This is a genomic window from Planococcus sp. APC 3900 (genome assembly GCF_030407735.1).
Classification (GTDB): domain Bacteria; phylum Bacillota; class Bacilli; order Bacillales_A; family Planococcaceae; genus Planococcus; species Planococcus notacanthi.
Genome location: NZ_JASDCT010000013.1, coordinates 1 through 51,794, shown reverse-complemented (window position 1 = coordinate 51,794; position 51,794 = coordinate 1). Strand labels below are relative to the sequence as shown.

47 protein-coding genes and 1 tRNA gene are annotated in these 51,794 nt (G+C 45.7%); 43 read left to right on the top strand and 5 right to left on the bottom strand.

The window, feature by feature from the left end; translation table 11 throughout:
* Window positions 1–151: 151 nt before the first annotated feature.
* The 11 genes from QMA04_RS17665 (at window position 152) to rsmI (ending at window position 10,841) form a co-directional block, all read left to right on the top strand.
* Window positions 152–1,585 (top strand): aminotransferase class I/II-fold pyridoxal phosphate-dependent enzyme, encoded by a 1,434-nt coding sequence (locus tag QMA04_RS17665; RefSeq protein ID WP_191716897.1) that lies wholly within the window; start codon window positions 152–154, stop codon window positions 1,583–1,585.
* A 62-nt stretch (window positions 1,586–1,647) separates the two neighbouring features.
* A complete protein-coding gene (gene ppx, locus QMA04_RS17660; RefSeq protein WP_290187226.1) occupies window positions 1,648–3,174 on the top strand; it encodes an exopolyphosphatase in 1,527 nt (508 codons plus the stop codon).
* A gap of 90 nt (window positions 3,175–3,264) precedes the next feature.
* A complete protein-coding gene (locus QMA04_RS17655) occupies window positions 3,265–5,376 on the top strand; it encodes an RNA degradosome polyphosphate kinase (RefSeq protein ID WP_191716899.1) in 2,112 nt (703 codons plus the stop codon).
* A gap of 107 nt (window positions 5,377–5,483) precedes the next feature.
* Window positions 5,484–6,134 carry a dTMP kinase gene (gene tmk / locus QMA04_RS17650; RefSeq protein ID WP_290187225.1) on the top strand — a complete coding sequence of 217 codons (651 nt, stop codon included), beginning with the start codon at window positions 5,484–5,486 and terminating at the stop codon, window positions 6,132–6,134.
* A 116-nt stretch (window positions 6,135–6,250) separates the two neighbouring features.
* Complete coding sequence (locus tag QMA04_RS17645) at window positions 6,251–6,580, top strand: cyclic-di-AMP receptor (RefSeq protein ID WP_290187224.1); 330 nt, start codon at window positions 6,251–6,253, stop codon at window positions 6,578–6,580.
* Window positions 6,581–6,703: 123 nt separating this feature from the next.
* Window positions 6,704–7,696: a DNA polymerase III subunit delta' gene (gene holB / locus QMA04_RS17640; RefSeq protein WP_203341414.1), complete on the top strand. Its 993-nt coding sequence runs from the start codon at window positions 6,704–6,706 to the stop codon at window positions 7,694–7,696.
* Between the two features lie 3 nt (window positions 7,697–7,699).
* Window positions 7,700–8,512 carry a PSP1 domain-containing protein gene (locus tag QMA04_RS17635; RefSeq protein WP_191716903.1) on the top strand — a complete coding sequence of 271 codons (813 nt, stop codon included), beginning with the start codon at window positions 7,700–7,702 and terminating at the stop codon, window positions 8,510–8,512.
* An 11-nt stretch (window positions 8,513–8,523) separates the two neighbouring features.
* Complete coding sequence (gene yabA / locus QMA04_RS17630; RefSeq protein ID WP_191716904.1) at window positions 8,524–8,883, top strand: DNA replication initiation control protein YabA; 360 nt, start codon at window positions 8,524–8,526, stop codon at window positions 8,881–8,883.
* Between the two features lie 98 nt (window positions 8,884–8,981).
* Complete coding sequence (locus QMA04_RS17625) at window positions 8,982–9,719, top strand: tRNA1(Val) (adenine(37)-N6)-methyltransferase (protein ID WP_290187223.1); 738 nt, start codon at window positions 8,982–8,984, stop codon at window positions 9,717–9,719.
* The gene (locus QMA04_RS17620) at window positions 9,706–9,975 is read left to right on the top strand and encodes a GIY-YIG nuclease family protein (RefSeq protein WP_203341416.1); all 270 of its coding nucleotides are present in this window, start codon (window positions 9,706–9,708) and stop codon (window positions 9,973–9,975) included. The genes QMA04_RS17625 and QMA04_RS17620 overlap by 14 nt, the downstream gene beginning before the upstream one ends.
* The gene (gene rsmI, locus QMA04_RS17615) at window positions 9,972–10,841 is read left to right on the top strand and encodes a 16S rRNA (cytidine(1402)-2'-O)-methyltransferase (RefSeq protein WP_290187222.1); all 870 of its coding nucleotides are present in this window, start codon (window positions 9,972–9,974) and stop codon (window positions 10,839–10,841) included. The genes QMA04_RS17620 and rsmI overlap by 4 nt, the downstream gene beginning before the upstream one ends.
* Before the next feature lie 235 nt (window positions 10,842–11,076).
* Here the strand turns inward: rsmI and QMA04_RS17610 are convergent, their stop codons facing one another.
* Window positions 11,077–11,355: a transition state genes transcriptional regulator AbrB gene (locus tag QMA04_RS17610; protein WP_006830747.1), complete on the bottom strand. Its 279-nt coding sequence runs from the start codon at window positions 11,353–11,355 to the stop codon at window positions 11,077–11,079.
* A gap of 335 nt (window positions 11,356–11,690) precedes the next feature.
* On the opposite strand from QMA04_RS17610, the gene metG reads away from it, so the two are divergent.
* The 19 genes from metG to QMA04_RS17515 all read left to right on the top strand — a co-directional run bounded on the left by metG (window position 11,691) and on the right by QMA04_RS17515 (window position 33,453).
* The gene (gene metG / locus QMA04_RS17605; protein WP_191716908.1) at window positions 11,691–13,649 is read left to right on the top strand and encodes a methionine--tRNA ligase; all 1,959 of its coding nucleotides are present in this window, start codon (window positions 11,691–11,693) and stop codon (window positions 13,647–13,649) included.
* 201 nt (window positions 13,650–13,850) lie between these two features.
* On the top strand, window positions 13,851–14,627 hold the full coding sequence (locus QMA04_RS17600; protein ID WP_191716909.1) for a TatD family hydrolase: 777 nt from the start codon (window positions 13,851–13,853) through the stop codon (window positions 14,625–14,627).
* Between the two features lie 77 nt (window positions 14,628–14,704).
* Window positions 14,705–16,066 carry a resuscitation-promoting factor gene (locus QMA04_RS17595; protein WP_290187221.1) on the top strand — a complete coding sequence of 454 codons (1,362 nt, stop codon included), beginning with the start codon at window positions 14,705–14,707 and terminating at the stop codon, window positions 16,064–16,066.
* A gap of 115 nt (window positions 16,067–16,181) precedes the next feature.
* On the top strand, window positions 16,182–16,742 hold the full coding sequence (gene rnmV / locus QMA04_RS17590) for a ribonuclease M5 (RefSeq protein WP_290187220.1): 561 nt from the start codon (window positions 16,182–16,184) through the stop codon (window positions 16,740–16,742).
* Complete coding sequence (gene rsmA / locus QMA04_RS17585) at window positions 16,739–17,617, top strand: 16S rRNA (adenine(1518)-N(6)/adenine(1519)-N(6))-dimethyltransferase RsmA (protein ID WP_203341420.1); 879 nt, start codon at window positions 16,739–16,741, stop codon at window positions 17,615–17,617. Before rnmV ends, rsmA begins: the two co-directional genes overlap by 4 nt.
* 163 nt (window positions 17,618–17,780) lie before the next feature.
* On the top strand, window positions 17,781–18,044 hold the full coding sequence (gene veg, locus QMA04_RS17580; RefSeq protein ID WP_006830753.1) for a biofilm formation stimulator Veg: 264 nt from the start codon (window positions 17,781–17,783) through the stop codon (window positions 18,042–18,044).
* 147 nt (window positions 18,045–18,191) lie between these two features.
* Complete coding sequence (ispE, locus tag QMA04_RS17575) at window positions 18,192–19,055, top strand: 4-(cytidine 5'-diphospho)-2-C-methyl-D-erythritol kinase (RefSeq protein WP_191716913.1); 864 nt, start codon at window positions 18,192–18,194, stop codon at window positions 19,053–19,055.
* Window positions 19,056–19,112: 57 nt separating this feature from the next.
* Complete coding sequence (gene purR / locus QMA04_RS17570; protein ID WP_290187219.1) at window positions 19,113–19,940, top strand: pur operon repressor; 828 nt, start codon at window positions 19,113–19,115, stop codon at window positions 19,938–19,940.
* Between the two features lies 1 nt (window position 19,941).
* On the top strand, window positions 19,942–20,319 hold the full coding sequence (locus tag QMA04_RS17565) for a RidA family protein (protein ID WP_290187218.1): 378 nt from the start codon (window positions 19,942–19,944) through the stop codon (window positions 20,317–20,319).
* 214 nt (window positions 20,320–20,533) lie between these two features.
* Window positions 20,534–20,818, top strand: a complete 285-nt coding sequence (gene spoVG, locus QMA04_RS17560; RefSeq protein WP_191716916.1) for a septation regulator SpoVG — start codon at window positions 20,534–20,536, stop codon at window positions 20,816–20,818.
* A 244-nt stretch (window positions 20,819–21,062) separates the two neighbouring features.
* Complete coding sequence (gene glmU, locus QMA04_RS17555; RefSeq protein WP_290187217.1) at window positions 21,063–22,436, top strand: bifunctional UDP-N-acetylglucosamine diphosphorylase/glucosamine-1-phosphate N-acetyltransferase GlmU; 1,374 nt, start codon at window positions 21,063–21,065, stop codon at window positions 22,434–22,436.
* A 15-nt stretch (window positions 22,437–22,451) separates the two neighbouring features.
* Entirely contained in the window at window positions 22,452–23,414 is a 963-nt protein-coding gene (locus tag QMA04_RS17550) for a ribose-phosphate diphosphokinase (RefSeq protein ID WP_006830759.1), read from the top strand.
* A 113-nt stretch (window positions 23,415–23,527) separates the two neighbouring features.
* Window positions 23,528–24,175: a 50S ribosomal protein L25/general stress protein Ctc gene (locus QMA04_RS17545; protein WP_191716918.1), complete on the top strand. Its 648-nt coding sequence runs from the start codon at window positions 23,528–23,530 to the stop codon at window positions 24,173–24,175.
* Between the two features lie 105 nt (window positions 24,176–24,280).
* The gene (pth, locus tag QMA04_RS17540; RefSeq protein WP_191716919.1) at window positions 24,281–24,844 is read left to right on the top strand and encodes an aminoacyl-tRNA hydrolase; all 564 of its coding nucleotides are present in this window, start codon (window positions 24,281–24,283) and stop codon (window positions 24,842–24,844) included.
* Between the two features lie 68 nt (window positions 24,845–24,912).
* Entirely contained in the window at window positions 24,913–28,446 is a 3,534-nt protein-coding gene (gene mfd / locus QMA04_RS17535; protein WP_290187216.1) for a transcription-repair coupling factor, read from the top strand.
* Between the two features lie 75 nt (window positions 28,447–28,521).
* Window positions 28,522–30,126: a putative polysaccharide biosynthesis protein gene (locus QMA04_RS17530; RefSeq protein WP_191716921.1), complete on the top strand. Its 1,605-nt coding sequence runs from the start codon at window positions 28,522–28,524 to the stop codon at window positions 30,124–30,126.
* Window positions 30,123–31,586, top strand: coding sequence for a bifunctional methyltransferase/pyrophosphohydrolase YabN (gene yabN, locus QMA04_RS17525; RefSeq protein WP_290187215.1), 1,464 nt, complete (start codon window positions 30,123–30,125; stop codon window positions 31,584–31,586). Before QMA04_RS17530 ends, yabN begins: the two co-directional genes overlap by 4 nt.
* Window positions 31,587–31,588: 2 nt before the next feature.
* Entirely contained in the window at window positions 31,589–31,879 is a 291-nt protein-coding gene (locus QMA04_RS17520) for an RNA-binding S4 domain-containing protein (protein ID WP_146559535.1), read from the top strand.
* A gap of 131 nt (window positions 31,880–32,010) precedes the next feature.
* On the top strand, window positions 32,011–33,453 hold the full coding sequence (locus QMA04_RS17515) for a D-alanyl-D-alanine carboxypeptidase family protein (RefSeq protein WP_290187214.1): 1,443 nt from the start codon (window positions 32,011–32,013) through the stop codon (window positions 33,451–33,453).
* Between the two features lie 55 nt (window positions 33,454–33,508).
* Here the strand turns inward: QMA04_RS17515 and argF are convergent, their stop codons facing one another.
* The 3 genes from argF to QMA04_RS17500 are packed head-to-tail and all read right to left on the bottom strand — an operon-like array spanning window position 33,509 to window position 38,620.
* Window positions 33,509–34,462: an ornithine carbamoyltransferase gene (gene argF / locus QMA04_RS17510; RefSeq protein WP_191716923.1), complete on the bottom strand. Its 954-nt coding sequence runs from the start codon at window positions 34,460–34,462 to the stop codon at window positions 33,509–33,511.
* Window positions 34,459–37,557: a carbamoyl-phosphate synthase (glutamine-hydrolyzing) large subunit gene (locus tag QMA04_RS17505; RefSeq protein WP_203341428.1), complete on the bottom strand. Its 3,099-nt coding sequence runs from the start codon at window positions 37,555–37,557 to the stop codon at window positions 34,459–34,461. Before QMA04_RS17505 ends, argF begins: the two co-directional genes overlap by 4 nt.
* Window positions 37,550–38,620 (bottom strand): carbamoyl phosphate synthase small subunit, encoded by a 1,071-nt coding sequence (locus QMA04_RS17500; protein WP_191716925.1) that lies wholly within the window; start codon window positions 38,618–38,620, stop codon window positions 37,550–37,552. Before QMA04_RS17500 ends, QMA04_RS17505 begins: the two co-directional genes overlap by 8 nt.
* 280 nt (window positions 38,621–38,900) lie before the next feature.
* On the opposite strand from QMA04_RS17500, the gene QMA04_RS17495 reads away from it, so the two are divergent.
* Together QMA04_RS17495 and QMA04_RS17490 are read left to right on the top strand one after the other, a co-directional pair.
* On the top strand, window positions 38,901–39,323 hold the full coding sequence (locus QMA04_RS17495) for an FtsB family cell division protein (RefSeq protein WP_191716926.1): 423 nt from the start codon (window positions 38,901–38,903) through the stop codon (window positions 39,321–39,323).
* Between the two features lie 116 nt (window positions 39,324–39,439).
* On the top strand, window positions 39,440–39,859 hold the full coding sequence (locus QMA04_RS17490; RefSeq protein WP_203341430.1) for a S1 domain-containing RNA-binding protein: 420 nt from the start codon (window positions 39,440–39,442) through the stop codon (window positions 39,857–39,859).
* Window positions 39,860–40,045: 186 nt separating this feature from the next.
* Here QMA04_RS17490 and QMA04_RS17485 read toward each other — a convergent pair.
* A tRNA-Met gene (locus QMA04_RS17485) sits at window positions 40,046–40,119 on the bottom strand.
* Between the two features lie 126 nt (window positions 40,120–40,245).
* Between QMA04_RS17485 and tilS the strand changes: the two genes are divergently transcribed.
* The 11 genes from tilS (at window position 40,246) to lysS (ending at window position 51,592) form a co-directional block, all read left to right on the top strand.
* Window positions 40,246–41,643, top strand: coding sequence for a tRNA lysidine(34) synthetase TilS (tilS, locus tag QMA04_RS17480; protein ID WP_191716928.1), 1,398 nt, complete (start codon window positions 40,246–40,248; stop codon window positions 41,641–41,643).
* Between the two features lie 25 nt (window positions 41,644–41,668).
* Entirely contained in the window at window positions 41,669–42,220 is a 552-nt protein-coding gene (gene hpt, locus QMA04_RS17475; protein WP_191716939.1) for a hypoxanthine phosphoribosyltransferase, read from the top strand.
* 121 nt (window positions 42,221–42,341) lie between these two features.
* On the top strand, window positions 42,342–44,360 hold the full coding sequence (ftsH, locus tag QMA04_RS17470) for an ATP-dependent zinc metalloprotease FtsH (protein ID WP_191716929.1): 2,019 nt from the start codon (window positions 42,342–42,344) through the stop codon (window positions 44,358–44,360).
* Window positions 44,361–44,475: 115 nt separating this feature from the next.
* Window positions 44,476–45,243, top strand: a complete 768-nt coding sequence (locus QMA04_RS17465) for a type III pantothenate kinase (RefSeq protein WP_191716930.1) — start codon at window positions 44,476–44,478, stop codon at window positions 45,241–45,243.
* Between the two features lie 17 nt (window positions 45,244–45,260).
* A complete protein-coding gene (gene hslO / locus QMA04_RS17460) occupies window positions 45,261–46,142 on the top strand; it encodes an Hsp33 family molecular chaperone HslO (protein WP_191716931.1) in 882 nt (293 codons plus the stop codon).
* Window positions 46,126–47,067: a peptidyl-prolyl cis-trans isomerase gene (locus QMA04_RS17455; protein WP_290187213.1), complete on the top strand. Its 942-nt coding sequence runs from the start codon at window positions 46,126–46,128 to the stop codon at window positions 47,065–47,067. Before hslO ends, QMA04_RS17455 begins: the two co-directional genes overlap by 17 nt.
* Window positions 47,068–47,197: 130 nt before the next feature.
* Complete coding sequence (cysK, locus tag QMA04_RS17450; RefSeq protein ID WP_290187212.1) at window positions 47,198–48,139, top strand: cysteine synthase A; 942 nt, start codon at window positions 47,198–47,200, stop codon at window positions 48,137–48,139.
* Window positions 48,140–48,271: 132 nt separating this feature from the next.
* Window positions 48,272–49,084: a dihydropteroate synthase gene (gene folP / locus QMA04_RS17445; RefSeq protein WP_290187211.1), complete on the top strand. Its 813-nt coding sequence runs from the start codon at window positions 48,272–48,274 to the stop codon at window positions 49,082–49,084.
* Entirely contained in the window at window positions 49,084–49,449 is a 366-nt protein-coding gene (folB, locus tag QMA04_RS17440) for a dihydroneopterin aldolase (protein ID WP_290187210.1), read from the top strand. The genes folP and folB overlap by 1 nt, the downstream gene beginning before the upstream one ends.
* Window positions 49,446–49,937, top strand: a complete 492-nt coding sequence (folK, locus tag QMA04_RS17435) for a 2-amino-4-hydroxy-6-hydroxymethyldihydropteridine diphosphokinase (protein WP_290187209.1) — start codon at window positions 49,446–49,448, stop codon at window positions 49,935–49,937. Before folB ends, folK begins: the two co-directional genes overlap by 4 nt.
* Window positions 49,938–50,107: 170 nt before the next feature.
* The gene (lysS, locus tag QMA04_RS17430) at window positions 50,108–51,592 is read left to right on the top strand and encodes a lysine--tRNA ligase (RefSeq protein ID WP_191716937.1); all 1,485 of its coding nucleotides are present in this window, start codon (window positions 50,108–50,110) and stop codon (window positions 51,590–51,592) included.
* Window positions 51,593–51,794 lie beyond the last annotated feature (202 nt).

The following is a 51,794-nucleotide window of genomic DNA, read 5'->3' as shown; positions in this document are numbered from 1 at the left end:
AAAAGTCGTTACCGATTCCGGTAACGGCTTTTTTGTTTGGAGAAAACCAGTCACAGCCATTGAAAGTATCCAACCGACTGTTTTCCAAACCGCGGCTCTCAACCGGAATTGTTATAATGAAGTTAATCAATCAATGTGAGGATGGAAAATCATGACGCAGCGACGCCCAATTGTGGATGCATTAATCGAATTTCAAAACAAACAACCCATTTCTTTTCATGTACCAGGACATAAACATGGCATCCTGTCGGGACTGCCGCAAGAAATTCAGTCAGCTCTTCAGTACGATGTGACAGAACTGGCGGGTCTGGATGATCTTCATTATCCGGAAGAGGCGATCAACGAGGCACAGCTTTTATTAGCGGAAGCTTATGGTGCGAAACGCAGCTTTTTGTTGGTCAACGGTTCAACTGTCGGAAATCTGGCGATGATTCACGCCGCTTGCAGAGAAGGGGATGTGGTCATTGTTCAGCGCAATTCCCATAAGTCGATCTTCCATGCGTTGGAGCTTGCACATGTGCGGCCCGTTTACGTTTCACCGCAATGGGATGAGGAATCCATGACAGCGGCTGCAGTGCCTCTAAAGGCAGTAGAAGAAGCGATAAAGGCCTATCCGGAAGCCAAGGCCATTGTACTGACCTATCCCAATTATTATGGAATGGTTTCCTACGAACTTACTGCCATTATTTCTTTATGCCATGAACATGGAATTGCCGTTCTGGTGGATGAAGCCCATGGTGCCCACTTTCAGGCAGGCGCCCCGTTTCCGGTCTCATCGTTGTCTCTTGGTGCAGATGTAGTCGTACAGTCAGCCCATAAAACATTGCCTGCTATGACGATGGGCTCTTTTTTACATATTGGAAGCGAACGTGTAAATGTGAAAAGAATCCAAAAATACTTACGGATGTTTCAATCAAGCAGTCCTTCGTATCTGATCCTTGCCTCATTGGATGATGCACGTTCTTATCTTCAAAATTATTCGCAGCCTGATATGCGGATGTTCAATGAAAAGAGGGAGCGTTTTCTCAGCAGCCTGCGGATGATTCCGCATTTGGCGGTGGTAGAGTCTGATGATCCACTGAAAATCATGCTGAGGGTTGCCCATCACAGCGGCTACCAGTTCAAACAGATGCTGGAGAAAACGGGGGTTCATGTTGAGCTGGCAGACCTTTATCAGGTCTTGTTGATCTTGCCTTTAATGAAACAATGGCATGCCTATCCATTTGCCGAAATTCGCAGCCGTTTAAAAGAAGCGGTACAGCTGTTGGAAGGCGAAGCGAGAAAAGACATGAGAGTCCAAGTGAAAACAGTATCCCAAGTAACAGTTCCCGAATTGTCTTTTGAAGAAATTGATTTGACGGATCAGGAATGGGTGCCTTATACACAAGTTATCGGCCGTATTGCAGCGGGTATGGTGATTCCATATCCACCGGGTATTCCGCTGGTGGTGGCGGGCGAGAAATGGACATTGGCCAAAGTCGAGGAACTCATGAATTACCTGGCTTCTGATGCACAGATACAGGGAGACCACAGGCTCGCATCTAAAGAATTGTCTGTGCTTCAGCAAGAAACATCCCGAGCATAAGAAATGCTTAAAGAGGGTATACTGTAACATCATTTACTTGGTACAGAATGTGGGGGATTTTCATGGAACAGGAAAAGTATGCAATCATTGATATCGGCTCGAATACCATCAGGCTCGTCATTTACACGCGGGATAAAAGCGGACGTTTTACAGAGAGTGAGAACGTGAAAGCCGTTGCTCGTCTCCGTAATTATTTAAATGAAGACAATGTGTTGAAACAGGAAGGCATCGATGTACTGATCAAGACTTTAAAAAGTTTTCAGGAAGTGACCCGCCATCATCAATTGAAAGACATCAAATGTGTGGCTACGGCGGCTGTGCGCCAAGCTGTAAATCAAGACAGCATTCTGGCAGCAGTGGAAAAAGAAACAGATTTTACGATGCGTATCCTCTCGGAATTTGAAGAGGCGAACTACGGTTACCTGGCCGTCGTCAATTCCACACCATTCGCCAGCGGCATCACGGTTGATATTGGTGGGGGCAGTACAGAAGTTACCTATTTCCATAATCGCCAGCTGATTTTTTTCTACAGTTTTCCGTTTGGTGCTTTATCATTGAAACAGCAATTTGTCGAAGGAAACACACCGACCAAAGGCGAATTGCGCGAGTTGCGGTCGTTTTTAAAAGAGCGGTTTGATCAATTGGAATGGCTGGCTGATAAGCGTTTGCCGTTGATCGGCATTGGGGGAAGTGCGCGGAACATGGCTCAGATCCATCAGGAGCATATTGAATATCCGCTGTCTGGTGTTCATCAATACATGATGAGCAGAGATGACGTAGAAGAAGTCAGTGATTTATTGAAGTCAGTGGATTTTTCAGAGCTGCAGCGCTTGGAAGGGCTGTCGAAGGACCGGGCGGATATCATCATCCCGGCTGTTGAAGTGTTCCGCTATTTAATGGAATTGATCGACACCAAACAGTTTGCTCTCAGCAGAAAAGGCTTAAGGGATGGTGTGTTTTATGAAGAGACGACCAAGGATTTCGATTTGTCGGTATTTCCAAATGTCGTGGAAGAAAGTTTTCACGAGTTGGCTATCGATTATGACATCAATTTGACCCATGCATTCCATGTTGCCAATAGTGCTTTGCTGATTTCAAAGGAATTGGAAGAGTTGGGCTTGCTGTCATTGGAAGAGTTGGACTATAAGCGTTTGAAGCTCAGCAGTGCACTCTATAATTTAGGGAGCTACATCGATTCGGAATCCAGCCATCAGCATACTTTTTACTTATTGGGCAACCGCACCATCGATGGTTTGCTGCACAAAGACCGGATCGTCATTGCTTTGATGGCTTCATTTAAAAATAAAGAGGTCTTTAAACGGAACGTTAATGTGTATGAGGAATGGTTCAATAAAGAAGAGTTGGCGAAATACAGCCTGCTTGGCGCTATCATCAAGCTGGCGTACAGTTTGAATGCAACTAAACGTGATATTGTGGAAACGATTGAGCTGGAAGAAAACGAGGACAAACTTGTTTTTTCTGTGCAATGCCGAGAAGATTGGAAGCCGGAACAATACCAGGTGGAAAAACAGAAAAAGCATTTAGAGAAGCAGTTAAAGAAAACGATTGATTTTAAATTTTACAAATAATTAACATTTCAAGTGACATATCTCGTATTGCTGACAGGCAGATGGTGATAGGATAGATAAATGGATTATAAGTAAAAGGTGGAGTCAAAATTGGAGACTTTAAAAAAGAAAAGCGTGGAACTCAGGGATCCTTCTTATTACAATAACCGCGAACTGAGCTGGCTGGCTTTTAATGAACGGGTCCTGCAGGAAGCCCTTGATAAACGGAACCCGTTATTGGAACGATTTAAATTTCTGGCGATTTTCAGCTCCAACCTGGATGAATTTTTTATGGTCCGTGTAGCAGGGCTGCAGGATCAGGTGAAAGTCGGGTTTACGAAACCCGAGAATAAAGCGGGAATGACGCCAAAGCAACAATTAAATGAAATTGCGATGAAGACCCATCAATTGGTGGATCTGCAATATGAAACGCTGCAAAAAACATTGTTGCCAAAGCTTCAAAAAGAGCACGTAGAATTCGTCAAAATGGCGGATTTAAGTGCAGACCAATTGGATATAATGGAACGGCATTTTGAGGATCATATTTTTCCGGTACTGACGCCAATGGCCATCGATGCTTACCGTCCATTTCCCATGTTGCTCAACAAAAGCATCAATTTGGCGGTGGTGCTGGAAGACGTAGAAGACCAGGCGGAAGAAGGGCAAAAAATCGCCATTGTCCAGGTGCCTTCTGTACTGGATCGGTTTGTCCGCCTGGAATCGAAAAAGGGCAGCTACAAACTGATTTTACTGGAAGATGTCATCAGTTTCTTCATTCGCAAACTTTTTCATGGTTTTAAGGTGATTTCAACGTCGGTATTCCGGATTACCCGCAATGCCGACATGACGATCCATGAAGAAGGCGCACGTGATTTGCTGAAGGAAATTGAAGAAGAGCTCCGGAAACGCAAATGGGGAGCGGCTGTCCGGCTGGAGATTCAGCAGCCAGGATTTGATCCGGCCATTTTGGAATACTTGACCAATGAACTGGAAGTCCATAAAAAAGATGTCTATGCTATTGAAGGATTTTTGGATTTGACGGTGTTTTTCAGCTTTTATAAAAAAATGGCACCAGTTTGGGAGCATTTGGTCTTTGAAGGCAAAGTGTCGCAGCTGCCGGCAGGGATGGAAACAGGCAAGCAGATTTTTCAAAAGGTCAGTGAGCAGGATGTTTTTCTTCATCATCCGTATGAATCATTTGAACCGGTCGTTCAATTTATTTCAGAAGCCGCTGATGATCCCGATGTCCTAGCCATCAAGCAGACCCTTTACCGGGTGAGCGGTGATTCTCCGGTAATCAAGGCTCTGAAAAGAGCTGCTGAGAATGGCAAACAAGTAACCGTGCTGGTTGAATTAAAGGCCCGCTTTGACGAGGAAAATAATGTCCAATGGGCAAAAGAGTTGGAAAAGGCGGGATGCCACGTTATTTATGGCATGACGCATTTGAAAACCCATAGCAAAATCACCTTGGTCGTGCGGAAAAAAGACGATAAAATTGAGCGTTTCGTGCATTTAGGAACCGGCAATTACAACGATCAGACGGCAAAAATCTATACAGATATGAGCTTGTTCACCTCGAAAAGGCAGTTTGGAATTGATGCTACCAACTTCTTCAATTATTTAAGCGGCTATACCGAGAAGCCGGAGTTCCATTATTTATCGGTAGCGCCTTTTACAATTCGGACCGATATCATCGACTTGATCGATACGGAAATTCGTTTCCAGAAAAAGCATGGCAATGGCCGCATCATTGCGAAGATGAACTCACTGACGGATAAGCTCATTATTATGAAGTTATATGAAGCGTCCAATGCAGGTGTGAAAGTGGATTTGATTGTCAGGGGGATCTGCTGCCTGCGTCCAGGAATCCCGGGGGTCAGTGAGAACATTCAGGTTCGGAGCATCGTAGGCAGCTTGTTGGAGCATAGCCGTGTCTATTACTTTAACCATAACGGCAAAGGACGGACCTTCTTATCTTCAGCGGATATGATGACGCGGAATTTAAATAACCGCATTGAAATTTTATTTCCGATTGTTGACGAAACCATTAAACAGCAAGTGAAAAACATACTGGAATTGGGGCTTGCCGATAATGTTAAAGCGAGACAGCAGGATGCGGACGGGGTTTACCATTATGTACCGCGCAAAGACGATGAGCCAGTGATAGACAGCCAAATGGAGTTGTTCCGCCGGGCATATCAAGTGGCAGAAGATGAAGAATAGTTGGTATTTCTACTGGTCACTATAAAAGCAAAGCCATTTCGTGTATAGTAAAAAGAGTTTAAAACAGTAGAATATGATTAACTTCATGGAATAAGGTGAGCGGGAAAATGAGTTATTTAATCAACCTAGAAGGCGGAGAAGGATCGGGAAAGTCAACGGTCCTGAAAATGCTGGCAACTGCGCTGGAGGAAAAAGGATTTTCCGTGGTTTGTACACGTGAGCCAGGCGGCATCGACATAGCCGAACAAATCCGCCAAGTGATCTTGGACCGGAACAACACCGCAATGGACGCGCGAACAGAAGCTTTATTATATGCAGCAGCGAGAAGACAGCATTTGGTCGAAAAAATTATTCCGGCACTCGAAGCGGGAAGCATCGTTTTATGTGATCGTTACATCGATTCGAGTTTAGCTTATCAGGGCTATGCACGCGGTCTTGGAATGGAAGAAATCTTCGCGATCAACAAGTTTGCCATCGATGAATACATGCCGGATTTGACCCTTTATTTTGATGTCAATCCGAAAGTGGGGCTGGCGCGGATTGAAAAAGATTCAGACCGTGAAATCAATCGCTTGGATGTAGAATCAATGAAATTCCATTACAAAGTAAGAGAAGGCTATCTCTTGCTGTTGAGCCAGAATCCGGAACGAATTCGCTTGATCAATGCAGAAAATGAACTGGACACCGTTTATGCTGATGCATTGGAAACAGCTGTCCGGTTTATAGAAGAACGCCAAACGGCAGTTGATCCTTTTTAAGGTCAGCTGTCTTTTTGATGCAGCTATTTTTTTGGCAAAGAGCTGGAAAGATATGCAGCGTATATCTTTGTTCATGTTATACTTATATAGAAGAAAGACAAAAGGAGTGAGTGCTGATGAAACTCGTAGTAGCAGTTGTACAGGACCAAGACAGTAACCGATTATCCAACGCGTTGACGAAAAATGATTTCCGGGCTACCAAGCTTGCCAGTACAGGAGGGTTTTTGCGCTCAGGGAATACAACCTTTTTAATTGGTGTAGACGATGACTTGGTACCGAAGTTGCTGGATTTGATTCGTGAAAACTGCCGGTCTCGTGAACAGATGGTAGCGCCTGTATCACCGATGGGTGGAAATGCTGACTCGTATATTCCTTATCCTGTAGAAGTTGAAGTGGGCGGAGCGACTATTTTCGTCTTGCCGATTGAACAATTCCATCATTTTTAAATAAAGGTGCGCTGTTAAGTCTCGTAAATAAATGACAAGGCTGCCTGGCAGCCAGTACCATAAAAGAAAACCCGTGCTCCAACCGGAACACGGGATTTTTTACAAAGTCTGAAGGTGAAGTTTGTGCAAAAAACAATTGATGAATTTTTGGAAATGCAGCCAGTGGTGATGAAGCGGCTCCAAGGTGCTTATTCAAAAGACCGGTTAGCGCACGCTTATCTGTTTGAAGGTCCGGCTGGTTCTGGCAAAACGGAAATTACGCATTTTTTCGTCAAGCTGCTGCTGTGTGAATCGCCTGTGGAAAATGTTCCATGTGAAACATGTCGAAGTTGTCAGCTCTATAATTCCGGCAACCACACCAACGTTCTTTTCATCGAACCGGATGGCCAAAACATAAAAATTGACCAAATCCGAGAGTTAATCTTCAAATTGAATAAAACCGGTTTGAATACAGGCCGTAAAATATACGTGATTGAACAGGCAGACCGCATGAACAATTCTTCTGCCAATGCTTTGCTGAAGTTTTTGGAAGAGCCTGAGTTTAATGTGACAGCCATTCTATTGACTGAGAGGCTCAATGCATTGATGAGCACAATCCGTTCCAGATGCCAACTGGTTTCTTTTCGTCCGCTGTCGCGTCCCAAGCTTATGGAAAAACTGATAGCAGATGGAATGACTGGATCAATGGCTGCAACTGTCAGCATGCTGACGCAAAGCGAAGAAGAAGCCGTCTTGTTGGCTCAAGATGAACAATTTGCCCAGGCCAGAAAAACCGTGTTGAAACTGGTGGAAGTGGCTGGCAGCAATGTTCATGAGGCTCTTTTGATGCTTCAAGCAGAATGGCTGCCATTATTTAAAGAAAAAGAAGATGCCGAAAGAGGTCTGGACATGTTATTATTTGCATATCGGGACATTGCTTCGGTAAAAGCAGGTCTTGAAACTGCACGAACATATCCAGACATGGAAGAAACTTGGAAGCAGATGGCTCTCCAGCGTTCTTTTACGGTATTGTCGAAGCAGTTGCAGGCCGTTTTACAGGCCAAACAACAATTGCCGCGCAATATGAACCGGACGCTGTTGATGGAGCAGTTAATGCTGAATCTGCAGGAGGGGTAGCAATTGTATAATGTCATAGGTGTCCGCTTTAAGAAAGCGGGTAAAATATATTATTTTGATCCAGGTGCATTAGGGATTGAAAAAGACGATTACGTCATTGTGGAAACAGCACGAGGCGTAGAGTATGGAAAAGTGGTTGTACCAACGAAAACTGTTGGAGAAAACGATGTAGTTCTGCCTTTGAAACAAGTGGTAAGAGTGGCAACTGACCGCGATCGCCACCAGGTGGAAGAAAATCGTTTGGAAGCAAGCCGTGCCTTCGAACTGGGAACCGACAAAATTGAAGAGCATCGCTTGGATATGAAATTGGTAGATGTCGAATACACTTTCGACCGCAATAAAGTCATTTTTTACTTTACGGCGGAAGGCCGTGTGGATTTCCGGAACTTGGTGAAAGACTTGGCTTCCATTTTCCGTACACGCATCGAACTTCGCCAAATCGGCGTTCGGGATGAAGCGAAAATGCTTGGCGGTATCGGTCCTTGTGGGCGGATGCTTTGCTGTTCAACATTTTTAGGGGATTTTGAGCCGGTTTCCATCAAAATGGCGAAAGATCAAAACCTATCGCTGAACCCTTCGAAAATCTCTGGTTTATGCGGCCGTTTAATGTGCTGCTTAAAATACGAGAATGACGAGTATGAAACAGCGAAAAAAGAAATGCCGGATGTCGGTACACGAGTAACAACACCGGATGGCGAAGGCCGTGTTGTAGGCATGAATATTTTAGAGCGGGTGTTGAAAATCCGATTGACTGAGCAGGAACAGACACTTGAATACACATTAGATGAGATAATGGGCCAAGGAACGAGAGCGTGAGGTGGTTTTAGGTGAAGGAAAAGAATTTTTTGGACACGGTAATGGAGTTTGAACAGCAACTCCAATCCATGCAAGAACAATTCAGCGAATTAAAAGCAGTGGTAGCTCGGACGATGGAAGAACATCATGCGCTGCAATTGGAGAATCATCATTTGCGCGCGCGGTTGGATGAGTTTCATCAAGCAGTGCCGGAAGTAGCTGCTGTAGATCCGGTGAAATTGAAAAAAGCTGTTATGGATATTGGTGAAGGCTATGATAACTTAGCCCGCTTGTATCATGAAGGCTACCATGTCTGCAATGTACATTTCGGCAGTTCCCGAAAAGGCGACGATTGCCTGTTCTGTTTATCGTTCCTGAATAAACAGAACTGAACATAAAGGCAGAAGAAAGCTGTCTGTAAGATAATAAAGAGAAAGGCTTCCGACACTTCGTGTGGCGGCAGCCTTTTGTTATGCTAGGAGTTGAAAAGATGTTAGTGGATGATGAAAGATTGGATTATTTATTGGCGGAAGACCTGCGGATCATTCAAAGTCCGTCGGTGTTTTCCTTTTCTTTGGATGCGGTATTATTGGCACGTTTTGCGTATGTTCCATTGAAGCGTGGCACCATTGTAGATCTGTGCACAGGGAATGGAGCGATTCCGTTGTTTCTGAGTGCCCGTACAGAATCACGGATCATTGGCGTAGAATTGCAGGAACGGCTTGCGCATATGGCACGCCGCAGCGTGGAATACAACGGCTTGGAGCAGCAAATTGAAATTGTTGAAGGCGACGTCAAAAATATGCCGGCGCAGCTTGGGTTTGAAAAATACGATGTAGTCACCTGCAACCCGCCTTATTTTCCAGCACATGAAATGAGCGATAAAAATATCAGTGAACACATGGCTATTGCGCGGCATGAGCTGCACTTAACTTTGGATGAGGCGGTATTGTCGGCGAGCCAATTGTTGAAGCAAGGGGGTAAAGCGGCATTTGTCCATCGTTCAGGCCGTCTGATCGATTTGATTGCGTCAATGCGTGCGAATCGCTTAGAACCGAAACGGATCCGCCTTGTATATCCGAAAGCGGGCAAGGAAGCCAATACTTTGTTGATTGAAGGCATTAAAGACGGCAAACCAGATTTAAAGATCTTGCCTCCTTTGATTGTCTATGGAGACGACGGCGAGTATACCGAAGAAGTGCGGGAATTGTTATATGGCAGCCAGTGATCATTATTTTTATGTGCTGGAATGTGCCGACGGGTCGTTTTATGCTGGCTATACCAACAACCTTGAAAAGCGGCTGGCGGCGCATAACGCTGGAAAAGGTGCGAAATACACACGCGCCAAAGGGCCGTCCAAGCTGATCCATCACGAATGCTACGACACGAAACCGGCAGCAATGAAAGCGGAATATGCCTTCAAGCAGTTAACGAAGGCACAGAAAATCCATTATATTGCTGAAGGAAAGGAGAACGGCAAATGAAATCCCAAAAAAGTTTCCAGCATCAACAACCCACCTTGTATTTGGTGGCCACTCCGATCGGCAACCTGGAAGATATGACGATCCGTGCATTGCGTATTTTAAAAGAAGTGGACATCATTGCAGCGGAAGATACGCGCAACACGAAAAACCTCTGTAATTATTTTGACATCCAGACCAAATTAGTCAGCTACCACGAACATAACCAGGAAAGCGGAGGCTTCAAAATCCTCTCGTACCTGGAAGAAGGCAAATCAGTAGCTTTGGTCAGCGATGCTGGCATGCCGTGTATTTCCGATCCAGGAGAAGACATCGTTAAACGGGCGGTTGCCGAAGGCTTTCCTGTTGTGCCGATTCCTGGAGCCAATGCAGCCCTCAGTGCACTGATTGCTTCAGGGATTTCGCCACAGCCTTTTTTGTTCTACGGATTCTTATCGCGCAATAAAAAAGAGCGGCAAGCAGAGTTGGAAGTATTGAGCCAAAAAGAAGAAACCCTGATCTTTTACGAAGCACCTCACCGTCTGAAAGAAAGCTTGAAGAGCATGCAAAAAACGGTCGGTAACGAACGGAAAATCACTTTGGCACGCGAAGTGACAAAGAAATTCGAAGAGTTTCTGAGAGGCACTATTGAAGAAGCGGTAATCTGGGCTGAAGAAAATGAAATCCGCGGAGAATTTTGTTTGGTGTTGGAAGGCAATGCAGATCCAGAGCCTTTGGAGAACGTAAAGTGGTGGGAAAGTTTATCCATCGAAGAACACGTGGACCAGCTGATGGAAACCAAAAACCTGACATCCAAAGAGGCCATTAAAGAAGCGGCCATTGAACGCCAATTGTCGAAACGGGAAGTTTACCAGGCTTATCATACCTAGAAAAGCGGAAGCAGCCGTTTAGCTCCGACAAGCGCTGGAAGCCTAACCGGGAATGGCGTTCTTTGCCATTTCTAGTTAGGCTGAAGCGACTCGAGGGGCTGGTTGCTGAAGCTGGACAAAGAAAAGCGGAAGCAGCCGTTTAGCCCCTGCACTGGAGCTTAGTGCTAGAAAACGGCAGCGTATTTTGCAAGCATCAAAAAAACCAGGATGCACTAGCTTCCTGGTTTTTTTTATCTTACTTCTTTAAGTTGTTTTGGATCTCTTTTACCAGCATTTCTGCGCCTTCAGTGCTTAAGATCAATTTGCCGCCAACCAATTGCATGTTGTCGTCTGATACTTCGCCTGTAACTGCACAAGTCATGTTTGGTAAATACTTTTTCAAGATAATTTTGTCATCATCTACGTAAATTTCCAAAGCGTCTTTCTCTGCGATTCCCAAAGTACGACGCAATTCGATTGGAATAACTACACGCCCTAATTCGTCAACTTTCCGAACGATACCTGTTGATTTCATAATAATAGTCCTCCTTTTATTTTATCGGGTGTATTCGTCAAAATTCGACATTTACCACTTCCTGTCATAAATCATACCAACTACTGGCAATTAGGTCAATAAAAAACTATCGAATTTATAATGAAATTTTATAAGATGTATCATATTTTTGATATTCATGAGTTTTGAAGTCATAATTTTGACATAGTTGTATAGGAAGCCCTAAAAAAACGACGCAGCATTAGCTGGAAAATGTCGAATTTCACTGGAAAATGGCTTTGTCGAATTGAAAGATTGTACAAAATAGGGGACTTCGTTAAAATAAGGATTATACTAAAAAACTGGAGGAATTTTTCGTGACTGCTAACAAAGACACCTTTTATTTAACTACACCGATTTATTACCCAAGCGGAAAATTCCACATTGGAACGGCTTATACGACAGTCGCTTCTGATGCGATGGTGCGCTATAAGCGTTTGCGTGGATTTGATGTCCGGTTTTTGACCGGAATGGATGAACACGGCCAAAAAATTGAAGAAAAAGCAAAAGAAGCTGGCAAAGAGCCACAGGAATTTGTAGATGACATGGCCGAGGCTGCTAAAAAAGTTTGGTCGACTATGGATATTACGTACGATGATTTCATCCGGACTACGGAGAACCGCCATAAAGAAGGCGTCGAGCGGATTTTCAAAACGTTCCTCGACAATGGCGATATTTATAAAGGCGAATATGAAGGCTGGTATTGTACACCTTGTGAATCGTTCTTCACGGAAAATCAATTGGATAACGGCAACTGCCCAGACTGCGGCCGCCCAGTCCATAAAGTAAAAGAGGAATCGTATTTCTTCAACATGAAAAAATACGCTGGCCGTCTTTTGGAATACTACGAAAATAACGTAGAGTTTATTGAGCCTGAATCACGCAAAAATGAAATGATCAATAATTTCATCAAACCGGGATTAGAGGATCTGTCGGTTTCACGGACTTCCTTTGATTGGGGAATTCCGGTTCCTGGAGACCCGAAACATGTCATTTATGTATGGGTTGACGCGCTGTCCAACTACATCACGTCTCTTGGCTACGGCTCAGAAGACGATAGCTTGTTCAATAAATACTGGCCGGCTGATGTCCATGTAGTCGGCAAAGACATCGTCCGTTTCCACACAATCTATTGGCCGATTTTCTTGATGGCTTTGGATCTGCCCTTGCCGAAGAAAGTTTTCGCCCATGGCTTTATCATGATGAAAGACGGCAAAATGTCGAAATCCAAAGGCAATGTCGTTTATCCGGAAATGCTTGTAGAACGTTATGGGTTGGATGCAACGCGTTATTTCCTATTGCGTGAATTGCCATTCGGTTCTGACGGCGTCTTTTCACCGGAGTCGTTTGTGGAACGCACCAATTTTGATTTGGCTAATGACTTGGGGAATTTATTGAACCGTACAGTCTCGATGATCAATAAATACTTTGATGGAGCCATACCTGAAATTAACGGACTGCAAACCGAATTCGACGGGCCACTTCAACGTGTAGCCGCGCAGACGGTAAAAGTCTATGAGCAACATATGGAAAGAATGCAATTCAGCATCGTCTTAAGTGAAGTGTGGGCATTGATTTCACGGACCAATAAATACATTGATGAAACACAGCCATGGGTATTGGCGAAAGATGAAGCTGCCAAAGAGCAATTGGCATCTGTTATGGCGCACTTGGCAGAAAGCCTTCGCATGACTGCGGTTATGTTGCAGCCATTCTTACCGAATGCACCGAAACAAATCATCGAGCAGCTTGGATTGACAGAAGAAGCTCTTGGCTGGGATACGCTTCAAAGCTTCGGCCAAATTCCTGGAGGCACTCAAGTCGTGTCAAAAGGAACGCCAATCTTCCCGCGCCTTGAGCTGGAACCGGAAGTAGCATATATCCGTGATCAAATGCGCGGTACTGAATCGCCTGCTGCAGAAGAACCGGCGGTCGTGGAAGTTCCGGACGTACCAGAAATTGCGATTGAGGATTTTGCGAAAGTGGATTTGCGTGTAGCGACAGTGACAGATTGTGAAGCTGTGCCGAAAACGTCCAAACTGCTGAAACTTCAGTTGGACATGGGCTACGAGCAGCGGCAAGTGGTGTCCGGTATTGCGGAACATTACAAACCAGCTGACCTGGTCGGCAAAAAAGTAGTCGTCGTAGCGAACTTGAAACCGGTGAAATTGCGTGGCGAACTCTCGCAAGGAATGATCCTGGCTGGTGAAAAAGACGGGTATCTGACTTTGGCATCGGTCGCTGAAAAGCTCCCGAACGGCTCGAAAATTAAATAAGATTACTGGAAAAGACCTGTTTTGACCCACTGTTATCAGTGGGTCTTTTTTTGTTTTTGTGGGTTTTAATGCCCAGTATTACAGAGAAAAAAGCGCTTTTGACATTGAACTAACATGTTTTGTTACCTAATTGTAATGTTGCTGTGAAGAAAGATACAGGTAGAACCATTAGAATAAAGCTTAATGTGAGGAGAATGATTGATGTTTATCGATACCCATGTACATTTAAATGCAGACCAATATGATGAGGACCTTGTACAAGTCATTGAGCGCGCAAGAGAAAATCACGTGGAGAAAATGGTAGTCATCGGCTTCGACCGAAAAACGATCGAACGGGCCATCGATTTGGCCGAAACTTATGAATTCATCTTCGCGGTAGTTGGTTGGCATCCAGTTGATGCAATCGATTGTACTGAAGAAGATCTGAAATGGATTGAAGAGCTTGCTGCTCATCCAAAAGTAGTGGGAATCGGGGAGACCGGATTGGATTACTACTGGGACAAATCACCAAAAGAAGTACAGCAGGAAATTTTCCGGAAGCAGATCCGGTTGGCGAAAAAAGTCAAATTGCCGATTATCATCCATAACCGGGAAGCTACAGAAGATGTGCTGACAATTCTTCGAGAAGAAAACGCAAAAGAAATCGGCGGTGTCATGCATTGCTTTAGTGGCAGTGTGGAGACGGCCCGTGAAAGTATAGAAATGAACTTCATGATTTCGCTTGGCGGACCCGTAACATTCAAAAATGCCAAAAAGCCGAAAGAAGTGGCCGAGTTGATTTCACTTGATCACTTGATGATTGAGACAGATGCTCCATATCTAGCTCCCCATCCCTACCGGGGAAAAAGAAACGAACCATCTTATGTGCCATTGGTTGCGGAAGAAATTGCGCGATTGAAAGGAATTTCAGTAGAAGAGGTCGCCAAAGCGACAACACAAAACGCAGAAAAGTTTTATAAGCTTTCTCAAATAAAGTGAAATTGAGAAATTCGTATTGATTGACACATTGGAAATGAGCCCATATAATCACTCAGGTGAAGAAGGAGGAGTTATTTTTGTCAAATGAAGCAAATAATACCAATTCATCAAAAATATTCAAAGGTAAATCATTGGCGGTCACAATCGCAACTGTATTGTTGTTCGCAGCGGTTTTAACTTTTGCTATATATGAAGGTACAAAAAATACTGTTACCGTAACAGCGAATGGTGAACAGGAAGAAGTAAGAACACATGCAGAAACAGTTGGAGCATTTTTGGAGGAACAGGAAATCGAAGCTGGAGAACATGATTTCTTAAGCCATTCAAAGGAAACGCCGATCAATGAAGATTTGGCACTCGAGTGGGATGCAGCAGAACAATATAACGTAACAGTTGATGGAAAAGCTACTTCTGCATGGACAACTGAAAATACAGTGTCCGAAATTTTAGCTAAAGCGGATGTTGAACTTACAAAACATGACAAGGTATCACCTGCTTTGGATGAACAAGTAGATGAAGAAACAACCATTTCAGTTGAAAAAGCCTATGAAGTTACTATTCAAGACGGTCTTAATGAAAAGAAAGTATGGTCTACTTCGACTACGGTCGCTGACTTTTTAAAACAACATAAAGTTTCTTTAGGCAAACTTGACCGAGTGGAAAAAGAAATGGACGAACTGGTTCTTCCAAATTCAAAAGTCAAAGTGGTTCGTGTTGAAAAGGTCACCGATGTAGTCGAAGATACTGTGAAATATGCAGTAGAGACAAAAAAAGACGATTCATTGCTTAAAGGCAACGAAAAAGTCGTTCAAAAAGGCGCAAATGGTGTAGTTAAAAAAACGTATGAAGTAATCAAAGAAAACGGTAAAGAAGTAAAACGTGATCTTAAAAACGAAAAAGTTGTAAAAGAACCAACCAAGCAAGTAACGGCAGTCGGTACGAAGACAGTTGTAGCCAGCGTCTCACGTGGGGCTCAAACAAAAGCGGCACCAGCAGCAAAAGCAACACCTGCAACACAGGCAGCTCCTGCACAAGAGAAAAAGCAGGAGAAAGCAGCAGTGAAAACGGCTTCTGTTGAAAAAGCAGCAACGCCAGCACCAGCAAAAGCTGAACCGGCAAAAGCCCAACCAGCTGAAGAGCCAGCAGGCGGTAAAGAATTCTACGTGTCAGCTACAGCTTATACAGCAAGCTGCACGGGATGCTCGGGCATTACAGCGACAGGCATCAACCTGCATGCCAATCCAGGCCTTAAAGTAATTGCAGTAGATCCTAGCGTTATTCCGCTAGGCTCTAAAGTATGGGTTGAAGGTTACGGCAACGCAATCGCAGGCGATACAGGCGGAGCAATCAAAGGCAATAAAATCGATTTGTTCATGGCCAATAAATCCGATGCATTGTCATTTGGGCGCAAACAAGTAAAAGTGAGAGTACTTAACTAATCTACAAACCATTCCACTACAGGCTTTCCTGGGATATTTCCCGGGAAAGCTTTTTACATGTCTACCCGCCAACGTGTAGAATAAAACAAGAAGCTTGAAAAGAGGAAAAGAATAAATGAAAATAAACGAAATTATAGTAGTTGAAGGAAAAGACGATACGGTAGCAATCAAACGAGCTGTCATTGCAGATACAATAGAAACAAATGGTTCGGCGATTTCAACAGAAACGCTGCAGCGCATTGCTCATGCCCAACAAAAGAGAGGGGTCATTGTTTTTACAGATCCTGATTATCCCGGGCGGCGGATCCGTGCTATTATTGAAGAACATGTGCCTCAGGCGAAACATGCATTTTTGGCGAAGGAAAAAACGATTGCTAAAAACGGCAAAGGTTTAGGGATCGAGCATGCTCGCGATGAAGACATCCGAGAAGCCTTGCAGGCCGTCTATACGCCGCTTCAGGAAGAGCGTCCTGTAGAGATTACAATGGAAGACTTGATCGATGCCGGACTTGTCGCCCATCCTAAAGCGAAGCAGCGCCGTATACAACTCGGCAACACTCTGCAAATCGGCTATACGAACGGTAAGCAGCTCCAAAAGCGGCTTCACATGTTCGGTATCTCGAAAGACCAGTTCATCAAAGCGGTACAAGCGTTAATTCAGGAGGAAAACCAATGACTAAAGATATTGCTACACCCATCCGGACACAGCAGATTATGGCAAAATACAATTTAAAAGTGAAGAAAAGTCTGGGGCAGAACTTTCTGATCGACCCCAATATTTTACGTAAAATCGTTGGACAGGCGAAACTGACAAAACAGTCTGCTGCCATTGAAATCGGTCCGGGTATTGGTGCTTTGACGGAGCACTTGGCAAGAGAAGCAGGGAAAGTACTGGCTTTTGAAATCGATCAGCGTCTGCTGCCGGTTCTTGACGACACACTCTCTCCTTACGACAATATTTCTATCGTTCATGCCGATATTCTAAAAACGGATGTACAGGCAGCCATCGACAACGAATTGGCAGGGTATGACGACATTGTCGTTGTAGCCAATCTGCCTTATTACGTTACGACACCCATCATCTTAAAACTATTGCTGGAAAAGCTGCCGATCCGAGGCATGGTCGTTATGCTTCAAAAAGAGGTGGCTGAGCGCATTACAGCCAAACCTGGAACAAAGGCATACGGATCTCTTTCTATCGCTATCCAGTACTATACACAGGCTGAAATGGCGTTGACTGTTCCCAAATCTGTTTTCCTGCCGCAGCCGAATGTAGATTCCGCTGTCATCCGCATGACTAAACGGGAAGTGCCGGAAGTGGAAGTGATTGATGAAGACTTCTTCTTTAGCGTAACGAGAGGGTCGTTTGTTCAACGAAGAAAAACTATTTTAAACAACCTTCAAGTTGCGATGCCGCTTGGCAAAGAAAAGAAAGAACTGATTTTAAAAGCGTTGGAAGAAGCGGAAATCGATCCGGCACGGCGCGGAGAGACCTTGACCATTAAAGAATTTGGCTTATTGGCCGACAAATTATACGCTTATTTCCACTAATATCGGCATTCTGTTACAATATCGGCACAACTTATTTCGGGATAAAGATATTTCGAATAAAAAAATATTGACATAAACGGATAGACGCTGATAAAATTAGGAATTTGCTTGACTATTTCAATAAATTATGGTAGAATTTTGTCTATAGTGAGGTGTAGACAAAATGCCCAAAACTTTGGCGGATATTAAAAAATCGTTGGATCTGCATTTAGGAAAACGATTGCTTTTAAAGGCAAACGGAGGTCGCAAGAAAACGGTCGAACGTGCTGGAATCCTGCGCGAAACATATCACTCTGTGTTTGTGATTGAGCTTGATCAAGAAGAGCATGCATTTGAACGCGTGTCTTACAGCTACGCAGACATCTTAACTGAAGCGGTAGAAATTACTGTGTACGAAGGAACAGAAGATGCACTTGTCGTGAAATAATTGAACTACATTTTATAAGATTCTTCAAAACTTGCTACTGCTTAATCAAGCGGAAGGCGAGTTTTTTTGTTTCTGCCAGCACTTTGCTTTCCATTGCCTCGCGGTATGTTAAAATAGTCTTCATCAGAATATAAAGGAGGCAGTGAGATGCTCTACGTGAAAGCACCTGCCAAGATTAACCTAACACTTGATGTTTTACATAAACGTCCGGATAATTACCATGAAATTGAAATGATCATGACAACTGTGGATTTATCGGACCGCATTGGATTGATGGGAACAGCAAAAGGGATACATATTCAGTCTGCAGACCGTTTTGTGCCGAACGACTCCCGCAACCTGGCCTACCAGGCGGCACAATTGATTAAAGATACGTTCAATATAAAGACCGGCGTCATTATTTCCCTGGATAAGAAAATCCCGGTAGCAGCAGGATTAGCCGGCGGCAGCAGTGACGCAGCTGCCACATTAAAAGGCCTGAACAAACTTTGGCAATTGAACCTGTCGCTTGATGAGCTGGCGGAACTGGGTGCCAAAATTGGATCGGATGTTTCTTTCTGCGTTTATGGCGGTACCGCATTAGCCAGAGGCCGTGGTGAGATCATCCAGGAATTGCCGACTCCGCCGAATTGCTGGGTTATCTTGGCAAAACCGACAATTGGCGTTTCTACAGCTGATGTCTATGGTGCATTTGATGTCCAATCTGCACAGCATCCAGATACAGAAGGGATGATTCGGGCACTCAATGAAGGCGATTATGAAGCGATGTGTGCTAATTTAGGAAATGCGTTGGAAAGTGTTACGTTGAAATTGTATCCGGAAGTGGAACAGATAAAAGAACAGATGAAAAAATTTGGAGCAGATGCTGTCTTGATGAGCGGCAGCGGACCTACAGTTTTTGGCCTGGTCCATCAAGAAGCGCGCATTCCGCGGATTTATAATGGCTTACGGGGCTTTTGTTCGGAAGTATATGCAGTACGCTTGATCGGCGAACGGGAGCTGCTTGCTTAAATACGTACATTTATGGTAAGTTTTCTATAAATCATTCGTGTTTAGGAGAGGGTAGTTTTGAAGTGGAAGCGCAGTGAACGGCTTGTTGATATGACACAATTTTTATTGGAACACCCGCATAAATTGATTCCGCTGACGTATTTTTCGGATCTGTACCAATCCGCTAAGTCTTCCATCAGTGAAGATTTGGGCATTGTCAAAGAAACATTCGAAGAAAAAGGAACGGGTTTATTGATGACGGTTCCGGGGGCAGCGGGCGGTGTTAAGTATATTCCCAGGTTGCAGGCTACAGACATCAAAGCCGTTATGGCAGACTTGATGGAAGAGTTGAGCCATTCCGACAGATTGTTGCCGGGCGGCTATTTATACATGACGGATGTACTGGGCAACCCGGAAATGATGAACCGTGTCGGAAAAGTATTTGCGACGGCATTTGCTGATGCCAAAATTGATGTCATAATGACGGTAGCTACAAAGGGCATTCCGATTGCCCATGCGATTGCCCGCCATTTGAATGTGCCGGTAGTCATTGTCCGAAGAGACAGCAAAGTGACGGAAGGCTCTACAGTCAGCATCAATTATGTATCAGGATCTTCCCGCCGCATACAGACCATGGTGTTATCCAAACGCAGCATGAAGAGCGGCCAACGTGTACTCATCACCGATGACTTCATGAAAGTCGGCGGAACGATGAACGGCATGAAGAATCTGCTGGAAGAGTTCGAATGCACGTTAGCGGGTGTTGCAGTCCTTGTAGAGGCGGAGCATTCGGATGAGCGGCTGGTTGAAAAATACCTGTCTCTTGTTAAATTGCATGAAGTCAGTGAAAAAGAACGCACCATTGCATTAGAAGAAGGAAACTACTTTGAAAATGGAGGAATTTAATATGAATTACGTAGCGACAGACAAAGCGGCAGCAGCGATTGGCCCTTACTCACAAGGCGTGGTTTCAGGAGGAATTCTATACAGTTCAGGTCAAATTCCACTAACGGCATCCGGCGAATTGGTTGAGGGTACAATTGCTGACCAAACGCATCAGGTATTTTCAAACCTGAAAGCGGTTCTTGCGGAAGCGGGCTCTTCTCTTGGTGAAGTAATCAAAACAACTGTCTTCATTAAAGACATGAACGATTTTGCAGAAATGAATGAAATTTATGCAGCGTATTTCGGAGACCATAAACCGGCGCGTTCAACTGTCGAAGTGGCGCGTTTGCCAAAAGACGTAAAAGTGGAAATCGAAGTTATTGCAAAAGTGAACAGCTAAATAGCTTTTTTGGTTAAAGGATACAGGCAAACCCATCAACCATGGGCTTGCCTGTATTTTTTTGCCGATGAACTCAGCCGTCTTTTCGTTTTTTTGTTCCATTGAGCAAATTTTCTAATAAGTTTTGTAAATTATGAAGGAGATTAGTCCTTTATGGCGAATACCCATAATTAGGAATGAAAAATAGCAGCTGAGATAAGGGGTGATGAAGAGAATGGAAGTAACAGATGTGAGATTACGACGTGTACAAACCGATGGCCGAATGAGAGCAATCGCTTCTATCACGCTAGACAACGAATTCGTCATCCATGACATTCGAGTGATTGATGGAAATGACGGCTTGTTTGTCGCAATGCCGAGCAAAAGAACTCCGGATGGAGAATTTCGGGATATTGCACACCCGATCAACTCGAGCGCGCGTACCAAGCTTCAAGAAGCTGTCTTAACTGCATATGAGCAAAGTGAAAACGAAGCGGTATTGGAAAATGCCAGCGTTTAATAGAGCTGAATCAAAGGGCCTTCTTTCATAATAAGGGCTCTTTTTTTGTTTGACTTTTTTTGTCATGGTATTGTCATGCTCTGAAACCTTGAAAAATCAAGGTTTTTCCGCTATAGTCAATAAGGAAAAGCGAATTTTTTAATTGACATAGCCAGCTGAAAACTGGATCTATCAAGCAATAGAAGAAATGACTGGATAGGATTGTGAAAAAGGAATTCTATCGGATTAAAAGGAGGGGTAAGGAATGGCAAATACATATGCAGTAATTTTAGCGGCTGGCCAAGGCACACGAATGAAGTCGAAACTGTATAAAGTGCTTCATCCGGTTTGCGGCATGCCGATGGTCGAGCATGTAACAGGAAATGTCGAACAGCTCGGCGTTGAAAAAATTGTCACGGTTGTCGGACATGGCGCTGAAAAAGTGCAGCAGCAACTGGGCGATAAAAGTGAATATGCCTTACAGGCGGAACAATTGGGTACGGCACACGCCGTACAACAGACAGCTTCATTGATTGAAGGACTGGAAGGAACGACATTGGTTGTTTGTGGCGATACGCCCTTGATCCGTCCGGAAACAATGCAGGCTTTGCTTGACCAACATGCGGAAACGCAGGCGAAAGCAACAATTTTGACGGCGATTGCCGAGAATCCGACTGGATACGGACGCATTCTTCGCAACAGTGCAGGCATTGTTGAAAAGATTGTCGAGCAGAAAGATGCATCCCCAGAAGAGCAGCAAGTAAAAGAAATCAATACGGGCACTTATTGCTTTGACAATAAAGCATTATTTGAAGCATTGAAATTGGTTTCCAACGATAACGTTCAAGGTGAATATTATTTGCCTGACGTAATTGAGATCCTTCAAAAACAAGGTGAAATCGTTGCGGCTTATGCGACAGACAGCTTTGATGAAACATTGGGTGTAAATGACCGTGTAGCATTGAGTCAGGCTGAAGGCATCATGCGCAAACGGATTGCTGAAAAGCACATGAGAGCCGGAGTGTCCATTATCGATCCTGCGACTGCTTACATCAGTGCACAAGCTGAAATTGGAGCAGACACCATTATCCATCCGAATGTCACGATTGACGGCAATTCGAAAATTGGAGAAGACTGCATCATTTCTTCCAATACCCATATTGTCAACAGTGTCATCGGCGACCGTACAGCAATCCGCAGTTCTGAAATCCATGACAGCAGCATCGGCACGGATACAGCTGTAGGACCATTTGCACACATTCGTCCACAGACTGTTTTGGGCAATGACGTGAAAATCGGCAATTTTGTCGAGGTCAAAAAATCAGAAGTCGGAAACGACAGCAAAGTTTCCCACTTGAGCTATATTGGCGATGCTCAAGTTGGCACTGGCGTGAATATCGGCTGTGGAACCATCACAGTGAATTACGACGGGAAAAATAAGTTTCAGACCGTTATTGAAGATGATACCTTTATCGGCTGCAACTCGAATCTGATTGCACCGGTCACTGTAGGCAAAGGATCTTATGTAGCTGCAGGCTCAACCATTTCCAAAGATGTACCTGAGGATTCATTGGCGATTGCTCGCGCGCGCCAGGAAAATAAAGAAGGCTATGCAAACAAACTGAACGGTAAAAAATAGGAGGGTTCACACCTAATGGGCTATCAAAATGCAAACTCAAAATTGAAAATCTTTTCATTGAATTCGAACCAGGAGCTGGCTGAAGAAATTTCTGAACACGCAGGCATTCCGCTTGGGAAAAGTTCAGTTACACATTTCAGCGATGGGGAAATCCAGATTAATATCGAAGAAAGTATTCGCGGTTACGATGTATTTATCGTGCAATCGACATCTCAGCCTGTCAATGAGAACTTGATGGAACTGCTGATCATGATCGATGCCGTCAAACGTGCTTCTGCCCGTACGGTCAATGTTGTAATTCCATACTACGGCTACGCACGCCAGGATCGTAAAGCCCGTTCACGTGAACCGATTACAGCGAAATTGGTAGCAAACTTATTGGAAACTGCTGGAGCTACACGCGTTATTGTTTTGGACCTCCATGCTCCTCAAATTCAAGGATTCTTTGATATTTTGATTGACCATTTGGTGGCTGTCCCATTGCTGTCTGATTACTTCCTTAACGAGAGCGGCATTGATTTGGAAAATGTCATCATCGTTTCGCCGGATCACGGCGGGGTAACACGCGCACGCAAAATGGCAGACCGTCTGAAAGCACCAATTGCAATCATTGATAAACGACGCCCACGTCCGAATGTTGCGGAAGTCATGAACATCGTCGGTAATGTAGAAGGCAAAACGGCCATCATCATCGATGACATCATTGACACGGCCGGTACGATCTCAATTGCTGCCAGCGCGTTAATTGAAAGTGGAGCGAAAGAAGTTTATGCGTGCTGTACACATCCAGTACTTTCTGGACCTGCCGTACAACGCATCAATGATTCAGTTATCAAAGAATTGATCATCACCAACTCGATTGCATTGCCTGAAGAAAAGAAATCTCCTAAAATCAAACAGTTGTCCGTAGCACGTCTATTGGCTGAAACAATCGTCCGTGTACACGAACAAAAATCAGTCAGCACTCTTTTTGATTGATCATCAACAATTTCTTTCTATGCTCCATGTTTCATAAATACAAAGAACGGGTATATACATATTATGTACCTATCGTGATTATGTACTTTTAATATAACTGGAGGCTGAAAGTAATGACTGTAAAAATGACCGCACAAAAAAGAGAAAGCAGCAATAAGAATTCTGCTTTGACCGAACTTCGTTCGAAAGGAAATGTACCGGGCGTCGTCTACGGTTTCCAAACCGAAACAACACCTGTAACTGTTTCTGAAATTGACTTAATTAAAACTTTGCGTGAATCTGGACGTAATGGCGTAATCAACCTGGAAATCGACGGCAAGACTATAAATGTTGTCTTGAGCGATTATCAAATGGACGCCCTAAAAGGAAGCTTTAAGCATGTCGACTTTTTGGCAATCAATATGTCCGATGAGCTTGAAGTGGCAGTAGCTGTTCACTTGACTGGCGAATCTGTAGGCGAAAAAGAAGGCGGCTTTATCACACAACCGAACCGTGAAGTAAATGTTCGTGTGAAACCTTCTGATATTCCGGATGCTGTGGAAGTGGATACCACTGAACTGGCGATTGGCGAAACAATCACAGTGGGCGATATCCGTGGAACTGTATCTTACGAAATCTTGGACGAAGATGACTTTATCCTTGTTTCTGTAACAGCTCCTCGTACTCAAGAAGAATTGGACGAGCTTGAAACTGTATCTGACGAAGATGCAGAACCAGAAGTGGTTGGCAGCGAAGATTCTGAAGAAAACAAAGAAGCGTAAATACGAACAAGAAATAAGGGGCTGTCGAGAGACAGTCCCTATTTTTTTGTTTCAAGATTGGTTATGGTAAAATAGAAGGCAGTGAAAAAGCAAAGGAAGATGGGTATGAAACTGATTATTGGCCTGGGAAATCCAGGTAAAGCATATGAAGATACACGCCATAACATTGGCTTTAAAGTTATTGACTATTTGGCTGCTCAATGGAACGCACCATTGACGCAATCCAAATTCAAGGGCATGTATTCCGTGACCCATAGGCCTGAGGGCAAAGTGATACTCTTGAAGCCATTGACTTATATGAATTTGTCCGGGGAAAGCGTCAGTGCGTTAATGGAATATTACGATGTCGCTCTAAAAGACATCATTGTCATTTACGATGATCTTGATTTGCCGACCGGGCAGTTGCGTTTGCGCCAAAAAGGCAGCGCTGGTGGACATAATGGCATCAAATCATTGATTCAGCATTTAGGCAGCCAAGAATTCAACCGGTTGCGCATTGGCATCAGCCGTCCGCCTGCAGGTATGAAAGTGCCGGATTATGTGCTGCAGCGATTCTCGAAAGAGGAAAGGCCGGAAGTGGATGACGCTATTAAGAAAAGCGCGGCAGCCTGTGAGACATGGTTGTCAAAACCGTATGTAGAAGTAATGAATCAATTTAATGGAGCATAACCGCTTTGACGCATTGGGCGTTCAGAGCTTTTTTCTGTTTCTTATATGTTTTGGAAGGAGGAAGTTGAATGAACCACATTTTACAAACCTTTTCGGAGGATACCCATACACAGAAATTTATAGCTGATTTGAAAAAAGGGCAGGACCATCAACTGATTTCGGGTTTATCGGGCAGTGCACGGCCGATTTTCTACCAAACCATCTGGTCTGAAACGGAAAACCCGTTATTGATTGTGACGCCAAATTTATTGCATGCGCAGCGCGTATACGATGATTTGGTGCGTTTGATCGGGGAAGAGCAGGTTCACCTTTACCCAGCGGAAGAGTTGATTGCCGCAGAAGTGTCTTTCTCGGGTCCTGAACTACGGGCCCACCGAATTGATACGCTGGATCACATGAAGAGCATAGGCAAAGGCGTGTACATCACACCGGTTGCGGGAATGCGTAAGCTCTTGCCAACGAAAGAACAATGGGATTACGCTACACTTCGGATTTCAGAAGGTGAAGAACTGGATACAGACGAATGGTTGTTGAAATTAGTGGCGATGGGCTATTCCCGTACGCCAATGGTGACCACCCCTGGTGAATTCGCACTCCGAGGCGGAATCTTGGATATTTATCCGCTTAACCTGGAACATCCGGTGCGTATTGAATTATTCGATACAGAAGTGGATTCATTGCGGCTATTTTCAGCTGAAGACCAACGTTCTCTCGAAAAAGTCCAGTCACTGTGCATTTTGCCAGCCAGCGAATTGGTGCTGTCGAAAGACCAACGCATCGCCCTGGCAGGGAAACTGGAAGCAAAACTGGCAACAAGCTTGAAGAAGATAAAAGCTGACGATACGAAAACATTGATGCTTCAGCATGTCCAACATGACATTGATTTATTGAAGCAAGGTGAAACTCCCGAGCAGTTAGCCAAATATGCTTCGTTGATTGATACCCAAACGGCCTTTCTAGGTGATTATTTCCCGGGAAATGGACTGGTCTTTTTTGATGAACTGGGTCGGATTCAGGAAATGACAGATACGCTGGAACGTGAAGAAGGCGATTGGATCGTTTCGTTGCTGGAAGAAGGCAAGTTTCTTCATGACGTTTCGTTAACGTATACATTCCGCGAAATCATGTCGAAGCTTCAACAGCAAGTAACGTTCCTGTCTTTATTCGTACGGACATTTCCTATGGTTTCGGTTAAGAAGTCGATTGCCTTTTCCTGTAAGCCGATGCAATCCTTCCATGGCCAAATGCATTTGCTGAAAGCAGAAATGGAGCGTTGGACTTTAGGGAAGTTCCAGATCTTTATCGTGGCGCAGGGAGACGATCGCCTGCAGAAAGTACGAGACGTTTTGGCAGATTACGATATGGAAGCTGAAATTGCCTTACCTTCAACAGAAATCCAAGGCGGCAAAATCTATTTGGTCGATGGTGAATTGTCGACCGGATTTGAAATGCCGCTGCAGCGCTTGACCGTTATTACCGATTCGGAATTGTTCAAGCAGCAACCGAAAAAGAAAACACGCGCGCAAAAGCTGACGAATGCGGAACGCATCAAGAGTTATTCTGAAATCAAACCGGGCGATTACATCGTTCACATCCATCACGGCATTGGCCGTTTTGTAGGCATCGAAACGCTGGAAAGCGGAGGAGTCCACAAAGATTACCTTCATATTGTCTATAAAGCGGACGACAAATTATTTGTGCCGGTCGATAAAATCGATTTGATTCAAAAATACATCGCGTCTGAAGAAAAAGAACCGAAACTGCATAAAATGGGCGGCGCCGAATGGAAGAAGACCCGGACGAAAGTGTCTGCAGCCGTACAGGATATTGCGGATGACCTGATCAAACTTTACGCAGAACGGGAAGCGTTAAGAGGGTTTGCATTTTCTGAAGAGCAGGATATGCAGCGCCAATTCGAAGCGGAATTCCCCTACGAGGAAACCGTCGATCAATTGCGTTCCATAAATGAAGTAAAACGTGACATGGAAAACGAACGGCCTATGGACCGCCTGATTTGCGGGGATGTGGGCTACGGAAAAACTGAAGTGGCCATCCGCGCGGCTTTCAAAGCGGTATTGGACGGCAAACAAGTGGCGTTCCTGGTGCCCACAACGATATTGGCCCAACAGCATTTTGAAACAATGAGTGAACGATTCAAAGATTATCCGATCACCGTTGGTTTGATGAGCCGTTTCCGCTCCAAAAAACAACAGACCGAAACCGTTAAAGGCTTGAAGAATGGCTCGGTGGATGTTGTTGTTGGTACGCACCGGATTTTGTCGAAGGATATGCAGTATAAAGACTTAGGATTATTGATCATTGATGAAGAGCAGCGATTTGGCGTCACCCATAAGGAAAAGATCAAACAAATGAAGACCAATGTGGACGTCCTGACGCTGACTGCAACGCCGATTCCACGGACGCTTCATATGTCGATGATCGGTGTGCGCGACTTATCAGTTATTGAAACGCCGCCGGCCAACCGGTTCCCTGTGCAAAGCTACGTCATGGAGCATAACGGCGCTCTTGTGCGCGAAGCCATCGAACGTGAAATGGCACGCGGCGGACAAGTATTTTATTTGTACAACCGTGTAGATGATATGACGCGGAAAGTAGAAGAAATTCAACAACTGGTTCCGGAGGCCCGCGTCGGTTATGCCCATGGGCAAATGAGTGAGACCGAACTGGAATCCGTCATTCTCGGATTCCTGGACGGCGATTATGATGTCCTGGTGACGACCACTATTATCGAAACCGGTATTGATATTCCAAACGTCAATACGCTGATCGTCTACAATGCCGACCGCATGGGCTTGTCGCAGCTCTACCAATTGCGCGGACGTGTCGGGCGTTCGAGCCGTGTGGCCTACGCTTACTTTATGTACCAGCGCGACAAAGTGCTGACGGATGTGGCGGAAAAACGCTTAATGGCAATCAAGGAATTCACAGAGCTCGGCTCCGGTTTCAAAATCGCTATGCGTGATTTAACAATCCGTGGAGCGGGAAATCTGCTCGGTTCGCAGCAGCATGGCTTTATTGATTCTGTCGGCTTTGACCTGTACTCACAGATGCTGCAGGAAGCCATTGAGGAACGCCAGTCAGGAGTCAAAAAAGAAGTGGTGCCGGAAATTGAAATTGCGTTGGACATCGATGCTTATATTCCGGATTCCTATATCAGCGATGGCTACCAGAAGATTCAGATGTACAAACGTGTCAAAGGCATAGAGACGGAAGAAGAAATGATCGAGCTGCAGGATGAATTGATCGACCGTTTCGGCGATATGCCGAATGAAACCGACCGCTTGCTGCGCATTGCCCGCATGAAAGTATGGGCGCGCCAAGTAGGAGTGGAATCGATCAAGCAACATGGCAAAGTCGTAACCATCCGTTTGACTGAAAAAGGCACAGCCAGCATCAATGGCGGCAAAGTGGTGGAGGAATCTGCCGCCTATGGCCGCGCAGTCGGGTTCAGCATGGCGGGCCAGCAGCTGGTCATGTCTATTGATGAAAATAAAACCAAGAAACTGCATCCGTTCGATGTATTGGAAGGCATGATCAAACTATTGCCGGAATCGCTCCGTGAAGAGAAGCCGGTTAGTTAAGTTAAAGGGTGTATAATGGTAAAATCCTTTTTCCCAACACATAAAGTCACTATAAGTAAGAGATGAGTGGATCCGGTGAACAATGAAGGCACAATGAAATCATTTATGAAAGGCGCTGTGCTGCTGACGATTGCTGGATTTATCGTGAAGCTGCTGAGCGCGGTCTACCGGGTGCCTTTCCAAAACCTCGTCGGAGACCAGGGCTTCTATATCTACCAGCAGGTCTATCCGTTTGTCGCTATTTTCGGCATCTGGACTTCCTACGGCTTTGCGGTAGCAGTTTCCAAATTGTTGGCGGATAACAGCAGGCAAGACCACGGTGCCATTCTGCGTGTCGCTTTCATGTATGTAGCCATCATTTCCTTTACCGTTTTCCTGCTGTTGTTTTTGGGTGCGGAACTGCTGGCGGGATGGATGGGCGACAGGCAATTGGATCAATTGTTGAAAGTCGGTTCGTTTTCAGTCTTACTGATGGCGCCGCTCGCCGTGCTGAAAGGCCATTTCCAGTCGCGCAATGATATGGCACCGGTTGCTTACGCCCAAGTGGTGGAGCAAGGGCTGCGCGTATCCGTCATTTTACTCGGTACGTGGGTTGTTGTTTCAAGCGGTTTTTCACTGTATGCTGCAGGGCAGATGGCGATGCTGGGCGCGGTTGCCGGAGGACTTGGGGCCGTGATTCTGCTGCTGCTCTATTTCCGCGGACATTCAAAGATGTTGAGGAATACTTCCGCAATCCGTACTTGGCCAATCATCAAGGAAATGACTGCCGTCAGTATAAGCGTCAGCATGAGTTCCTTGATCCTGCTGCTGTTCCAGCTGGTGGATTCGTTTACCGTTTTCCGTCTATTGGAAGCAAGCGGCATGTCGCGGCTTGCAGCCATGGAGCAGAAAGGCATTTATGACCGGGGCCAGCCATTGGTGCAATTCGGTATTTTGATTGCCACTTCGCTGACTTTGGCGATTGTGCCTTTAGTGGCGCGGACTTCCCGAAAACACAGCGGCAGGCCAGCTGAAATGTACGCCAGGTTAGCTTTCCGTGTATCGTTCCTGTTTGCATTCGCTGCTGCAGTGGGGCTGACTTTCGTCATGCCTTATGTTAATGAAATGCTGTTCCAGACACGCGAACAATCGGGTGCTTTAATCATCTTCAGCTGGCAGATTGTCTGGATGTCCTTGCTGCTGATTATGACGGCAATGCTGCATGGCTTCGGTAAGGTGAGGGTTCCGGCTCTGCTGCTGATCATGGGGTTAGCGGTGAAAGTCGTCGCCAATTGGCTGCTGCTTCCAGTATGGGGAGTAGCTGGAGCGGCGGTTGCAGGAAATATCGGCCTTGCTGTGATTGTCGCTGGCTTGCTGTTTTATTTCAAAAAAGTCTGGCCGCTGCAGTTTGCACCGTGGACCTATTATGCTTGGCTTTTTGGCGCCGCTGCGGCGATGTCTGCAGTCGTGCTGGGCTGGTCGTTTTTGGCGGACAGCTATCTGTTTGATGGCTTATCAAGCCGCTTAGGCGCTGCTCTGACTACGGCAACGGCCATTCCGCTAGGTGCTGGGGTATTCATGGCCCTAATTGCAAGAAGCCGCATCATTACAGAAAAGGAATGGTATATCATTCCGTTCGGCCGCAAACTGGCCGGACTGCAATTAGCAATAAATTCAAAGAAAAAAGGTGAGAAGCGATGAACACCATTCACATAATCGGCCTCGGTGCCGGAGATTTAGATCAATTGCCGCTGGGTGTCTATAAAAAGCTGAAAGCTGCAGAAAATTTATACGTAAGGACCGCAGATCACCCGGTATTGACAGAGCTTGGGGAAGAAGGCGTAACATTCCAGAGCTTTGATGCCGTTTATGAAAAACACGATAGCTTCAGCCCGGTCTATGAAGAAATTGCGGAAACCCTGATCGGCCTGTCCCAACAGGCCGCAGTGATCTATGCAGTGCCGGGCCATCCATTAGTGGCGGAGCAGACCGTGCAAAACCTGATTGGAGCGGAAAAGCAGGGGCGTTGCAAATTAGCTGTCGAAGGCGGACATAGTTTCCTGGATTCGCTGTTCGGTGCGCTACGCATTGATCCAATTGAAGGTTTCCAATTGATGGACGGCACGGAAATGACAAGCGATCAAGTGAACATGACACAGCATTTGCTGATTGCCCAAGTTTATGACAGCTTCAGCGCATCCGAAGTCAAATTGACGTTGATGGAAAAATACCCCGATGATTATCCGGTGACCATCGTGACAGCGGCCGGATCTGCAGACGAAGTGCTGCGTACCGTACCGCTTCATGAATTGGACCGCTCGACAGAAGTCAACAACTTGACGACCGTCTACGTGCCACCCGCAGAGGAACAAACGCAGCGTCTGAAAGAATGGCAGACTTTCCGCAGCATCATTGCGAAGCTGAGAAGTCCTGAAGGCTGTCCGTGGGACCGTGAGCAAACGCATGAGTCACTGAGCCCATATTTGATCGAAGAAGCCCATGAGCTGCTTCAGGCGATTCGGGAAGGTGACGATGATGCGATTGCCGATGAATTGGGGGATGTGTTGCTGCAAGTGTTCCTGCACGCACAAATCGGGCAGGACAACGGCTACTTCCAATTGGAGGATGTGCTCGAATCCATCAGCGCCAAAATGATCCGCCGCCATCCACATGTCTTTGGTGATGTGACGGCTGAAGAATCTGATCAGGTTGTCGCTAATTGGCAGGAAATCAAAGCACAGGAAAAACCGGCTGCAGATTCTTTATTGGCAGGGCAGGACCGCTTCAGTTCTTCCTTGACCACATCGTTCAATTACCAGAAAAAAGCGGCGAAAGTTGGTTTCAGCTGGCCGGATGCTGCAGGTGCATGGGATAAATTCCATGAAGAATTGCAGGAGTTCCAACAGGAAGTGGCGAAAGGTTCCAAAGCCCGCCAATTGGACGAACTCGGCGATTTATTGTTTACCTTGGTGAACCTTGCCCGGTTCTTCGATTTGTCACCGGAAGAAGCGATGATGCAGGCGAACCGTAAATTCCAAACACGTTTCCGCTACGTGGAACAGCAAGTAGAAGAAGGAACCGGAAACTTCAGCGACTACACATTGGAGCAGCTGGATGAATTTTGGAACCAAGCCAAACTGTTGGCAAGAAAGGAAGACTGACCATGCGACTCGATAAATTTTTGAAAGTGTCCCGTTTGATCAAACGCCGGACCTTGGCAAAGCAAGTGGCTGACCAAGGCCGCATCACGGTAAATGGCAATAAAGCCAAAGCCAGTTCGGTCATTAAAGAAAACGACGAACTGCAAATCCGTTTCGGCCAAAAAGTGGTTACGGTGCGCATCGATGGACTGAAAGAAGTGGCGAAAAAAGAAGAAGCAGCCAATATGTACACCATTTTGAAAGAAGAAAAGCTGGAAAAGATCGAACCTGAATTTATTGATGACGAAGCATAAGCATTTGTCGAAGCCTGCCCAGTGCAGGCTTTTTTTCTGATTAAAATGCACCATGGAAAAGGCCTTTCATTTTCTATACCATGGAAAATAGAAAACAGACAGATTCGCCGCAAGGGATCTGGTGAAAGGAAATGATGGCATTGCCTCAAAAATCGATGGCTAAAAAAATCGGATTATCGGTCGCTGCGTTGATGGTCGCTGTTTCAGTGGTTCCTCCGCAACAAACTTCACCAATCGGCATGAGCCAGGCCAGCGCCGCAAGTTCTTTCCGGGACGTTACCACTTTCAAAAAGGAAGTTGATTTCCTGGCAGGTCAGGGCATCATTAACGGCTTTCCGGACGGCAGCTTCCAACCGGCAGCCACCATTACCCGCTTGGATGCAGTGCGGATGATTCTGCGTGAAATGAAACCTAAAAAAACCACTGTTCCTGATCCAGGCTTTGCAGACTTGAAACCAGGTGCTGCTGGATATGAAGAAGTTGCCAAAGCTGTTCAGCTTGGTTTTATTGAAGGCAAAGAAACGGGGAAAGGCATCAAATACTTTGATGCCAAAGGAGCTTTGACCCGTGCGGAAATGGCTAAAATTCTCACGAAAGCCTATCGTTTAACAGCTGATAAAGGTGTTTCTTTCTCAGATGTCAGTTCTGCTCATTGGGCGAATGCATACATAAGCCGGTTGGCGACGGCCGGCATCACCAATGGTTTTCCGGGAGGGGCATTCAAGCCGGCAGAGCCTTTGCAACGCCAGCATTTTGCTGGATTCATGGCACGGCTATTGGCTCCGGAGCTGTTCCCGATCGCCAAAGCGCAGCCTGGCAAACCCGTCACATACGTCACCCTTGACCAATTGAACATGCGCTCCAAGCCGGGTGCTAGCAATCCGATTGTGGGTTCGATACCTAAAGGGAAAATGGTCGAGTATCTTGGAAAAGACGCCAATTGGTATAAAGTGAAGTACGGCCAAAAAACCGGCTGGGTCAATTCAGCTTACTTGAGCAACGAAACGCCAGGCAAAGCGGCAGTTTATCCGGCACCTTCCACTGAAACGCCGGGAACTTATGCATCAGGTGTGCTGATCGTCAATAAAAAATACGGCCTGCCGTCCAGCTACAATCCGGGCGTCAGCAAACTGGCCCAAAAAGCGATGGACGCCATGACCGGTGAGGCGAGAAAACAAGGAATCCAGCTGACGGCGTTCAGCGGCTTCCGTTCTTATGCGTATCAAAATGAGCTGTACAACAGCTACGTCAGTAAGCATGGGGCAGCGGAAGCCAACCGCTTCAGTGCCAAGCCCGGCTATAGCGAGCATCAGACTGGATTGGCATTCGACTTTGGCGGAAGCGATCAATCCCAATGGCTGAAAGAATCGTTCGCCGCAACAAAAGAAGGGAAATGGCTGGCAGCCAATGCCCATCGTTATGGCTTTATTCTCCGGTATCCGAAAGGCAAAGAAAAAATTACAGGCTATCTGTATGAACCGTGGCATTACCGCTATCTGGGATCTGAATTGGCCGGGCAAGTGAAAAACAGCGGCAAGACCCTGGAAGGGTACTTGAAAGTTAGTGGCAAGTAGACAAAAAACACCTCAGAAATCCATGGATTCCTGAGGTGTTTCTGTTTGCTGTGGGTTATTTGTCGCCCATCAAGGCAACAAGAACCGCTTTTTGAGCATGCAGGCGGTTTTCAGCTTCCTGGAAAATCACCGAATGCGGACCTTCCAAAATAGCTGTCGTCACTTCTTCTTCACGGTGTGCGGGCAGGCAGTGCATGAAAATATAATCTTCATTGGCATGCTTAACGAGTTCTTCATTGACCTGGAAGCCTTGGAAGTGCTGCAGGCGTTCGATGGTTTCCTGCTCTTGCCCCATGCTTGCCCAGACGTCTGTATAGACTACGTCGCTTCCGGCAACCGCTTGTTCAGGGCTTTCCGTAATTTCGATTTTCGAGCCGGTATATTGGGCAATGTCTTTAGCCAACGCTACCATCTTTGCAGTAGGTGCATAAGCGGCAGGCGAAGCGACGCTGATGTCCATGCCGACTTTGGCAGCGCCGATCATCAACGAGTTGGCCATGTTGTTGCCGTCTCCGATATAGGCCATTTTCTTGCCTTTCAAAGTGCCGAAATGTTCGAGAACGGTCATCAAGTCCGCCAGCACCTGGCACGGATGGAAATCATCCGTCAAGCCGTTGATGACGGGAATGGAACTAAAGTCTGCCAGTTCCTGGACTACAGATTGATGGAACGTACGGATCATTAATCCGTCCAAGTAACCGGACAGTACGCGCCCGGTATCGGGAATGGTTTCTCCTCGGCCGATTTGCGTGTCCTGTGAGCTCAGGAACATGGCGTTGCCGCCCAGTTGGAGCATTCCGGCTTCGAAGGAAACGCGTGTGCGGGTGGATGATTTTTCGAAAATCATGCCCAGCACTTTGCCTTTCAACAGCGGCAGGTATTTGTTCTCAGGTTTTTTCAGTTCAATTGCCAGGTTCAGCAAATCCATGATTTCGTCTGTGCTGTAATCTTTCAGGGACAAGAAGTCCTCTTGGACAATCGATGGAGCAAACGGGATCGCCATTGTCATTTTGCAAGCACTCCTTTCGCTAATGCGGTAATGGATGAATACGTTCCGTTGAAGGCTGCTGCGGTTTCAGGGCGTGTCCATACGTGGAGACGGTGAATGGCAGCTTGCTTCGCGTTGGTGCTTTCCGGGTCAGGGGCAAAGTCGATATAAACTTTCTTCGTTTCTGTTTTCAGCCATTCCTCGAAAGGCATAGTCGCTTCTGTGACAATCCTGAACCCGAGTGCTTCCCATGAAGCGTTGTCCACTTGGTCAATTGAGCTGTCCGCGACAAACACTGTCCCGCCGTCGGCCAAATTGGCCAATTGGACAGAGGCACCGGTCAGCGCTTTCGCCAATGCGGTATCGAGGTCAGGGCTTGAACCGATTACTTCACCTGTCGACATCATTTCAGGAGACAGGACAGGCGATAATCCAGGAAGTTTGATATGGGAGAACACCGGCGCTTTCACGGTATATTCCGGCTGTCCATTATAGCTTTCTTCAATATGGAGCTCTTCAAACGGCACTCCCAGCAATAAAGCCGTAGCGTGCTGAACGAGCGGCACATCCGTCACTTTCGAGCTGATCGGCGCTGTCCGCGAAGCGCGCGGGTTGATTTCCATAACGAATAATTGATCGCCTTCATATACGAACTGGATATTGAACAAGCCAGTATAATCCATGTTGGTGGCAATGTGTTTCGCTGTTTCAGTAAGCTCCACAATGGCCTGTTGCGATAAGGAAACGGGCGGCGTGATGGAAATGCTGTCGCCGGAATGGACGCCGGTTCCTTCAACGTGTTCGAAAATAGCGGAAACCCAGACGTTTTCGCCATCGGTCAGGATATCGGCTTCGACTTCTTTGCCGGTGACAAAATGATCGACCAGTACAGGGAATTCCATGGTTGTCTGCTGAAGCCATTCGCTCAGTTCCGTTTCATTCTGCAACACGATCATGCCGCGTCCGCCGATGACGTAAGAAGGGCGAAGAAGCACCGGGAAACCGAGTGAGCGGGCTGCCGGGATGACAGCAGAAGCTTCGAGAGCTGTTTTGCCTGGAATGGTCGGCAAGCCGATTGACTCCAGGAAGGCATAGAACCGGTCACGGTCCTCCATTTGATCCAGCAGATCCACAGTAGACCCAAGAACGGTGATGCCGGCATCCTGCAGGGCAGCTGCCACATTCAAGGAGGTTTGGCCGCCGAACTGGAGGATGACTTGGTTGATGCCTTCAAAATCCAGGACATTGAGAATATCTTCCGGCGTCATCGGTTCAAAGTACAGCGCGTCTGCCACTTCATAATCGGTACTGACGGTTTCAGGATTATTGTTGATCATGATCGCTTCGTAACCAAGTTTCTGTGCGGCCATGACACTGTGTACGCAGCAATAGTCGAATTCGATGCCTTGTCCGATGCGGATTGGCCCTGATCCAACAACCGCCACTTTTTTCTTGTGGTGAGAGCGATCGACATCGGAAGAACCTTGCCACGTCGAATAAAAATAATTGGTATCTGAGCGGAATTCAGCGGCGCATGTATCGATCATGCGGTAAGCGGGCGTCACTTGCCAAATGCGGCGCTGCCCCCAGATTTCGGGGCAAGAGACATTCCAAAGGTCAGCCAACTGCTGATCGCTGAATCCGAGCGTTTTGGCTTGCAGGAGGCGGGAACGTGTCATGCTGTTCCAATCCAATTGCTGCAGTTCCTGCCATTCGTTCACGATATTGGCCATCACCGACAGGAAGTAAGGGGTGATCCCCGTGATGTTGTGAAGAAATTCAATGCTCTGTCCACGCACCAGCAGTTCAAAAAGAACAAACAGCCGGCGGTCATCGGCTTCGATCGCCAATTGGCATAAGCTATCAGTAGGAAAATCAGCAAGTGCCGCCAGACGGAAGCCATCAATCGGCAGTTCCAGTGAGCGGATTGCTTTTTGCAGCGCAGCTTCCATGCGCCGTTCGATGGCCATGACTTCGCCGGTCGCTTTCATTTGTGTGCCGAGTCTGCGTTCAGCCTGCGGAAACTGGTCAAACGGCCAGCGCGGAATTTTTACCGCTACATAATCCAGTGCAGGTTCGAAGCTGGCGAATGTTGTGCCGGTCACTGGGTTTTTCAATTCTGCCAATGTGTAGCCGATTGCCAATTTAGCGGCAATCTTAGCGATTGGATAACCTGTTGCTTTTGAAGCGAGTGCCGAAGAGCGGCTGACACGCGGATTGACTTCTATCAGGTAATAAGCGGAAGTTTCGGGATGCAGTGCGAACTGGACATTGCACGCGCCGATGATGCCAAGTGCTTCGATGATGTGGATGGAAGCGCTCCGCAGCATATGGAAATCTTTATCGTTCAGAGTTTGGCTGGGTGCCACCACAATCGAGTCACCGGTATGTACGCCGACAGGATCCAGGTTTTCCATATTGCAAATGGTGATGCAGGTGCCATCTGCGTCACGCATGACTTCATATTCGATTTCCTTGTAGCCGGCGATGCTGATTTCTACCAGGCATTGTTGGATGGGGCTTGCGCTTAATCCTTGTTTTACCAGCTTGATGTAAGTTTCCTCATCTTCGGCAATTCCGCCGCCAAAGCCGCCGAGTGTATAAGCAGGGCGCACGATGAGTGGATAGCCGGCTGAAGCGGCAAACTCCAAAGCGCCTTCAATCGAGTAGATGATGTTGCTGTCCGGGACCGGCTCGCTTAACTCATTCATCAAGGAACGGAATTGCTCGCGGTCTTCAGCTTGTTTGATGGCTTTCATATCAGTGCCAAGCAAGGTGACGCCGTATTGCGCCAAAATGCCGGAATCGGATAAAGCCATCGCCAAGTTCAGGCCAGTTTGTCCGCCGACTGTTGCGAGTAAACCATCTGGGCGCTCTTTCTCGATGATGGCCGTAGCGCTTTCCAAGGTCATCGGTTCAAAATACACTTGATCGGAAACGGATTTATCAGTCATGATCGTCGCTGGGTTATTATTGATCAGGATTACATGGATGCCTTCTTCTTTCAAAGCCAAGCATGCCTGTGTGCCGGAATAATCGAATTCTGCAGCTTGTCCAATGACAATGGCGCCAGAACCGATGACCAATACTTTTTTGATTTGCTGTTGCTTAGGCATGCATTTTCACACTCTCTTTCTGTTGTGCCGCCGCCAGGAACTGATGGAATAATTCGAGGTGGTCAGTTGGTCCCGGCGCTGCTTCTGGATGGAATTGGACGGTCTTCAATGGCAAGGTGTCGTGGACTAGGCCCTCGACACTGCCGTCGTTGACGTTTTCGTAAAGGACAGAAAACGGGGTGTCCTGCAAACTGTTTTTTTCGACCACGTAACTGTGGTTTTGTGAACTCATGCTGACCCGTTTAGTCTGCAGGTTCATCACAGGATGATTGGCTCCCCGATGTCCATATGCCAGTTTTGTCGTTTTTGCGCCAAAGGCAGAAGCCAGTACCTGGTGTCCAAGGCAGATGCCAAAGCTTGGGTAGCGTTCAGCCCAATCTCGATATGTAGGAAATAAATGCTGAAGTGCTGCCGGATCTCCAGGGCCATTTGAAAAAAGCAGCCCGTCCAGTTGGAGCGAATCGAGCGTTTCTGTAGCAGTTGCATATGGAATGATGCTGACTCGGCAATCCAATTCGAGCAGTTCATTTAAAATGGAGGATTTATAATGGAAATCAATCAAACCGATGTGGGCAGAACCCGATCCGACGGTCTGGATTTTGTCTGTGGTTGTGGTGGCCGGGAAAAAATAGGTCTGTACGGGTTCCCAGGCCAATTCCGGCAAAGAAGTATGGATTAGTTGGGATTGCATGGTTCCAGACTCGCGGACATTTTGGATGACCGACCGTGTATCTACACCACTCAAAATCGGAATGCCGTGGTTTATGGCAAATTCGGCGAGTGGAATGGAATCTTTGCTCAAAGGCCCATCATACAAGCCGGCAACAATGATGCCGGCTACTTGAATGGAATCAGACTGCGCATAAAGGGATTGGATGCCATATTGACCAATCAGCGGATAGGAAAACACAATGATCTGGCCTTTATAAGAGGGATCTGTCAGAACTTCTTCATAACCGGTCATGCCTGTAAAAAATACAACTTCTCCTTGAATGGCAGAAGATTTGCCGTGCCAATGGCCTTTAAATGTTTGTCCATTCGATAATGTTAACAATCCGGTCATACACTTCACTCCAATTTTATTCATTAATTTTGTATATTTATTAGTGTGATTTTATTTTTTATGTGTAAAAAGCTTATGAATGTTCATATAAAGATAATGATTAGTATTATAAGACTGTATAAAAATTAAGTCAATAGTATTTTTATTAATAAAAAGAAAATTGAGAAGAATATAACGCCGAGAAATGCAGTGAAAATAGGGAAAATTATAGAAAAAGCTTATAATATCAAGGGTTTTCATGTATAATAATGACAAAGTTAGTAGGGAAGGGGAGCGGGTCATGAGTTTGAAGAGAGATCAAAAGGCGGAAACGCGCGAAGTCACCTCAATTCGCAATGACTATGTCCGTTCAGTAGAAATGGAAGGGGAACGCAAAAAAGCGCATCGAGTCCGGTTGTTCAGACGATTGACCGTCTTTGGCCTGCTGGTCCTGATGGCCACCATTTGGGTAGGCTCCACCATTTATGCACAAACACAGACGATTTCTGAAAAAGAAGAGCTTCGTATACAAGCTTTGCAGCAGCTTGAAGAGGTTGAAAAACAGCAGAGCCAACTGGAAGAGCAAATTCTACTACTGAATGATGAAGAATATTTAGCGAAATTAGCGCGTAAAGATTATTTCCTATCAGATGAAGGAGAAATCATTTTCACTACACCTAATACTGAAAAAAAAGATGAAGAAAAACCATCAGAAGAAGAGTAGTCGGTTGACACTCTTTTTTTGATGGTTATAATAAAAAGTGGGACAAGTCCCGCAAAATGACAGTGTGGCCCAGCTTTTTGGAGTCATCTTAATTTTTAAGGAGGAGCATTTTTTTTATGTCGATTGAAGTAGGCAGCAAGTTAGAAGGTAAAGTCACAGGTATTACAAACTTTGGAGCATTTGTTCAGCTTCCAACTGGTGCAACAGGCCTCGTGCATATAAGTGAAGTCGCCGACAATTATGTCAAAGATATCAACGATCATCTTAAAGTTGGCGAAATGGTAGAAGTGAAAGTCATGAATGTAGAAGCAGACGGTAAAATCGGTCTTTCCATTCGTAAAGCGAAGCCACAGCCAGAAGGCGGAACAGAACGACCACAACGACCACGCCCAAGCAATCGTTCATTTGATCGCGCTCCAAAAGAGAACTTTGAAACTAAAATGGCGAAGTTCTTGAAAGACAGCGAAGAAAACATGACGACCTTAAAACGCGCTACTGAATCAAAACGTGGCGGCAGAGGGGCAAAAAGAGGCTAACTTGCTAGCTGTTTTAATAGTATAGGGAAATGCTTCAACTCAGCTGGAATTTAATATTGAAACGCTTCTCACTTTGGGAAGCGTTTTTTTTAGCACATTCCAAAAGTTTGCCGAAGGTTTCCGTGAAAAAAAGCAGCGCCTTTATAAAGGCGCTGCTTGGTGTTAAGGTATTCAATTGAAAAATGATGGCGGCAGAGGGGATCGAACCCCCGACCTCACGGGTATGAACCGTACGCTCTAGCCAGCTGAGCTACGCCGCCTTGTTTAAACGAACATTTAATAGCATACTATTGAATGTTGGACATGTCAATTGCAAATTGAAATTTTGTTAACCTAACCTTCTCCAGTATTTGAAGAAAGAAGGCTTAGGCAAGTGAGGTGAGGAAATGAAGAGTTTTCAAGAGCGGATGATGCAGCATATCCACAAACACCAATTATTTGAACCAGGCGATCTGGTGTTGGTAGGCTGTTCAGGTGGGATTGATTCCATGGTATTGCTCCATTTCCTGAATTCAAAAAAAGAGGAGCTTGGCATTTCGCTGGCTGCAGTGCATGTCGACCATATGTTGAGAGGCGAGGAATCCCATCAGGATCGGTTGTTCACGGAAGCGACAGCGACTGAATGGGAAATCGGATGCTTTAGCCGGGCGGTTCCAATTCCGGCCATATGGAAAGAACAAGGCGGCAACAAACAGCAGGTATGCCGTTCGGAAAGATATCATTATTTTCAGGAAGTCATGGAACAGACCGGTGCCGCTAAGTTTGCAACCGCACACCATGCCGACGATCAGCTCGAAACGATTCTTATGTCAGGCGTGCGAGGAAGCCTTCAGGACGGCTCATTTGGAATGCAGGCCAGTCGGCCGTTTGGTCCGGGCTTTTTGATACGGCCTCAATTGGCAGTGACAAAGGAACAGGTTGCCGCGTACGCTGCACAGCATAAAGTCTCTTATCGGGAAGATTCCAGCAACCAAGAAGCAGTCTATACACGGAATCGTCTGCGCCAGCGGATTTTGCCGCTCCTTAAAGAAGAAAACAGCCAAGTCTCCCAAAATTTCGTGGAGTTGGCTGAAGATATGCAGCAGGATCAGCAGTTTCTCCAGGATTTGGCCCAAGAGAAATTACAGCAGTTGATCCAGGTCAAAGAAGATGAAATCAGTTTGTCTGCCAAAAGTTTCAGACTTGAAGCGTATGCTTTACAAAAAAGAATGGTTCTACTACTATTAAACTATCTATATAATCGGAAGCAAGTTCCCGTAACAAGACAGCTGGTTGAGCAAATGCAGGAGATGATGCAGAGCTCAGCGGGCACTGTTTTTTTACATTTGCCGCAAAATTATGTAGCGACCCGCCAATACGACACGGTTTTCCTCAATCGCCAATCGTTGGGAAAAGTGGCCGGAACAGACCCTGTACGCCTTACCGGGGATTGGTCGCAAGTTTATTGTGGCTGCCGATACAGAGTGCTGCCGTTCACCCAATTTGAACAAGCGGAAGATGCTGCGGTCTGGCATTTTTGCGCACCGGAAGATTCGCGATTCTTTGTAAGGAACAGAAAACCGGGAGACCGGATTCTGCTTGCTGGAATGGATCAACCGAAAAAATTGGCCCGCTTGATGATTGATGAAAAAATCCCTGTGCCTATGAGAGAAAGTTGGCCTGTCATTGCGACTGACAAAAACGAACTTTTATTAGTGCCAGGCATACGCCCATCCGCCAAGGTCAGCCAGCAAAGATGTGACGGAGACAATTGGGTACTAATTGAACAATTTAATAGAATGTAAAACAAGGAATACTAGGAGGTCCACCATTTTGCAGAATGACATTAAAGAAGTATTGATCAGTGAAGAACGGTTACAGGAAAAAGCCCGTGAATTAGGAGCGGTGTTGACAGAGGACTACAAAGACAAATATCCGTTGGCTATCGGCGTCTTAAAAGGTGCAATGCCTTTCATGGGCGATTTGATGAAACGCATTGACGGTTATGTCGAAATGGATTTCATGGATGTCTCAAGCTACGGCAACGCTACCGTTTCTTCTGGAGAAGTTAAAATCATCAAAGACTTGAACGCCAGTGTCGAAGGGCGTGATCTCCTGATCATCGAAGACATCATTGACAGTGGATTGACACTCAGTTATCTAGTTGACCTGTTCAAATACCGGAAAGCGAAATCAATCAAGATCGTTACCTTGCTGGACAAGCCAACAGGACGGAAAGTAGACTTGAAAGCGGATTATGTCGGCTTTGTAGTGCCTGATGCATTCGTTGTAGGTTACGGGTTGGACTATGCAGAAAGATATCGGAATCTGCCTTATATCGGAATCTTGAAGCCTGCAGTTTATAGTGGAGAAGAAGGATAGACAATGTTCGTTCACAGTCTGTTTATTTAACAGCGGGAATAAGGCCTTTTCGTTGTATGCTTAAATGTTCCTATGGTAGTATTTAGTATAGTTTTAGGGAAACTTTATGAGGAGGCGCGGGATGAATCGGATATTTCGATACACCATATTTTATTTACTGATTTTCCTAGTTATTATCGGGATTCTGGGTACCTTTAACAACAGTAACCAGCCGACTGAAAATATAGGATATAACGAATTTTTGGAAGCATTGGAAAATGGGCAGATTGAAGAAGTGACGATCCAGCCGGATGCTATGGTTTACGAAGTAACCGGGAAAATGACCGGTTATGAAGAAGGGCAATCTTTCGTTACCAATATTCCTTTGGAGAACGAGGCGTTGACTGCTGAAATCGATGCAGTTGCCAAAGCACAAGATGGTGTTGAAATTGAATATTTGAAAGCTCCACAAACAAGTGGTTGGGTTTCATTTTTCACTGGCATCATTCCTTTCATCATCATCTTTATCCTTTTCTTCTTCTTGCTTAATCAATCACAAGGCGGCGGAGGCGGCCGTGTGATGAACTTTGGCAAAAGTAAAGCGAAGCTATATGATGATCAAAAGCATAAAGTTCGCTTTAACGATGTAGCTGGTGCAGATGAAGAGAAACAGGAACTTGTAGAAGTTGTTGATTTCCTGAAAGATCCGCGCAGATTCGCAGACATCGGTGCCCGCATTCCAAAAGGGATTTTGCTTGTTGGACCTCCGGGTACTGGTAAAACTCTATTGGCGCGTGCTGTTGCCGGAGAAGCTGGGGTTCCTTTCTTCTCCATCAGTGGTTCTGATTTTGTTGAGATGTTTGTCGGTGTCGGGGCTTCCCGAGTTCGTGATTTGTTTGAAAACGCTAAGAAAAACGCACCGTGTATCATTTTCATCGATGAAATTGATGCAGTCGGACGCCAACGTGGCGCCGGTCTTGGCGGTGGGCACGATGAACGTGAGCAGACATTGAACCAACTATTGGTAGAGATGGACGGTTTCGGTGCAAACGAAGGCGTCATCATTATTGCCGCAACTAACCGTCCAGATATTCTGGATCCGGCGTTACTGCGTCCAGGACGTTTTGACCGTCAGATTACTGTAGGCCGTCCAGACGTAAAAGGCCGTGAAGAAGTGCTTAAAGTACACGCACGCAACAAACCGCTTGACGAAAATGTTGATTTGAAAGCGATCGCTCAGCGTACACCTGGATTCTCGGGTGCCGATTTGGAGAACTTATTGAACGAAGCGGCACTTGTTGCAGCCCGTCGCAGTAAGCTTAAAATCGATATGTCAGATCTTGATGAAGCATCTGACCGCGTTATTGCAGGCCCTGCTAAGAAAAATCGCGTTATTTCGAAAAAAGAACGCAATATCGTGGCATTCCACGAATCTGGACATACTGTCATCGGTTTAATATTGGATGACGCAGATATCGTCCATAAGGTAACCATCGTTCCTCGCGGACAAGCAGGCGGCTATGCTGTTATGCTTCCAAGAGAAGACCGTTACTTTATGACGAAACCGGAATTGCTTGATAAGATTGCCGGATTGCTTGGTGGCCGTGTGGCTGAAGATCTTTCATTCGGCGAAGTATCAACCGGCGCCCATAACGATTTCCAACGTGCAACGGCTATTGCCCGCAGCATGGTTACGGAATATGGGATGAGTGACAAGATTGGACCTGTCCAATTCGGTACGGCACAAGGCGGGAATGTCTTCCTGGGCCGTGACTTTAACTCAGAACAAAATTATTCTGATGCGATTGCTTTTGAAATCGATCAGGAAGTTCAACGCATCATCAAAGAGCAGTATATCCGCACGAAAGAGATTCTGACTGAAAACGAAGATCTTCTGAAACTGATCGCGAATACATTGCTTGAAGTTGAAACCCTGGATGCTGCCCAGATCCTTCACTTGAAAGATCATGGAACGCTTCCTGAACGCTCGTATGAGTCACTTAATGGTGACTTTGGGGATGAAAGCACGCCTGATTTGAAAAAAGATAGCGATGTCCCAGATGCAGTAGGAGCGTCATCCGACCCTTCAGCTGGAGACCTGCCATCAGAAGAAGGCGAAGCAACTTCAGTAGGAGAGCCGATTCCAGAAAAACGCAAATAAGATAAACGATGAGCTGGTTGCCCGTTCCCTTTGAAGGGGAGAGGCAACCAGCTTTTTGCTTTCCTGAAATTATGGTATGATGTGTTGGAAATTCGTCAATAAGCGAGGGCAAATCATGATTCTAGTATTGGACGCAGGAAACACGAATATTGTCCTGGGTGTCTACAGCCAGGATCAGTTAATACATCATTGGCGAATGGAAACCCTTCGCCACAAAACGGAAGATGAATACGGCATGCAGATCAAAGCTTTTTTGAACGATGCAGGACTCGGATTTTCATCGATTGATGGCATTATTATGTCTTCTGTAGTGCCGCCGATCATGTCGGCGCTTGAGCGCATGTGCCAAAAGTATTTTCACGTAAAGGCCCTTATTGTGGGTCCGGGTGTAAAAACGGGATTGAACATCAAGTATGATAATCCTAAAGAAGTAGGTGCGGACCGTATCGTCAATGCAGTCGCAGCTATTCATGAATACGGCAGCCCGCTGATCATTGTGGACTTTGGTACTGCCAATACCTTCTGTTACATTGATGAAAAGCAGCAATACATGGGAGGCGCAATCGCTCCCGGCATCAATATTTCAACAGAAGCACTGTATGCCCGTGCTTCCAAATTGCCGCGGATTGATATTTCCACGCCTGACCAAGTCGTTGGGAAAAACACAATTTCGGCCATGCAGGCTGGGATCGTCTTTGGCTATGTGGGCCAGGCAGAAGGCATTGTGGCCCGTATGAAAAAGCAAAGCAAGGAAAAACCGACTGTCATTGCAACTGGAGGAATGGCTTCTTTGATTGCCGGCGAGTCGACCATCATTGATTATGTAGATCCTTTATTGACATTAAAAGGACTGTATTTAATTTATAAACGCAACCAAGCGTAAAGAAAGGAACGATAAATGTGTCAGATTATTTAGTACGCGGCCTTGCATTTAATGGGAGTGTCCGTGCATTTGCGGTAGACAGTACGAAAACAGTGGGAGAAGCACAGCGTCGCCACATGATGTGGCCGACAGCTTCAGCGGCTTTGGGGCGCGCCATGACAGGAGGCGTCATGCTTGGCGCTATGCTGAAAGGCGACGACAAAGTAACGATTAAATTTGAGGGTGGCGGACCCATCGGTGCATTGCTGGTTGACAGCAACGCAAAAGGCGGCGTCCGTGGGTATGTTTCTAATCCTCAAACGCATTTTGACTTGAACGAAAAAGGGAAATTGGATGTCAGCCGTGCAGTTGGGACGAACGGCATGATGTCCGTTGTCAAAGATCTTGGCATGCGTGACAATTTCACAGGGCAGACACCGATTGTATCGGGTGAAATTGCTGAAGACTTCACTTATTATTTCGCATCATCCGAACAGGTTCCTTCCTCGGTCGGACTTGGTGTTCTGGTGGATACAGACAACTCGGTATTGGCGGCTGGCGGTTTTGTCATTCAATTGATGCCGAATACAGATGATGAAACCATTACGAAATTAGAAGAACAATTAGCCGCAATCGAACCTGTTTCCAAAATGATTCAACGTGGATTATCACCTGAAGAAATTCTTGAAGCCGTGCTTGGAGAAGGAAATATTCAAATTCTTGATAAAATGCCGGTACATTTTGACTGCAATTGTTCTAAAGACCGTTTTGCTACAGCTATTCTGGGGCTTGGGAAAAAAGAAATTCAAGACATGATCGATGAAGACGGCATGGCAGAAGCACAATGCCATTTCTGTCTGGAAACGTATCATTATTCTAAAGAGGAACTTGAGTCGTTTATCAATGAACTCCAGTCATAATAACCGGCGACCTGTGCCACCGGCAGGCACAGGAAAGCCGAAAAGACATCTGAAGACCAAACCGGTGCTGCTGGTCATCGGCATTTTGCTGCTGGCCAACTTCCTGTGGTTTATTGCATGGCTGATACCCAACGATACCGGCAATGAGGAAAAAGTCGCTTCCGTCAGCGGTGATGAGATTACACGGGAAGAGTGGCTGGCTGCTATGGAAGAGCAGCATGGCCGCGAAGCATTGCTTGAACTGGTCAACGAAAAAGTAATGGCAACTGCAGCGGAAGATTATGGAATCAAAGTAAGTGATAAAGAAATTGATTTGGAACTGGCGCTTCTCCGCTCTTCGCAGGACGGTACAGAGACGGCTCTTTACGCAGCGGATGAAACACGCCAACGCGAGAAAGTTGCAGCCCAATTGATTCTGGAAAAAGTGTTGACGAAAGATATTGTCATTGAAGACAGCGAAATCAAAGCTTTTTACGATGACAATCAATCGCTTTACGATGTGAAAGATTCTTACCGAACGCGTATGATTATGTTGAACTCAGTAGCAGAGGCGGAAGAAACCATTGCAGAGCTGGAGAAAGGCTCTTCTTTCGAAGCGACTGCCCGTGAACGTTCGGTCGACAGCGCAACCGGTAATTTAGGTGGCGACATCGGCTATATTTCAAGTGGGGAGCCAGGCGTAGACGCTAATATCGCAAAGAATGTAGCGAAAGTGGATGTTGGCGGCTGGTCATCTCCTTTGGCACTTGAAAATGGCAAAACCGCCATCATTTCTGTAACGGAAAAAGTTGGTGGTCAGACATTTTCGTTTGAAGATGTAGAAGGCCACATCAATCGCGAGCTGGCATTGGAACAATTGCCGCAATCGGTCACTCCGGAAGCATTCTGGCAGGAATTTGACGCGGAATGGTTTTACGGAGAATAAATTCTGGACGTTTCGGCAACGAAACGTCTATTTTTTATGAATTCATACAATTTGACAAACGGTCTATTTTATTGATACCATTAGCTTTATTAAAGTCGACAAAATCACTAGGGATTAGGAGTGTTGAAGAATGGCGCGTGTAGGAAATTCAATTACTGAATTGATTGGGCAAACCCCAATTGTGAAGTTAAACCGATTAACAGGTCCTGAAGATGCGGACGTTTACTTAAAATTAGAATACTTCAATCCAGGCAGCAGTGTGAAAGACCGTATTGCCCTGGCCATGATTGAGGCGGCTGAAAAGTCCGGAGATCTAAAAGAAGGCGATACCATCATCGAACCCACAAGCGGCAACACAGGCATTGGCTTGGCGATGATCGCAGCGGCAAAAGGCTATAAATCTGTTTTGGTTATGCCTGAAACAATGAGTATGGAGCGCCGCAATCTATTGCGTGCTTACGGTGCAGAATTGATTCTGACACCAGGAGCAGACGGAATGAATGGTCCAAATGGCGCCATCAAAACTGCTGAGAAAAAAGCGGCTGAAAACGGCTGGTTCATGCCACAGCAATTTAACAATGAAGCAAACCCTGAAGTGCATCGTTTGACGACAGGACCGGAAATTGTTGAAACAATGGGCGACCAATTGGATGCCTTCATTTCAGGGATCGGCACAGGCGGTACGATTACGGGTGCGGGACAAGTATTGAAAGAGAAGTATCCTGATATCCAAATCGTGGCCGTGGAACCTACGGATTCTCCAGTATTGTCTGGCGGCAAGCCGGGACCGCATAAAATTCAGGGGATTGGAGCAGGGTTTGTTCCTGCTGTATTGAACACTGAAATCTATAGCGAGATTATCCAAGTCACAAACGACCAGTCCTATGAAACTGCACGCCAAGCAGCTCGTGAAGAAGGTATCCTTGGAGGCGTATCTTCAGGTGCTGCCATTTACGCGGCTCTTCAGGTGGCTAAACGATTGGGCAAAGGCAAGAAAGTGTTGGCGATCATCCCATCCAACGGAGAACGCTACTTAAGTACTCCACTTTACCAATTCGATGAATCCAACTAAAATACAAAAAGAGTGCGCTTTAATGGCCGCTCTTTTTTTGTGGAAAAAAACCAGTCAATTAAGGTAAGATGAAGGCGCGCTTTTATTTCCCAGGAAATCGATACATATTTAAAGTTTGGACGGTGAATCTGCATGAAAATTAATTTCGATGAGAAAACGCTCGTTATGGGCATCCTGAATGTCACTCCGGATTCTTTTTCTGATGGAGGCAAATACAATGGGGTGGAACAGGCGATAGTGCATGCCCGGCAAATGATTGCAGATGGTGCAGACATCATTGATGTGGGAGGCGAGTCAACGCGTCCTGGCTATGTGCGGATCTCAGATGAAGAAGAAATTGGACGGATCGTTCCTGTTATCGAAGAACTGCGCCGGCAGTTTGACGTGTTGATTTCCATTGATACCTATAAATCGAAGGTGGCCGATGCAGCGATTGCTGCTGGTGCACACATCATCAACGATATTTGGGGAGCTAAGTACGATCCCGCGATTGCAGGCATAGCGGCAAAATGGAATGTGCCTATTGTCCTTATGCACAACCGTAACGATGCGTTATATACGGATTTTCAAAAGGATTTTATGGAGGATTTGAACGAAAGTATAGAAATCTCTTTAAAGGCTGGTGTGAGCCGGGGAAATATCTGGCTTGACCCTGGCGTCGGATTTGTTAAATCAGTGGCGCAAAATCTTGAAGCGATGCAAATGATCGGCCAGCTTACGAACTTGGGTTATCCGATTCTTCTCGGCACTTCAAGGAAATCGTTTATTGGAAAGATTTTGGATGTTCCTGTTGATGAGCGATTGGAAGGATCGTTGGCTACTGTTTGCTATGGTGTCAATCAAGGCTGTCATATTGTAAGAGTCCATGATGTAAAAGAAACGGTACGTGTAGTGAAGATGATGGATGCGCTCAATGGCAAGTGGCCATACAAGGAGGAAGACTGATGGATTTTATTCACGTGAATGATATGGAATTCTATGGTTACCACGGGGTGTTCCCTGAAGAAACGAAACTCGGCCAACGATTTCGCTTGACGGTTTCATTGGCGGTAGATTTGAAGGAGGCGGGAGAAACGGATGCATTGGAACATACAGTGCATTATGGAGAAGTTTATGAAGCTTGCCGTTCAATTGTCGAAGGCGAACCGAAAAAATTAGTGGAGGCTGTAGCGGAAAGTATTGCCAGCCGCATTCTTTCGGAATTTCCGTTGGTGCAAGGCATCCGTGTCCAGCTCATTAAACCGGATCCGCCGATTCCTGGCCATTATAAATCAGTTGCCATCGAATTGACGCGAGGGAAATTCTCATGAACCTAAGTTATTTATCACTCGGCTCCAATATGGGAGACCGTTTTGAAATGTTGAGGCAGGCTGTCGCGCAGCTGGTGGAACATCCTGCTGTTACCGTTACCCGAATTTCTTCACTCTATGAAACAGATCCTGTTGGTTACACAGATCAGGAACCGTTCCTCAATATGGTTGTCCAGCTTGAAACGGAATTGACGGCGATGGCATTATTGGATGTCTGCCAGAAGATTGAGCAAAACTTGAACCGCAAGCGTCTTGTCAGATGGGGGCCGCGCACAATTGACCTTGATATTCTTCTATATAATCAGGACCGGATAGAAACAGACAGGCTTACCGTTCCGCACCCGAGAATGAATGAGCGGGCTTTTGTTCTCATCCCTTTGTTGGAAATAGATCCTGGTCTTGAAGTGGCAGGAACTATAGAAACTGATGGCGTACTTTTATGGAAATCCTATAATAGCCTCGCGGCGTTTCTGCAGGATGTGCATTAACAACTGTATTAAATAGGTGGGACGCGGAGATGTGGGCAGCAAAGATTCGTGTGTATGCAGAGACTGCCACAAATTTGTGGCAGCTTTTTTATGTAGTATGGTAAGAAATTGTGTACAATAGAGAAATACATGAATGAGATTGGCTTTATATAGATAAAGGAGTGTAGGACATGTCAGAAGAATTAAATGACCAATTATTGGTGAGACGCGAAAAAATGCAAGCATTCCGTGATCACGGAATGGATCCTTTCGGCGGCCGCTTTGAGCGGACTCACTTGTCGCAGGAAATTATCGAACAATACGGAGAGCTTTCTAAAGAAGAGCTTGAAGAAACGCCGCACGAAGTCGTCATTGCTGGACGGGTTATGACAAAACGTGGAAAAGGAAAAGCGGGCTTTGCGCATATTCAGGATCTTAAAGGACAGATTCAAATCTACGTCCGCAAAGATGCAATTGGCGAAGAAGCTTATGAATTTTACAACACAGTCGACTTGGGGGATATCTTAGGCGTTAAAGGGACTGTCTTTAAAACAAACGTAGGGGAACTATCGGTAAAAGCGAAAGAAGTAACGTTCCTTACAAAAGCGTTGCGTCCTTTACCGGAAAAGTTCCACGGTTTAAAAGATGTAGAACAACGTTACCGCCAGCGCTATTTGGATTTGCTGACAAGCGAAAGCAGCAAAGAGACCTTCATTCTGCGCAGCCGAATCATCCAATCGATGCGCCGCTACTTGGATAACGAAGGATTCCTGGAAGTGGAAACTCCGATGCTGCATTCAATTGCAGGGGGAGCAGCTGCCAAACCATTCATTACACACCACAATGCGTTGGACATGGAATTATATATCCGCATTGCGATTGAACTTCACTTGAAGCGTTTGATCGTCGGTGGTCTTGAAAAAGTTTACGAAATTGGCCGCGTCTTCCGCAACGAGGGAATATCCACACGCCACAATCCGGAATTTACGATGCTGGAGCTTTATGAAGCATACGCTGACTTCAATGATATTATGGCGCTTACTGAAAACTTGGTTGCCCATATTGCTCAAGAAGTTTTGGGGACTACTACTGTCCAATACGGGGAAGATGAGATTGATTTAGCTGTAGGTTGGAAACGACTACATATGGCTGATGCCGTAAAAGAATATACAGGTGTTGATTTTTGGAAGCCGATGACAAAAGAAGAAGCGCACGCTTTGGCGAAAGAACATCAGATCGATGTGAAGCCTACTATGGAAGTGGGACATATTTTAAATGAATTCTTTGAGCAGAAAGTGGAAGAGCAATTAGTTCAACCTACTTTCGTTTACGGACACCCAGTTGAGATATCGCCTTTGGCTAAAAAGAATCCTGAAGATGAGCGGTTTACTGACCGTTTTGAATTGTTCATCGTTCGCCGTGAGCATGCCAATGCCTTTACTGAGTTGAACGACCCGATTGATCAGCGCCAACGTTTTGAAGCGCAGTTGATCGAAAAGGCTGAAGGAAATGATGAAGCCCATGAAATGGATGAGGACTTCATAGAAGCTTTGGAATACGGATTACCGCCAACGGGTGGATTAGGAATAGGCATTGACCGCTTAATCATGTTGTTGACGAATTCTTCTTCTATTAGAGATGTTTTATTGTTCCCGCAAATGCGGCCGAAAGAATAAGAAGCCTTTAGGAATAGCCGGTTTAAAGTGAAAAAGCTTTAAATCGGCTTTTTTTAAAAAAGACTTGTTTCTATTTTAAAACGATGCTATACTATTTCTTGTCGCGTTTTTCATAATAAATAACGCGGAAGAAAATAAAATAGAAAAGTTATTGACTTCCTGTTAGGAAGCTGGTAATATTGAAAAGTCGCCAATAAGCGCG

Excerpts from the sequence above, each read along its gene's own strand:
- QMA04_RS17520 (WP_146559535.1), top strand. The coding sequence starts at position 31,589 with ATGCGACTCGATAAATTTTTGAAAGTGTCCCGTTTGATCAAACGCCGG.
- QMA04_RS17490 (WP_203341430.1), top strand. The coding sequence starts at position 39,440 with ATGTCGATTGAAGTAGGCAGCAAGTTAGAAGGTAAAGTCACAGGTATT.
- veg (WP_006830753.1), top strand. The coding sequence starts at position 17,781 with ATGCCCAAAACTTTGGCGGATATTAAAAAATCGTTGGATCTGCATTTA.
- argF (WP_191716923.1), bottom strand. The coding sequence starts at position 34,462 with ATGACAATGGCGATCCCGTTTGCTCCATCGATTGTCCAAGAGGACTTC.
- lysS (WP_191716937.1), top strand. The coding sequence starts at position 50,108 with ATGTCAGAAGAATTAAATGACCAATTATTGGTGAGACGCGAAAAAATG.
- yabN (WP_290187215.1), top strand. The coding sequence starts at position 30,123 with ATGAACACCATTCACATAATCGGCCTCGGTGCCGGAGATTTAGATCAA.
- QMA04_RS17500 (WP_191716925.1), bottom strand. The coding sequence starts at position 38,620 with ATGACCGGATTGTTAACATTATCGAATGGACAAACATTTAAAGGCCAT.
- rnmV (WP_290187220.1), top strand. The coding sequence starts at position 16,182 with ATGAAAATAAACGAAATTATAGTAGTTGAAGGAAAAGACGATACGGTA.
- QMA04_RS17600 (WP_191716909.1), top strand. The coding sequence starts at position 13,851 with ATGTTTATCGATACCCATGTACATTTAAATGCAGACCAATATGATGAG.
- ppx (WP_290187226.1), top strand. The coding sequence starts at position 1,648 with ATGGAACAGGAAAAGTATGCAATCATTGATATCGGCTCGAATACCATC.
- pth (WP_191716919.1), top strand. The coding sequence starts at position 24,281 with ATGAAACTGATTATTGGCCTGGGAAATCCAGGTAAAGCATATGAAGAT.
- rsmI (WP_290187222.1), top strand. The coding sequence starts at position 9,972 with ATGAAATCCCAAAAAAGTTTCCAGCATCAACAACCCACCTTGTATTTG.
- QMA04_RS17495 (WP_191716926.1), top strand. The coding sequence starts at position 38,901 with ATGAGTTTGAAGAGAGATCAAAAGGCGGAAACGCGCGAAGTCACCTCA.
- folP (WP_290187211.1), top strand. The coding sequence starts at position 48,272 with ATGAAAATTAATTTCGATGAGAAAACGCTCGTTATGGGCATCCTGAAT.
- QMA04_RS17545 (WP_191716918.1), top strand. The coding sequence starts at position 23,528 with ATGACTGTAAAAATGACCGCACAAAAAAGAGAAAGCAGCAATAAGAAT.
- QMA04_RS17465 (WP_191716930.1), top strand. The coding sequence starts at position 44,476 with ATGATTCTAGTATTGGACGCAGGAAACACGAATATTGTCCTGGGTGTC.
- folK (WP_290187209.1), top strand. The coding sequence starts at position 49,446 with ATGAACCTAAGTTATTTATCACTCGGCTCCAATATGGGAGACCGTTTT.
- QMA04_RS17515 (WP_290187214.1), top strand. The coding sequence starts at position 32,011 with ATGATGGCATTGCCTCAAAAATCGATGGCTAAAAAAATCGGATTATCG.
- rsmA (WP_203341420.1), top strand. The coding sequence starts at position 16,739 with ATGACTAAAGATATTGCTACACCCATCCGGACACAGCAGATTATGGCA.
- QMA04_RS17565 (WP_290187218.1), top strand. The coding sequence starts at position 19,942 with ATGAATTACGTAGCGACAGACAAAGCGGCAGCAGCGATTGGCCCTTAC.
- QMA04_RS17625 (WP_290187223.1), top strand. The coding sequence starts at position 8,982 with ATGTTAGTGGATGATGAAAGATTGGATTATTTATTGGCGGAAGACCTG.
- QMA04_RS17505 (WP_203341428.1), bottom strand. The coding sequence starts at position 37,557 with ATGCCTAAGCAACAGCAAATCAAAAAAGTATTGGTCATCGGTTCTGGC.
- QMA04_RS17665 (WP_191716897.1), top strand. The coding sequence starts at position 152 with ATGACGCAGCGACGCCCAATTGTGGATGCATTAATCGAATTTCAAAAC.
- QMA04_RS17645 (WP_290187224.1), top strand. The coding sequence starts at position 6,251 with ATGAAACTCGTAGTAGCAGTTGTACAGGACCAAGACAGTAACCGATTA.
- mfd (WP_290187216.1), top strand. The coding sequence starts at position 24,913 with ATGAACCACATTTTACAAACCTTTTCGGAGGATACCCATACACAGAAA.
- QMA04_RS17610 (WP_006830747.1), bottom strand. The coding sequence starts at position 11,355 with ATGAAATCAACAGGTATCGTTCGGAAAGTTGACGAATTAGGGCGTGTA.
- ftsH (WP_191716929.1), top strand. The coding sequence starts at position 42,342 with ATGAATCGGATATTTCGATACACCATATTTTATTTACTGATTTTCCTA.
- QMA04_RS17455 (WP_290187213.1), top strand. The coding sequence starts at position 46,126 with ATGAACTCCAGTCATAATAACCGGCGACCTGTGCCACCGGCAGGCACA.
- cysK (WP_290187212.1), top strand. The coding sequence starts at position 47,198 with ATGGCGCGTGTAGGAAATTCAATTACTGAATTGATTGGGCAAACCCCA.
- QMA04_RS17550 (WP_006830759.1), top strand. The coding sequence starts at position 22,452 with ATGGGCTATCAAAATGCAAACTCAAAATTGAAAATCTTTTCATTGAAT.
- glmU (WP_290187217.1), top strand. The coding sequence starts at position 21,063 with ATGGCAAATACATATGCAGTAATTTTAGCGGCTGGCCAAGGCACACGA.
- tmk (WP_290187225.1), top strand. The coding sequence starts at position 5,484 with ATGAGTTATTTAATCAACCTAGAAGGCGGAGAAGGATCGGGAAAGTCA.
- folB (WP_290187210.1), top strand. The coding sequence starts at position 49,084 with ATGGATTTTATTCACGTGAATGATATGGAATTCTATGGTTACCACGGG.
- QMA04_RS17620 (WP_203341416.1), top strand. The coding sequence starts at position 9,706 with ATGGCAGCCAGTGATCATTATTTTTATGTGCTGGAATGTGCCGACGGG.
- spoVG (WP_191716916.1), top strand. The coding sequence starts at position 20,534 with ATGGAAGTAACAGATGTGAGATTACGACGTGTACAAACCGATGGCCGA.
- tilS (WP_191716928.1), top strand. The coding sequence starts at position 40,246 with ATGAAGAGTTTTCAAGAGCGGATGATGCAGCATATCCACAAACACCAA.
- ispE (WP_191716913.1), top strand. The coding sequence starts at position 18,192 with ATGCTCTACGTGAAAGCACCTGCCAAGATTAACCTAACACTTGATGTT.